Annotated in this window: 48 protein-coding genes and 2 tRNA genes; 21 read left to right on the forward strand and 29 right to left on the reverse strand. The window is 60.1% G+C overall.

What is annotated here, in order from left to right; all coding sequences use genetic code 11:
• Positions 1–470: 470 nt before the first annotated feature.
• The 3 genes from GPK89_RS09510 to GPK89_RS09520 all read left to right on the forward strand — a co-directional run bounded on the left by GPK89_RS09510 (position 471) and on the right by GPK89_RS09520 (position 4,051).
• Positions 471–1,250 (forward strand): type III pantothenate kinase, encoded by a 780-nt coding sequence (locus GPK89_RS09510; RefSeq protein WP_215692619.1) that lies wholly within the window; start codon positions 471–473, stop codon positions 1,248–1,250.
• A 188-nt stretch (positions 1,251–1,438) separates the two neighbouring features.
• Positions 1,439–3,325: an LTA synthase family protein gene (locus tag GPK89_RS09515; RefSeq protein WP_215692620.1), complete on the forward strand. Its 1,887-nt coding sequence runs from the start codon at positions 1,439–1,441 to the stop codon at positions 3,323–3,325.
• Between the two features lie 15 nt (positions 3,326–3,340).
• Complete coding sequence (locus GPK89_RS09520; RefSeq protein ID WP_215692621.1) at positions 3,341–4,051, forward strand: prepilin-type N-terminal cleavage/methylation domain-containing protein; 711 nt, start codon at positions 3,341–3,343, stop codon at positions 4,049–4,051.
• Positions 4,052–4,201: 150 nt separating this feature from the next.
• Here the strand turns inward: GPK89_RS09520 and GPK89_RS09525 are convergent, their stop codons facing one another.
• The 3 genes from GPK89_RS09525 to GPK89_RS09535 all read right to left on the reverse strand — a co-directional run bounded on the left by GPK89_RS09525 (position 4,202) and on the right by GPK89_RS09535 (position 7,304).
• Complete coding sequence (locus tag GPK89_RS09525) at positions 4,202–4,951, reverse strand: nitroreductase family protein (protein WP_215692622.1); 750 nt, start codon at positions 4,949–4,951, stop codon at positions 4,202–4,204.
• Between the two features lie 171 nt (positions 4,952–5,122).
• Complete coding sequence (locus GPK89_RS09530; RefSeq protein WP_215692623.1) at positions 5,123–6,556, reverse strand: lipopolysaccharide biosynthesis protein; 1,434 nt, start codon at positions 6,554–6,556, stop codon at positions 5,123–5,125.
• A gap of 181 nt (positions 6,557–6,737) precedes the next feature.
• Positions 6,738–7,304 carry a M48 family metallopeptidase gene (locus GPK89_RS09535; RefSeq protein WP_215692624.1) on the reverse strand — a complete coding sequence of 189 codons (567 nt, stop codon included), beginning with the start codon at positions 7,302–7,304 and terminating at the stop codon, positions 6,738–6,740.
• 188 nt (positions 7,305–7,492) lie between these two features.
• Here GPK89_RS09535 and GPK89_RS09540 point away from each other — a divergent pair, with 188 nt between their 5' ends.
• Positions 7,493–8,824, forward strand: coding sequence for an Ig-like domain-containing protein (locus GPK89_RS09540; RefSeq protein WP_215692625.1), 1,332 nt, complete (start codon positions 7,493–7,495; stop codon positions 8,822–8,824).
• 319 nt (positions 8,825–9,143) lie between these two features.
• On the opposite strand, the gene GPK89_RS09545 is transcribed toward GPK89_RS09540, so the two are convergent.
• From GPK89_RS09545 to dnaA, 19 genes are all read right to left on the reverse strand, one after another.
• Positions 9,144–9,218 (reverse strand) — tRNA-Glu (locus GPK89_RS09545).
• Positions 9,219–9,309: 91 nt separating this feature from the next.
• Positions 9,310–9,386, reverse strand: a tRNA-Met gene (locus GPK89_RS09550).
• Between the two features lie 172 nt (positions 9,387–9,558).
• On the reverse strand, positions 9,559–10,866 hold the full coding sequence (serS, locus tag GPK89_RS09555) for a serine--tRNA ligase (RefSeq protein WP_215692626.1): 1,308 nt from the start codon (positions 10,864–10,866) through the stop codon (positions 9,559–9,561).
• Positions 10,867–11,192: 326 nt separating this feature from the next.
• Positions 11,193–12,071 (reverse strand): ParB/RepB/Spo0J family partition protein, encoded by an 879-nt coding sequence (locus GPK89_RS09560; RefSeq protein ID WP_215692627.1) that lies wholly within the window; start codon positions 12,069–12,071, stop codon positions 11,193–11,195.
• Between the two features lie 12 nt (positions 12,072–12,083).
• Positions 12,084–12,848: a ParA family protein gene (locus GPK89_RS09565; protein WP_215692629.1), complete on the reverse strand. Its 765-nt coding sequence runs from the start codon at positions 12,846–12,848 to the stop codon at positions 12,084–12,086.
• A gap of 290 nt (positions 12,849–13,138) precedes the next feature.
• The gene (locus tag GPK89_RS09570; RefSeq protein ID WP_252261615.1) at positions 13,139–14,005 is read right to left on the reverse strand and encodes a ParB/RepB/Spo0J family partition protein; all 867 of its coding nucleotides are present in this window, start codon (positions 14,003–14,005) and stop codon (positions 13,139–13,141) included.
• A 180-nt stretch (positions 14,006–14,185) separates the two neighbouring features.
• Positions 14,186–14,890: a 16S rRNA (guanine(527)-N(7))-methyltransferase RsmG gene (gene rsmG / locus GPK89_RS09575; protein WP_215692631.1), complete on the reverse strand. Its 705-nt coding sequence runs from the start codon at positions 14,888–14,890 to the stop codon at positions 14,186–14,188.
• A 116-nt stretch (positions 14,891–15,006) separates the two neighbouring features.
• Positions 15,007–16,887 carry a tRNA uridine-5-carboxymethylaminomethyl(34) synthesis enzyme MnmG gene (gene mnmG / locus GPK89_RS09580; protein ID WP_215692633.1) on the reverse strand — a complete coding sequence of 627 codons (1,881 nt, stop codon included), beginning with the start codon at positions 16,885–16,887 and terminating at the stop codon, positions 15,007–15,009.
• A 17-nt stretch (positions 16,888–16,904) separates the two neighbouring features.
• A complete protein-coding gene (locus GPK89_RS16260) occupies positions 16,905–17,072 on the reverse strand; it encodes a DUF559 domain-containing protein (RefSeq protein WP_252261616.1) in 168 nt (55 codons plus the stop codon).
• A complete protein-coding gene (locus tag GPK89_RS16265) occupies positions 17,050–17,205 on the reverse strand; it encodes a hypothetical protein (protein WP_252261617.1) in 156 nt (51 codons plus the stop codon). The genes GPK89_RS16260 and GPK89_RS16265 overlap by 23 nt, the downstream gene beginning before the upstream one ends.
• 326 nt (positions 17,206–17,531) lie before the next feature.
• Positions 17,532–18,923, reverse strand: a complete 1,392-nt coding sequence (gene mnmE / locus GPK89_RS09590; RefSeq protein ID WP_215692635.1) for a tRNA uridine-5-carboxymethylaminomethyl(34) synthesis GTPase MnmE — start codon at positions 18,921–18,923, stop codon at positions 17,532–17,534.
• A 112-nt stretch (positions 18,924–19,035) separates the two neighbouring features.
• Positions 19,036–21,615, reverse strand: a complete 2,580-nt coding sequence (gene gyrA / locus GPK89_RS09595; protein ID WP_215692637.1) for a DNA gyrase subunit A — start codon at positions 21,613–21,615, stop codon at positions 19,036–19,038.
• A 121-nt stretch (positions 21,616–21,736) separates the two neighbouring features.
• On the reverse strand, positions 21,737–22,198 hold the full coding sequence (locus GPK89_RS09600) for a transposase (protein WP_215692639.1): 462 nt from the start codon (positions 22,196–22,198) through the stop codon (positions 21,737–21,739).
• 83 nt (positions 22,199–22,281) lie between these two features.
• Complete coding sequence (gyrB, locus tag GPK89_RS09605) at positions 22,282–24,264, reverse strand: DNA topoisomerase (ATP-hydrolyzing) subunit B (protein WP_252261618.1); 1,983 nt, start codon at positions 24,262–24,264, stop codon at positions 22,282–22,284.
• Positions 24,265–24,418: 154 nt separating this feature from the next.
• The gene (gene remB, locus GPK89_RS09610) at positions 24,419–24,679 is read right to left on the reverse strand and encodes an extracellular matrix regulator RemB (RefSeq protein WP_215692641.1); all 261 of its coding nucleotides are present in this window, start codon (positions 24,677–24,679) and stop codon (positions 24,419–24,421) included.
• 96 nt (positions 24,680–24,775) lie between these two features.
• Positions 24,776–25,870: a DNA replication/repair protein RecF gene (gene recF, locus GPK89_RS09615; RefSeq protein ID WP_215692643.1), complete on the reverse strand. Its 1,095-nt coding sequence runs from the start codon at positions 25,868–25,870 to the stop codon at positions 24,776–24,778.
• Positions 25,870–26,085 (reverse strand): RNA-binding S4 domain-containing protein, encoded by a 216-nt coding sequence (locus tag GPK89_RS09620; protein WP_215692645.1) that lies wholly within the window; start codon positions 26,083–26,085, stop codon positions 25,870–25,872. Before GPK89_RS09620 ends, recF begins: the two co-directional genes overlap by 1 nt.
• Positions 26,086–26,087: 2 nt before the next feature.
• Entirely contained in the window at positions 26,088–27,197 is a 1,110-nt protein-coding gene (gene dnaN, locus GPK89_RS09625) for a DNA polymerase III subunit beta (protein WP_215692647.1), read from the reverse strand.
• A 498-nt stretch (positions 27,198–27,695) separates the two neighbouring features.
• Positions 27,696–29,018, reverse strand: a complete 1,323-nt coding sequence (gene dnaA / locus GPK89_RS09630) for a chromosomal replication initiator protein DnaA (RefSeq protein WP_215692649.1) — start codon at positions 29,016–29,018, stop codon at positions 27,696–27,698.
• Positions 29,019–29,437: 419 nt separating this feature from the next.
• Between dnaA and rpmH the strand changes: the two genes are divergently transcribed.
• From rpmH to jag, 5 genes are all read left to right on the forward strand, one after another.
• The gene (gene rpmH / locus GPK89_RS09635) at positions 29,438–29,572 is read left to right on the forward strand and encodes a 50S ribosomal protein L34 (protein ID WP_078785104.1); all 135 of its coding nucleotides are present in this window, start codon (positions 29,438–29,440) and stop codon (positions 29,570–29,572) included.
• Between the two features lie 290 nt (positions 29,573–29,862).
• Entirely contained in the window at positions 29,863–30,225 is a 363-nt protein-coding gene (gene rnpA, locus GPK89_RS09640; protein WP_215692651.1) for a ribonuclease P protein component, read from the forward strand.
• On the forward strand, positions 30,222–30,482 hold the full coding sequence (gene yidD / locus GPK89_RS09645) for a membrane protein insertion efficiency factor YidD (protein ID WP_215692653.1): 261 nt from the start codon (positions 30,222–30,224) through the stop codon (positions 30,480–30,482). Before rnpA ends, yidD begins: the two co-directional genes overlap by 4 nt.
• 233 nt (positions 30,483–30,715) lie before the next feature.
• Positions 30,716–31,738 (forward strand): YidC/Oxa1 family membrane protein insertase, encoded by a 1,023-nt coding sequence (locus GPK89_RS09650; RefSeq protein ID WP_215692656.1) that lies wholly within the window; start codon positions 30,716–30,718, stop codon positions 31,736–31,738.
• Positions 31,739–31,902: 164 nt separating this feature from the next.
• Entirely contained in the window at positions 31,903–33,054 is a 1,152-nt protein-coding gene (gene jag / locus GPK89_RS09655) for an RNA-binding cell elongation regulator Jag/EloR (protein WP_215692658.1), read from the forward strand.
• A 512-nt stretch (positions 33,055–33,566) separates the two neighbouring features.
• Here the strand turns inward: jag and GPK89_RS09660 are convergent.
• From GPK89_RS09660 to GPK89_RS09670, 3 genes are all read right to left on the reverse strand, one after another.
• Positions 33,567–34,967: an ABC transporter permease gene (locus tag GPK89_RS09660; protein WP_215692660.1), complete on the reverse strand. Its 1,401-nt coding sequence runs from the start codon at positions 34,965–34,967 to the stop codon at positions 33,567–33,569.
• A complete protein-coding gene (locus tag GPK89_RS09665) occupies positions 34,954–36,408 on the reverse strand; it encodes a hypothetical protein (protein WP_215692662.1) in 1,455 nt (484 codons plus the stop codon). The genes GPK89_RS09660 and GPK89_RS09665 overlap by 14 nt, the downstream gene beginning before the upstream one ends.
• A gap of 165 nt (positions 36,409–36,573) precedes the next feature.
• Positions 36,574–37,359: an ABC transporter ATP-binding protein gene (locus GPK89_RS09670; RefSeq protein WP_346344851.1), complete on the reverse strand. Its 786-nt coding sequence runs from the start codon at positions 37,357–37,359 to the stop codon at positions 36,574–36,576.
• A gap of 208 nt (positions 37,360–37,567) precedes the next feature.
• Between GPK89_RS09670 and tsaA the strand changes: the two genes are divergently transcribed.
• Positions 37,568–38,245: a tRNA (N6-threonylcarbamoyladenosine(37)-N6)-methyltransferase TrmO gene (gene tsaA / locus GPK89_RS09675; RefSeq protein WP_215692666.1), complete on the forward strand. Its 678-nt coding sequence runs from the start codon at positions 37,568–37,570 to the stop codon at positions 38,243–38,245.
• 299 nt (positions 38,246–38,544) lie between these two features.
• Positions 38,545–42,084 (forward strand): pyruvate:ferredoxin (flavodoxin) oxidoreductase, encoded by a 3,540-nt coding sequence (nifJ, locus tag GPK89_RS09680; protein ID WP_215692667.1) that lies wholly within the window; start codon positions 38,545–38,547, stop codon positions 42,082–42,084.
• Between the two features lie 238 nt (positions 42,085–42,322).
• On the opposite strand, the gene GPK89_RS09685 is transcribed toward nifJ, so the two are convergent.
• Both GPK89_RS09685 and GPK89_RS09690 read right to left on the reverse strand, forming a co-directional pair.
• Positions 42,323–42,970 carry a hypothetical protein gene (locus tag GPK89_RS09685; RefSeq protein WP_215692669.1) on the reverse strand — a complete coding sequence of 216 codons (648 nt, stop codon included), beginning with the start codon at positions 42,968–42,970 and terminating at the stop codon, positions 42,323–42,325.
• 254 nt (positions 42,971–43,224) lie between these two features.
• Positions 43,225–43,983, reverse strand: a complete 759-nt coding sequence (locus tag GPK89_RS09690; RefSeq protein WP_215692671.1) for a hypothetical protein — start codon at positions 43,981–43,983, stop codon at positions 43,225–43,227.
• A gap of 290 nt (positions 43,984–44,273) precedes the next feature.
• Here GPK89_RS09690 and GPK89_RS09695 point away from each other — a divergent pair, with 290 nt between their 5' ends.
• The 5 genes from GPK89_RS09695 to GPK89_RS09715 all read left to right on the forward strand — a co-directional run bounded on the left by GPK89_RS09695 (position 44,274) and on the right by GPK89_RS09715 (position 48,827).
• The gene (locus tag GPK89_RS09695; protein WP_215692673.1) at positions 44,274–45,089 is read left to right on the forward strand and encodes a DUF624 domain-containing protein; all 816 of its coding nucleotides are present in this window, start codon (positions 44,274–44,276) and stop codon (positions 45,087–45,089) included.
• A 12-nt stretch (positions 45,090–45,101) separates the two neighbouring features.
• Positions 45,102–46,415, forward strand: coding sequence for a hypothetical protein (locus tag GPK89_RS09700; RefSeq protein ID WP_215692675.1), 1,314 nt, complete (start codon positions 45,102–45,104; stop codon positions 46,413–46,415).
• 10 nt (positions 46,416–46,425) lie between these two features.
• Positions 46,426–46,971, forward strand: a complete 546-nt coding sequence (gene yfcE / locus GPK89_RS09705; protein ID WP_215692677.1) for a phosphodiesterase — start codon at positions 46,426–46,428, stop codon at positions 46,969–46,971.
• A gap of 129 nt (positions 46,972–47,100) precedes the next feature.
• Positions 47,101–47,934: an MYG1 family protein gene (locus GPK89_RS09710; protein ID WP_215692679.1), complete on the forward strand. Its 834-nt coding sequence runs from the start codon at positions 47,101–47,103 to the stop codon at positions 47,932–47,934.
• Entirely contained in the window at positions 47,931–48,827 is an 897-nt protein-coding gene (locus GPK89_RS09715) for a GNAT family N-acetyltransferase (protein WP_215692681.1), read from the forward strand. The genes GPK89_RS09710 and GPK89_RS09715 overlap by 4 nt, the downstream gene beginning before the upstream one ends.
• A gap of 62 nt (positions 48,828–48,889) precedes the next feature.
• On the opposite strand, the gene trxA is transcribed toward GPK89_RS09715, so the two are convergent.
• Both trxA and GPK89_RS09725 read right to left on the reverse strand, forming a co-directional pair.
• The gene (gene trxA / locus GPK89_RS09720; RefSeq protein ID WP_215692683.1) at positions 48,890–49,210 is read right to left on the reverse strand and encodes a thioredoxin; all 321 of its coding nucleotides are present in this window, start codon (positions 49,208–49,210) and stop codon (positions 48,890–48,892) included.
• A 54-nt stretch (positions 49,211–49,264) separates the two neighbouring features.
• Positions 49,265–51,523 (reverse strand): glycoside hydrolase family 3 C-terminal domain-containing protein, encoded by a 2,259-nt coding sequence (locus tag GPK89_RS09725; protein WP_215692685.1) that lies wholly within the window; start codon positions 51,521–51,523, stop codon positions 49,265–49,267.
• A 150-nt stretch (positions 51,524–51,673) separates the two neighbouring features.
• On the opposite strand from GPK89_RS09725, the gene GPK89_RS09730 reads away from it, so the two are divergent.
• From GPK89_RS09730 to GPK89_RS09750, 5 genes are all read left to right on the forward strand, one after another.
• Positions 51,674–52,336, forward strand: coding sequence for a response regulator transcription factor (locus GPK89_RS09730; protein ID WP_215692687.1), 663 nt, complete (start codon positions 51,674–51,676; stop codon positions 52,334–52,336).
• A 203-nt stretch (positions 52,337–52,539) separates the two neighbouring features.
• Positions 52,540–53,898, forward strand: coding sequence for a sensor histidine kinase (locus GPK89_RS09735; RefSeq protein WP_215692689.1), 1,359 nt, complete (start codon positions 52,540–52,542; stop codon positions 53,896–53,898).
• Entirely contained in the window at positions 53,895–54,752 is an 858-nt protein-coding gene (locus GPK89_RS09740; protein WP_215692691.1) for a hypothetical protein, read from the forward strand. The genes GPK89_RS09735 and GPK89_RS09740 overlap by 4 nt, the downstream gene beginning before the upstream one ends.
• A 19-nt stretch (positions 54,753–54,771) precedes the next feature.
• Complete coding sequence (locus GPK89_RS09745; RefSeq protein WP_215692693.1) at positions 54,772–56,178, forward strand: hypothetical protein; 1,407 nt, start codon at positions 54,772–54,774, stop codon at positions 56,176–56,178.
• Between the two features lie 146 nt (positions 56,179–56,324).
• Positions 56,325–57,629 carry a hypothetical protein gene (locus GPK89_RS09750; protein ID WP_215692695.1) on the forward strand — a complete coding sequence of 435 codons (1,305 nt, stop codon included), beginning with the start codon at positions 56,325–56,327 and terminating at the stop codon, positions 57,627–57,629.
• Positions 57,630–57,671: the final 42 nt, after the last annotated feature.

Raw genomic sequence — 57,671 nt, forward strand, 5'->3', positions numbered from 1 at the left:
GGCTGTTATGAAGCGCTTTTCGCGGCGTGTCCGCCGCGAAACAGCTTGATTATTATAGCAAGGAGTATGACTCTTGTCAAGGGCTGTTTTTGATTTTTTCGACAAATTTTGAGAGTGATTTTTGGGCAAGGTGTATATTGGGGTGGTGGGTGGTGATAGGTACAAGGGGTTGCGATGGGAAGGTGGGGCGGGCGGCATGTATGCCGCCCCTACATGGGCGACCTGGCGGGAGTAAGGGGCAATAAAGGCAATGTGCGGCGGAGGGGCAAGTCCCCTCCCTACAATATGGAAGATTAAATTGCAGTAACGGCAAGGCGGATGGCCGGGCACGCCCGGCCCCTACCGAGTGGTAAATGGATACGTTTACGCTATATGTTTCAACATTGTTCGGCTGACGTTGTGGAAAAGTCTTGCAATTTGTACCTTATTATAATAGTATAAAGACAATATGTTTGAAATGAGGTTTTCCCATGATCCTGGCATTGAATATTGGCAACTCCAACATTACGTTCGGCGGGTATACGCCGGACGGCAAGCTGGTGTTTTCGTCGCGGCTGTTTGCGGACACCGCACTGAGCAGCGATGAGCTGTTATATAAAATCGTAAATATGCTGGCCCTGTATGGGGCGGAGCCGCAGCAGATCACAGCGGTCATCTTTTCCAGCGTGGTGCCGGCGCTGACGCCGCGCCTGCGCGAGGCCCTGCGCAAGATGTGCGAGTGCCAGATCATGGAGGTCGGCCCCGGGCTGAAAAGCGGGGTGCGTATCCGCATGGATAACCCGGCCCAGCTGGGCGGCGAGCTGCTGTGCGCCATCGTGGGTGCGCTGCAGCACTGCACGCCACCTTGTGTGGTGGTGAACTTTGACACCGCCACCACGCTGCTGGCCGTGGATACCACCGGTGCGCTGGTGGGCGGCGCGATTTTGCCCGGGCCGCAGTGCTCGCTGGGGGCGCTGATCCGCAACACGGCGCAGCTGCCCCAGGTGGAGCTGGAGGCCCGCCCCCGCAAGCTGCTGGGAACCAACACGGCGGACTGCCTGCACAGCGGCATCGTGTACGGCACGGCGGCCATGCTGGACGGCATGGTGGCGCAGATACGCGGTATGCTGGGGGCAAGCGAGGCCCCGGTCGTGGCGACAGGCACGCTGCCGGACAGTGTGCGTGCGGCCTGCACGACCGAAATACACTACCGTGAGACGCTGATTCTGGAAGGTTTGTATGTGATTTGGAAGAAGAATGCGCGGAAGTGAGTTATAAGGCTAAGGCTGGCGGAGCAGAGCCCCGCCCCTACGGTTCGCTAAAAGGGTAAGCTGCAATAATGATAAGGCTGAGGGCCGGGCATACCCGGCCCCTACTTTATTTTTATAAATGGGTATGTTATAATGCACTATGTATATTTCTGTACAAATTCATAGAGAAAGGGCATTTATCATCACCCATGCAACATTTTAAACAAATCAACTGGAAGAAATTTCTCTTACAGGGGGTACTCCCCTGCCTGCTGGCTGTGGCGGTCGGGTTTATCTCCCGCTATCAGCTGGAATTATCCGACGGCGTCACGCCCAGCTTTCTGCAATTGCAGTGGCCGCTCTACGCGCCGCTGAACGCCCTGACGGCCTTCTGCCTGACGCTGATCCTGTTTGCCGTGCTGGGCAAGTGGAGCCGCGCCACCGGCATTTCCGGCGCAGTGTTCACCGTTATCGCGCTCATCAACTACTATACCCGCGACCTGCACGGTTCAGCGCTGATGCCCCAGGACATCTTAAACCTGGGCACCGCCGCTGAGGTCATGGGCAGCTACACGCTGAAAATCACGAAAGACGTTGTGACCATCGCCCTGCTCTACCTGCCGATTCTGGCAATCGCCTTTGTGCAGGCACAGCTGGTCAAGGGCGCCCCCAAGCACGCCAGCTGGAAGATGCGCGGCGTGCGCATGGCGGGCAGTGCGCTGGGCGTGTTCCTCGTCATGTTCTTCGGCTACTTCGGGCCTGTGACCATCAAGCCCAAGACCACCTACGGCTGGGCGTGGCAGAACACCTACTACACCTACGGCTACCTGGCCGGAACCATCGAGGCCACGAGCCTGATGTCCGACCCCATCATCGAACCAGAAAACTACACTGACACTGCCGTGCAGACCGCCGCACAGAAAGCCGGTGACTACGTGGCCCCCGCCAGCCCCGAGAGCGCCGAGGACTACCCCGACGTCGTGCTGATCCTTTCCGAGAGCTTCTACGACTTTGACCTTGTGACCGACCTGCAGGTCGACACCGACATTATGCCGGTCACGAAAAACCTGCCCAACTCGGTCTACGGCCACACGATCAGCCCCCACGTGGGCGGCGGCACCAACTCGACCGAGTATGAGATGCTGACCTCCAACTCGCTGATCCTGATGCCCAGCATCACGCCGTTCAACTGGCTGAACCTGTACAACGCCAACAGCGTTGTCAGCTACCTGAAGGGCCTGGGCTACTCCACGATGGCCGCCCACCCCTACACCAACTCCAACTACCGCCGCGACTCTGCCTGGCTGGCCATGGGCTTTGACGAGACGCACTTCCAGGACGACTTCACGAGCCAGGAATACTATGGCAGCCGCCCCTACCAGACGGACTCCGCCACCTACCGGGATTGGGAGAAGATGTACGAGGCCATGCCCGAGGACAAGCCCCGGTTCAGCTTCTTAGTCTCCATCCAGAGCCACGGCGACTACGATATGAACGATGCTTCGCTGGATATTGTCCACGCGGGCACCGACTACGGCGAGTACGACGAGCTGATGAACGAGTACCTGAGCTGCATCAAGATGACCGACGCCGCCGTGCAGGAGCTGTGCGACTATTTCACCGAGCAGTACGAAAAGACCGGCCGCAAGGTCATTGTAGCCATGGCCGGCGACCACGCGCCCAGCTTTGTCAAGCATGTGGCTGACGCGAGCTTTGCCGCCACCGACAACGATTTGCAGATTTTGGAGCGCAGCACACCGTTCTTCATCTGGGCGAACTACCCGCTGGAGCACACGGCCGCCGCCACCAGCACCACCGACCCGCTGAACCGCATGGACATGGTGATGCTGACCCCCACCCTGTTGCAGCAGGCCGGGCTGCCGCTGAGCGATTATTATAAGTATCTGCTGGAAATGAAGCACAACACGCCGGTCGTGACCGCCGCCAACGACTACATGAAGGTGGACGGCACCACAGCCGAGTACGGCACAGACCCCGCGCTGGACGAGTGGGCCAAGGGCTACCTGGCGCTGGAATACAACAACATTGGTGTGCACGCCAAGCGTGACCAGAGCATTTTTACCCCCGCAGAATAACTGGGAGGAATCCGTATGACAGGTCTTAGACGAACCCTGCGCGACCGCGGCGGCTTTACGCTGGTGGAGCTGGTGGTGGTGCTGGTGATTTTGGGCATAGCGGCGAGCTTTGCCGTGCCCGCGCTGACCGGGTACATTGACACCAGCAAGGAGAAAAAGGCCGTCAGTGAGGCGCAGGCGTGCGTGATGGCGGCGACCCGGTTGGGTGCGGCCCAGTATGCCAAGGTGCAGCAGCACAATGTAAATGTACCGCTCAACAGCGGCGCAGGCGCGGCAAAGGATGACAGCCTGGACAACTGGGCACCTGTGGACGGGCAATCGGCACCCGAAATCACCGGCGGTGACGTGGCCCTGACCGAAGGCAGCGGCCAATATTTGCTGCACGTAACGGACGCACCGGCAGGCAGCTTTCCCGGGGATGTTTCGGCCTTTACAACGGCGGCCGAGGTGGACGGCAGCGTCAAAACGCTGACCTTCAACAGCAACGGCCAGCTGCTCTACCTGGTCTACACCAGCACCGACGGCATCCAGGTCGTCTACACGAACAGCGGCAGCAAGGCCAGTGTGAAGAACGATGATGATTTTGTAGCCGTTCCGACACCGAAAGCGACGGATGCCCTCACAGGCCAGTCAGACGAAGAAAAATCTTATACAGGAACCGACAAAGAAAATAAAGTCCACAAAAATTGGTACCAGGTCGGCAAAAACAAGTACACCATAGAATAACTCTGTTTAATGCCACAACGCCCCTTGCATGGCTGTCATGCAAGGGGTGTTGTTTATTTTTCTTGTTTTCCAGGGTACGTTCAGCCTGCGGCAAACGCGCCCCTCATCCGGCCCTTTGGGCCACCTTCCCCCCTAAAAGGGGAAGGCTTTCTACTCAAACTCTTTCCAGTAGATCTCTGCGCTTCTGGTCATCTCCTGGGAAAAGTCGCTGGCGTATTTGCGGTTGCAAAAGGCGGTGACGGCTTTATCAAAGTCGTAGTCGGGCTGGCCGTTGGCGGCGGCGCGGGCGGTGAAGTCGGCGCGCAGCTCGTCGGGGGTGCGGTCGCGGTAGGTGTTCTCGCAGACGACGGCGGCCTCGGCAAAGCGGGCGGGCTTGGGACGGCGCTGCTGCTGTTCGGTCGGGCGGCCAAACACCAGCATACAGGCGGGCACCACAAAATCCGGCAGGTGCAGTGCGTCCCGCATGGCCTCGACGTTCTCGATGACGTCGCCAATGTAGCAGCTGCCGATGCCCATAGATTCCGCGGCGACGACGGCGTTCTGCGCGGCGATGCAGGTGTCGGCCATAGCCAGCATCAAATCGCCCGCGCCGGGCTTGCGCACGTCCTCGATGCCTGCCGCATGGTAGGCGTTCAGCCAGCGGCGGCAGTCGGCCAGGAACACCAGTACCAGCGGCGCTTTGGCGATGAACGGCTGGTGGTCGCACAGGTCCGCCAGCGTGGCTTTCAGCGCCGGGTCGGTGATATCCAGAATCGTGTACAGCTGCTGATTGCCCGCCGTGGGTGCCTGGAACGCTGCGTGTAAAATGGCCCCGCGCTCGTCGGCGGTGATGGGGTCGCCGGTGAACACCCGGACGCTTTTGCGGGCGGTGAGGGCGGAGAGGATAGCGTTGTTTTCCATAATAAGCTCCTTTAAGCCTTCCCCCCGGGGGGGAAGGTGGCGCCGCAGCGCCGGATGAGGGGCAGCCTTCCGGCGGCAACCCATAAGCGGATCAGTACCGCAAGCTTGCCCCTCATCCGTCTGTGGTCGGGGCCACAGACACCTTCCCCCGAGGGGGAAGGCAAATTAAAATCAATTTTTCCGTTTCTTCAAAAACTTCCCGATCAGCGTATCCAGCATGCTCAGCACCTCGCGGATGTTCATGACGCAGACCACCGCGGTGATGCCTACCACCGGCAGGGCCCAGCGCTCCAGGTTCATCATGCACCAGATCTCGCCCAGCACCAGCGCCAGGTTCAGCACCAGCCACGCGGGGTGGAAGTCTATTTCCAGCAGCCCGCGTGTGGAGTAGGCGCGCAGCAGGAACACCAGCATCAGGCTCAGGAAGCTGGCCAGGGTGACGCCCCACGGCCCCCAATGTAGAATGAACAGGTAGTTCAGAATCAGGTTCAGCACCGCGCCCGCCAGCATCGTGAACAGCGACCCGGTCGACCGCTTATACACGACGTAGATGCTGTTCAAAAACTGGTTCAGGCAGGTCAGCATCGAGCAGAGCGTCAGGAACGGCACGAACGTCCAGGCGTCGAAATATTCGGCCTTGAACACCCTCATGAGCACCTGGCACAGCATGATGATACCCGCCACGCAGCAGAACAAAACGCTGGCATACACGCGGAAAATTTTGGAGAAAAACGCCTCGCGGTCGGTCTCCTCGGTCACGGCGGAGAGCTGCCATGCCTCGTAGAAGATGCTGCCCAGGATCGTGATGATCTGCGGCAGGAAGTACCCCGCCGACAGCAGGCCGACCCAGTGGTTGCCACTGCGGCCGCCATAGTTCTCGCACATGCCCTGCACAAAGAACATATCGCTGGCGTTGATGATCCAAAAGCTGATGGACGCCGGGATCATCGGCAGGCAGTAGCGCAGCATATCCTTCCACAGCGCCGTGTTGAACGCTTTGGGTTTGAAGTACCGCCAGCACCCACCCGCGATGAACACAAACACCATGGATGTCAAATCAGCCAGCGCGTTTGCCAGCAAAAAGCCGGTCGCACCCATTTTAAACACGCTGAGGAACAAGAGATAATACAGCAGCAGGCTCAGCGTCGTCAGCACGCCGTCTATCGCCACCAGCCGGTTCAGCATCCGCGCGCGGATGAACTGGGTACACAGCGTGCGCAGGCAGCTTGCCAGCACGCAAAGGTACAAAAAGCCCAGATATTCCGCCGCATTGGGTATCAGCCGCACCAGCGGCATGGCCAGCAGCAGCACCACAAAGCCCAGGCTGATCGTAGCCGCACCGTTGACGAACACGCTGGATTTGTCGGTTTCCTTATCCAGGCCAAACCTGATGACCGCGTAGGCCACGCCCAGGCTGACCACCGGGATGAGCAGGTTGGTGGCCTGCTGCAAAAGGCTCGACACGCCCATGACGTCCGGCGAGTCCAGCGCGTAGCTCAAGTAAGGCCGGATGAAGAAGCTGAGCAGCTTGGAGCTGAAGTTGGAGATGGCAAACAACAGCGTATTGCTGACAAGCGTCGTGTATTTTTTCTGTGGAGATGGCAAGGTGTGTACCTCCCTTTTGGGTAGATTCTTTGGCTTCCCCTTGGGGGGAAGCTGCCGCCCGCAGGCGGCTGATGAGGGGCAGGTCTGCCGCTGTTGCCCCTTTCCCGGGCGGCATCCATAAACACGCCCCTCATCCGGCCTTACGGCCACCTTCCCCCCAGGGGGAAGGCTTTTACGGCCGTCACCGCATTTTCAACAACTTTTCCCTCTGTTTATAATCCGGCATGACCCTTGCTACGGCCGCCCAAAACGCCGGGCTGTGGTCCGGGTGGGCAAAATGGCAAAATTCATGTACGACCACATATTCCTGCGCCGCCAGCGGCATCACACAGAGCCGCCGCGCAAAGGCCAGCGTGCCGGTGCGCAGGCTGCACGACCCCCAGCGGGTGGTCATGTCCCGCACGGCGATTTTTGGCATATGCCCGCCCGGGCAGCTGGCCGCAAACTGCGGATAGTATACCCGGCAAAGCGCCTGCATATGGGCCAGTGCGTCTGCCTTTGCGGGCAGCTCGGGGCGCTCGGCCTCCTCGCGCTCGCGCCGGACGGCGGCCCGGGCCTGTGCGCTGCGCACCCAATCGGCCCGTGCGGCCACAAAGGCATCCACATAGCTTACCGGCACCCGCACCGCCGCACTGGCCGCCACGGAACCATCGGCCCGCACGCGCAGGTTGATATTGCGCACCCGCCGCCGCGTCAGTGTGTAGGCAATGCCCCCCGCCGTGCGTTGCTGCACCTTTTGTGCCGCCAAACTGCCGCCCCCTTTTTTATAAAGAATATATGCAATATTGTACACGCATTTGTGCCAAAGTGCAAGCAAAAAGGCGGACACGCCGCCCGCCTGAAATTTTTTCGCATTTGTCTTAACTTTTCGCCGCCGTGCCCCTATATAGAGAGTGAACCTACTGATAAGCTGCAAACAGAAAGGACGTATTTGCTATGAAATCTACTCATCAGACGTTACTTGCACTCTCCGTTTCCTGCGTGCTGGCGGCCAGTCTGGCAGGCTGCGGCGTCCAGATCACCGGCGTAGCGCTGGACCTGCCGGACAGCCTGGAAAAAGGCGCGGTCATCACCGCCGAACCCGAATACATTTTTGACGGTGCAACGCCCGAGAGCGCCGCCCTTGCCAAAAAGCTGGACGCACTGGGCATAGGCTATGTGTCCAGCGATCCCACCGTCGTAATGGTAGACGACTTCGGCAACCTTGCCGCGCTCAAGGCGGGCACGGCCGAGGTAGCGCTGTCCAGCCAGGACGGCACCCTCACTGCCAGCAAGACGATTGAGGTCGTTGTCACGCCGACGGACATTACCACCACGGACACGCTGACCCTGACCACTGGTGAAGCCGCCGCGCTGGAAACCGCCGTGGCCCCGGAGGACGCGACCCATGTTGCCATTACTTACACTTCTTCCGACGATGCCATTGCCACGGTCAGCGACGCGGGCGAGGTCACAGCCGTGGCGGCTGGCGAAGCGGATATCACCGCCGCTGTGGACGGCACGGAGCTTGCGGCTGTCTGCCAGGTCACGGTTCTGCCTGCGATTGAAAGCGTCGAATTGAGCGACACCGCGCTGACCCTGCAGCCCGAGGAAACGGCACAGCTTACCTATACTGTTGCTCCCGAAGAAGCCCTTGCCGACAATGTTACTTATACCAGCAGTGACGAAACCGTTGCCACGGTGGACGCGGAGGGCAATGTCACCGCTATTGCTGACGGTACGGCCACTATTACAGTTGATGTAAACGGTGTGACGGCTGAATGTGAAGTCACGGTCGCCACCAAGGCCGCCAGCACAGTGGGCAACAGCAATAGCGGTTCTTCTACCGCTTCCGGCGGTCAGGCACAAAATTCTAGTGCCGCGGCTTCTTCCAGTTTTGAATATGGCGCAATTCCGTTTAGTAATGCGAACGATGGAACGTGGTGGTACATCGACCAAGCCGATTCCCCCTATTGGGCTGTACTCAACAATATCAATGCCATGCGCGCGGCTGGTGGTCTTTCTGCTTTGTCCGCCAGTAGCAGTCTTGACAGCATTGCTTATAGTAGATGTGACTACCAGTTAAAAAATAATACGTTGTCCCACGATGGAGCGCAGACCCCCGAAATTCTCGCTCAAAGTCAAAAGAGTGCATCCGAAGTTTGTAGCGGTTGGCAAAACAGCCCCAGCCATTACGCCGTTATTATGAACCCCAATTTTACGCAAATTGGTATTTGCTGTTATTTTGAGATTGGCGGTAAAACTATTTGGTGCTGCACGTTTGGGTAAGAGGAATATCCTGATTTTAAATCTAGTATAACTATACCACAAGTAATTTCAAAAATTCACTATATAGCATCATATTTTTAGCAGAGCAAAAATAAAAAGCACCAAAATCTAACAAAACGCTAAATTCTGGTGCTTTTTGGTGACCCATACGTCCATCTCCCCCGCCCTAAAAACAGTCCGCAGGACTGTTTTTGCCCTGCGGGACGCGGACGCAGGGCCCGGGCTTTTCGATTCCCGTATGGGTCACCATTTACGCCCGACACCTGTTGAAAAGTAAATATAAAGAAAAAAGCACTACCTCAAATGAAGTAGTGCTTTTTGGTGACCCGTACGGGAATCGAACCCATGTTACAGCCGTGAAAGGGCCGTGTCTTAACCGCTTGACCAACGGGCCATATAATACAAGATTTCGCTAAAACAGCAAGCAACTTATCGGCTACTATTGCAACCGACCCCCAAGTATTTTAGCGAAACCTTGTATCATGTGGTAGCGGTAACTGGATTTGAACCGGTGACACTTCGGGTATGAACCGAATGCTCTAGCCAACTGAGCTATACCGCCACATTTGTGAGCTGCGCTCTCGAGAACGCTATATTATTATAGCCGACAGTGCCCCCTATGTCAAGTAGTTTTCCCCGAAAAAATTCAAAAAATACAAAAAAAATCCCGCATTGCGGGTGCAATGCGGGAAAAACTCTAAAAGCTTCCCCAAAAGGGGAAGGCTCTTTCAAAATTACTTCTTGTTGGGCACCAACACGGCCTTGCCGCCCATGTAGGGGCGCAGGACCTCGGGGATGGTGACGGTGCCGTCGGCCTGCAGGTGGTTTTCCAGGAAGGCGATCAGCATACGCGGCGGGGCCACGCAGGTGTTGTTCAGCGTGTGGGCCAGCTGGGTCTTGCCATTCTCATCCTTAAAGCGGATGCGCAGGCGGCGGGCCTGGGCATCGCCCAGGTTGGAGCAGGAGCAGACCTCAAAGTACTTCTGCTGGCGCGGGCTCCAAGCCTCGATATCGCAGCTCTTGACCTTCAGATCGGCCAGATCGCCGGAGCAGCACTCCAGCTGGCGGACAGGGATCTCCATGGAGCGGAACAGCTCGACGGAGTTCTTCCACAGCTTATCGTACCAATCCATGCTGTCCTCGGGCTTGCAGACGACGATCATCTCCTGCTTCTCGAACTGGTGGATGCGGTAGATGCCGCGCTCCTCGATGCCGTGGGCGCCCTTCTCCTTGCGGAAGCAGGGGCTGTAGCTGGTCAGGGTCAGGGGCAGCTTGGCGCCGTCCAGCGTCTGGTCGATGAAGCGGCCAATCATGGTGTGCTCGGACGTGCCGATCAGGTACAGATCCTCGCCCTCGATTTTGTACATCATAGCGTCCATTTCAGGGAAGGACATAACACCCTTGACCACATCGCCGTGCATCATGAACGGCGGGATGACATAGGTAAAGCCCTTGTCGATCATGAAATCGCGGGCGTAGGCCAGCACAGCCTCATGCAGGCGGGCAATGTCGCCCAGCAGGTAATAGAAGCCGTTGCCGGAGACGCGGCCGGCGGCGTCGAGGTCGATGCCGTCGAAGCTCTCCATAATGTCAACATGGTACGGAATGGGGTAGTCAGGCACGACCGGCTCGCCGAAGCGCTGGACCTCGACGTTATGGCTGTCGTCGGGGCCGATGGGCACGCTGGGGTCGATCATCTGGGGGATCGTGTACATGATCTCCTGAATCTTGGCCTGCAGCTCAGTCTCCTTGGCTTCCAGCTCCTTCAGGCGGTCAGCCTGGGCGGTGACCTGCTTCTTGATTTCCTCGGCCTCGGCGGCCTTGCTGGGGTCCTTCTTGGCCTGGCCCATCAGTGCGCCGATCTGCTTGGACAGCTTGTTGCGGTTTGCGCGCAGGTCGCTGGCCTCGCCGATGGCGGCGCGGTACTCGGCGTCGAGCTTGATGACCTCATCGACGAGGGGCAGCTTGGCGTCCTGGAACTTTTTCTTGATGTTTTCCTTGACAGCGTCCGGGTTTTCACGGACAAAACGAATGTCTAACATAGTGGTACTCCTCTATTCAATATTTGCTTTTGTAGGGGCCGGACATATCCGGCCCTCGGCTTTACAAATAAATAGCATTTTATGGGTAGGCTGCGGGCGGGGCATACCCCGCCCCTACAAGGCTTTCCCCTCGGGGCTGCGCCCGCAGGCGGCTGATGAGGGAAAAGTTCATCTTCATTGCGCGTCAGCGGGTCATTGCCGGAAACTTGCCCCTCATCCGGCCTGCGGCCACCTTCAGTCTACGCGCTAAGAGCCGCCTACGGCGGTTGCGCTCCGACACGCGCCTGCGGGCGCAGCCCCAAGGGGGAAGGCTTTATAACGGCTGCTCACCCTTCCGGGTCATACATTCCCAGCAGGCTCACGAACTTTTGCAGCATATCGTCGCTGTAAAAGTCGATTTTCAGCGAGCCTTTTCCGTCCTTGTATTCCACGTGGACCTCGCTGCCGGTCACCTCTTTCAGGGCGGCTTCGACCTCGACGGCACGCTTCGGGCGGGTGAAGTTATCCTTTTCCTTCGGCGGCTTGGCGGGCTTGGCCAGCTTTTTGCACAGGGCCTCGGTCTGGCGCACATTCAAATTCTGTGCGACGACCTCGGCGGCGGCCTGCTGCATCAGCTCGGCGCTGGGCAGGCCCAGCAGCACCTTTGCGTGGCCGAAGCTCAGCTTGCCCGCGCTGACCATGCGGCGCACATCCTCGGGAAGGGCCAGCAGGCGCAGGCTGTTGGTGACGGCGCTGCGGCTTTTGCCCAGCTTTTTGGCGGCGCTCTCCTGGGTCAGGCCGTACTTGTCGATGAGCTGTCGGCAGCCCTCGGCCACCTCGATGGGGTCCAGGTCCTCGCGCTGCAGGTTTTCGATCAGTGCCAACGCGGCGGCCTGCTCGTCGGTCACATCCTTGATGATGACCGGGACCTCGTCCAGGCCCGCCAGCCGGGCGGCACGCCAGCGGCGCTCGCCCGCAATGATGATGTACCCGGTGCCCACCTTTTTAGGCCGCACCGCGATGGGCTGCAGCAGGCCGTTTTCGGTGATGCTGTCGGCCAGCTGATTCAGCGCATCCTCGTCAAAGCGTTTGCGGGGCTGTTCGGGGTCCGGCTCGATTTCCCGCAGCGGCAGGGTCGAGCTGGACGGCTCATCGCTGATATCGGGCAGTTCGGCAAACAGGCTGTCCAGTCCTTTGCCAAGCCCGCCCAGCTTTTTTTTTGCCATGGGCGTCCCTCCTTACCGTTCGTTGTTGGCTAAAAATTCCCGCGCCAGTTCCATGTAGGCGTCGCAGCCCTTGCCGTTCGGCTCATAGAAATTGATGGGCATACCAAAGCTGGGTGCCTCGCTCAGGCGCACGGTGCGAGGGATGACGGCGCGGTAGACCTTGTCGCCAAAGTACTTTTTGACCTGCGCGACGACCTGCATCGTCAGGTTCAGCCGCCCGGAATACATCGTGAAGAGCACGCCCTCGATGTCCAGGTAGCGGTTGTACTTTTTGCGCACGGTCTTTAGGGTCGTCATCAGTTCGCTCAATCCTTCCAGCGCGAAGAATTCGCACTGCATCGGGATGATGACCGTGTCCGCCGCGCAGAGGGCATTGACGGTCAGCAGGTCGAGCGACGGTGCGCAGTCGATGAAGATGTAGTCGTAGAGCGGCACGACCGGTGCTAAGACGGTGCGCAGACGCATCTCACGCCGGGGCACCGAGACAAGCTCGATGGGAGCACCCGCCAGCTGGGTGTTGGAGGGTAAAAGATCCGCGTTGTACTCGGTTTTCACGATGGCCCCGCGGACGTCCTCGTCGTCGATCAGGCAGGTGTAGGTGTCGGCCTCGACCTTGTTTTTGGATATTCCGTACCCGGAGGTGGTGTTGCCCTGGGGGTCCAGATCCACGATCAGGACCTTCTTACCCAGCGCCGCCACACAGGCACTCAGGTTGACGGCGGTGGTGGTTTTGCCAACGCCGCCCTTCTGGTTTGCTATTGCGATGACTTTTGCCACGCCGTACCTCCCCTATTTTTGCGTTTTTTGGGCGGCACAGGGCCGCTTGGTATTATTATAGCACAAAAATTGGGGATAAAAAAGGGGTTAAACAGAAAAAAGCCCCGGTAAATGTTCCACGTGGAACATTTACCGGGGCAAAGGCTTCTCCCTTGGGAGAAGCTGTCTGCGAAGCAGACTGATGAGGGGCGGCCTTGGCTCTACGGCCCTCTTTACCGAGCGGCACCCTTACGCCGCCCCTCATCCGGCTTTTGGCCACCTTTCCTCTAAGGGGGGAAAGCTTTTCTTCCTCACACCTTCACCGCAAACTCGCTGTCCTCCTTCTTGGGGGCGTCCTCCTGCTTGCCTACGGTCCCGTCACTGCTGACCGGTATCCTCACTATGTACTCCAAACATCCGTCATGCTTATCGCAGTGCGTCGTGGCGGCTATCCCCTTCTGGGTCATCAAATCCACCGCGTGCTGCAGCGTGTTTACAAAGAACCGCACATCCCGCACCATGGGGATCGTGCGGCGGCAGGGGCTGGGGGCGTTTGGCGCGGTCAACATCTGATCCACGAGCTTGTCCGCCTGGCGCACACTCATTTTGTCCCGCGCCATCTTTTCCAGCGCGGCTGTGCGGCGGCCCTCGGGCAGGCGCAGGGCGGCGCGGGCGTGGCGCTCACTCAAATGGTTAGCCGTGCAAAGCTGCTGCTGTTCCGGCGTCAGGGTCAGCAGCCGCAGTTTGTTGGCAAGGGCGGGCTGGCTCAAGCCCAGCCGCCGCGCGGCCTCGGCCTGGGTGCAGCCCCACAGGCGGATGACCTCCTTGATGCCCCGCGCCGTGTCAAACGGATCCAGCTGGCTGCGCTGCAGATTTTCGAGAAGTCCCAGCGCGGCGGACTCGCTGTCGTCGTAGTCGGCCAGAATCGCAGGGACCTTGTCCAGCTTGGCCAGGCGGCAGGCACGCAGCCGGCGTTTCCCCGCCACAAGCTGGTATTTGCGGATACCGACCCGCCGCACGCTGATGGGCTGCAGCAGACCGTTTTGCAAAATGCTGACCGCCAGCGCAGCGATTTCCGGCTCATCAAAGGCGGTGCGGGCCTGGTAGGGCGACGGCTCGATGCAATCCACCGGCAGCATTAAAATACGGCCCTGCTTTTGGATATCATTCTTTGGCAATTTCGGTTCCTCCCCCTGGGTTTACTGTATGCCTGCCGCAAAGCTGAGGGCCGGGTATGCCCGGCCCCTACAAAAGCGGCCCATAAAAATATGCTATGCTTTTTTCTACAAAAAGCATAGCATATTTTATACGCCCGGGAAAGAAAAATCGTTCGCCCGGATATCCGGTTTTTCGCGGTGTTACAACGGTTTCTTTGCGATTTTTCCGCCGTTTCGGGGGTAAACCGTCGGAGTTTGCGATATTTTTTTGCAGAAAACCAGTCCCCGCGCACTGCCGTCCGGCAGGGTGAACTGCCGGGTTTCCTCATATCGGCCGCCCAGCTTTTTCAGGGCGTTGGCCGCAGCCTTAGCCTCGGCATCGGCTTCGGGGCCCTTCATGGCGATGAACCGCCCGCCCACCTTGACCAGCGGCAGGCAGTATTCGCTCAGCACCGGCAGGGCCGCCACGGCACGGGCACTGGCAATGTCGAACTGCTCACGCCAGACCTTGCGGGCGGCTTCCTCGGCGCGCTCCTTGGCAAACTCGACCCCGGTCAGGCCCAGTTCGGCACAGGCGTATTTCAAAAAGTCCACCCGCTTGCCGGTGGGTTCCATCAGGGTCAGCGCCAAATCGGGCTTGTAGATTTTCGCCACGATGCCCGGGAACCCTGCCCCGGTGCCGACGTCCACCATCTTGCCCTGCACCTCGGGCTGGGCCGCAAACAGCAGGCTGTCCGCAAAGTGGCGGTCCTCGATGCCCTCGGGGCTGGTGATGGCGGTCAGATTGACCTTCTCGTTATAGCTGACCAGCAGCTCGGCGTACTTGTCCAGCGAGTCCAGCTGGGTGGGGGTCAGGGTGATGTTCCATGTGGAACATTTGGTGGCTAATCTTGCTTTATCTATCATCTGCTTTTTTCCTTATCACTGCTTTGTAGGGGCCGGGCATGCCCGGCCCTCAACCTTTCCGTTTCTACCCTTTCGGGGCAATACATTTTACGCTGCGGGCCGGGCATGCCCGGCCCCTACAGGGTGGTTCCCTTATTTTGCTTCAACAGCACAATACTCAGCTGCGCCAGATCACTGGGTGATACCCCGGGTATCCGCCCGGCCTGGGCCAAGGTACGGGGGCGGATTTTTGCCAGCTTCTCGCGGGATTCCAACGTCATCGTCTCGATGGGCGCATAGTCGAAATCCTCGGGGATCTTCACGTTTTCATGCCGCTGGATGTCCCGGATAATGCGTTCCTCGCGGGCAATGTACCCGGCGTAGCGTATTTCCGTCTCGATGCGCTGGGCCATGGCGGTGGTCACACCCTCGCCGCGGCCGATGACCTTGGCGACCAACTCATAGTTGATGTAGGGGCGGCGCATTAGCTCGATGGCCGTGCCGCCGATTTCTCCCAGCTCGGCACCTTCGGGGGCAGCCGCGCGCAGGTCGGCCAATTTGATGCTTGTCGTCTCCAGCCGGTGCAGTTCGGTCTGCTTGACCTCGCGGTCATGGCAGAACATGGCCCACCGCTCATCGTCCACCAGACCGTATTCCCTGCCAATGGGTGTCAGGCGCTCGTCGGCGTTGTCCTGGCGCAGGCTCAGGCGGTACTCGCTGCGGCTCGTCATCATGCGGTAGGGGTCCATCACGCCCTTGGTGACCAGGTCGTCCACCAGCGTGCCCAGGTAGCTCGTGTGCCGCGCCAGCACAAGTTCTTCTTTGCCCAGCGCATGGCGGGCGGCGTTTAAGCCGGCCAGCAGGCCCTGGGCGGCGGCTTCCTCGTAACCGGAGGTGCCGTTGAACTGCCCCGCGCCGTAGATGCCGCTGACGACCTTGCTTTCCAGCGTAGGCTTCAGGGTGGTGGGGTCTACGCAGTCATACTCGATGGCGTAGGCCGGACGCATGATCTCGAGATTTTCAAACCCGGCGATCGTGCGGTACATCTCGTTCTGCACGGCCTCGGGCAGGCTGGACGAAAGGCCCTGCAGGTACATTTCCTCGGTGTCCTCGCCGCAGGGCTCCACAAAGACCGGGTGGCGCTCCTTCTCTTTGAAACGGACGACCTTATCCTCAATCGAAGGGCAGTAGCGCGGGCCGACGCCCTGAATGTCGCCGCCGTAGAGCGGCGAGCGGTGCAGGTTGTCGAGAATGACCTTGTGGGTCGCGGGGTTTGTGTAGGCGATGTAGCAGTTGACCTTGTTGTGCATCGGCACACGGGTCATAAAGCTGAAGGGCTGTAATTCATCGTCTGGGTCGCCGGGCTGGCATTCGAGCTTCGAGAAGTCGATGCTGCGGCGGTGGACGCGGGCGGGCGTGCCGGTCTTGAAGCGGCGCAGCGTGAAGCCGTGCGCCACCAGACATTTTGTCAGCTCGGTGGCGGCATGGGTGCCGTCGGGACCGCTGTCATAGTGGGCATCGCCGACGAAAATGCGGCCGCCCAGGTTGGTGCCGGTGGCCACGACGACGGCCTTGCAGCCGTAGTAGCCGTGCAGATTGGTGTACACACCGCAGACCTTGCCGTCCTGTACATCCACGCCGACGATCTCACCCTGGTGGATATCGAGGTTGGCGGTCTTTTCCAGCGCGTGTTTCATCCAGATATGGTAGCGCTTGCGGTCGGTCTGCACGCGCAGGCTGTGTACGGCGGGGCCTTTGCCGCGGTTCAGCATCCGACTTTGCAGGTAGGTGGCGTCCGCGGCAATGCCCATCAGCCCGCCCAGGGCATCGACCTCGCGGACGAGATGGCCCTTGGCCGTGCCGCCGATGGACGGATTGCAGGGCATATTGCCGATAAAATCCAGTGACAGCGTAAACACCGCAGTCCTTGCCCCCAGTTTCGCTGCCGCGTGCGCCGCTTCAATACCGGCGTGCCCCGCGCCGATGACGATGACGTCGTAGGTTCCTAGTTTGTCCATATACTTTCCTTCTTACCCTATCTTTTGCAGAATATCCTCGCAGACTCCTGCGAAATTTGTATCCAGTTCATTGTTGCCATAGCGCAGCACGCGGCAGCCTGCGGTTCGGTATGCTGTGCGCCATCCAGCTCTATTACCAGTTTACACGATGGAATATAAAAATCAACTATAAAATTGCCAATCATTTTTTTGACGGTGGACCGTTTGCGGGAGATTTTTCAGAAAGTCATACCAAAGATGCCGTTCCTGCCGGGTCATTTCTTTGCGGAGGGTTCGGGCATTTTTGCGTAACGGATTTATGGTTTTGATGCCTTTCATAGTTTGCCTCCACTTTCTAAAGGCTTCCCCCCTCGGGGGAAGCTGCCGCCCGCAGGCGGCTGATGAGGGGCAACTTTAACTCTATTGTCCCTTTACCGAGTTACCGTCGGAAACTTGCCCCTCATCCGGCCTGCGGCCACCTTCCCCCGCAGAGGGAAGGCTCTCCCCAAAAGGCTTTCCACCTCGGGGGAAGTTGCCGCCCGCAGGCGGCTGATGAGGGGCAACTTTAACTCTATTGTCCCTTTACCGAGTTGCCGCCGGAAACTCGCCCCTCATCCGGCCTGCGGCCACCTTCCCCCAGAGGGGGAAGGCTCCTTATTATTTACTTACTTGCCCACGCAGAATGTTTCAAACACTTCATCAATCGTTGCCTCTGCCGCGTCTTCACCGGTCAAATCGCACAACGCCTGCAGGGCGTCCGTCAGGCAGACGGCGGCGGCGTCCAGCCCAAAGCCGTCCTGCCTTGCGCGGATGGCTTCCTCCAGTGCGTCCCTTGCCCGGGTCGCCGCGGCAAGCTGCCGCGCGCTGCACAGCTGGGCGGCACCCGGGTCCAGCTGGGCCGTGCCTAACAGATCTGCCACGGCGTCCGTCAAAGCCTGCAAGCCCACGGCGTTCTTCGCGCACATCGGCACGATTTTCTTAAAATATGGCTCCAATGTTCCACGTGGAACATCCTGCTCCCCCGCCAGGTCCTGCTTATTCAGCACGGCAATAGCCGGGCGGCCCTGGCATTTGCGGGCCAGCTCCAAATCATCTTCGGAGAGCGGCTGCGCGGCATCGAACACCGCCAGCACCAGCCCAGCTTCGTCCAGCTTTTTCCAGCTGCGGCGGATGCCTTCGGCCTCTATCGCGTCACCATCAACACCAACCTCCCGCACACCGGCGGTGTCAAACAGGTTCAGCCGCACGCTGCCCAGCTGGACAGCCTGCTCGACAATATCCCGGGTCGTGCCTGCCACCGGCGTGACGATGGCCCGGTCGAACCCGGCAAGCAGGTTCAGCAGCGTGCTTTTGCCGACATTGGGGCGGCCCAGCAGCACGCAGTCCACGCCGTGGCGCAGCACTGCGCCCGCACTGTACCCATTGATCAGCGCATCCAACTCGGCCTTCTGTTCTGTCAAGGTTTGCACAAACGCCTCGTCGGACAGTTCGGGGACGTCCTCCTCGGGGTAATCGACCCAGGCGGTCAGGTGGGCGTTCAGCGTTTGCAGTGCAGTCTGGATGCAGCCAATGCGTTTTGCCAGCCGCCCATCCAGTGCCGATTTTGCCAGCGCCGCCCCCTGCCGGCCGTTCGCCGCGATAACTTCCATCACGGCCTCAGCCTGGGTCAGCGACATACGCCCATTTTCCAGTGCGCGGCGGGTGAACTCACCGGGGCCTGCAGGCGCACACCCCGCTGTGATCAGCGCTTCCAGCAGGCCGTCCGCCATAGCCGTGCCGCCGTGGACCGACAACTCTATCACATCCTCGCCGGTGTAGGAGTGCGGTGCGCGGAAAAATAGTGCCACGCACTCGTCCATCTCCGCGCCGTGCAGCAGGTAATGGCCCAGCATGGCGGTGTAGCCCTTGGCGTCGGCAACGCTCTTGCCCTGCCGCACCGGCGCAAAAATCTTGCCGACGATGCCGTAGGCGTCCGGCCCGGAGACGCGGATGGTGGCAATGCCGCCCTCCCCTGGCGGCGTCGCCAGGGCACAGATGGTCGTATGCAGATGTTCCATGTGGTACTCCTTTATTTTTCTTTTACCAAAAAGGAGAGGCCAACCCGGCCTCCCCTTCACGGTTTGCTATTTTGGAGTTTCTTTGCTTACTTTCTTTGCAAAGAAAGTAGGGTTATTCTTCGTCGTTGGTATCGGCTGCGTTATCCTCTGCGGCCTCCTGGGCAAGCTCCTCCGCCTCAATGGCTGCCAGTTCCTCAGGGGTCGGGTCAGTCTCGCCGGTATCCTCGATTTTCGCGGTCTCGGCTTCGTTGTCGCGGTCGACACGGGCGACCACGGCCACCTTGTCATCCTCGACCAGGCGCATGACGCGGACACCGCTGCCGTAGCGGCTCTGGATGTTGATGTCCGACGCATGGATGCGGATCAGGATGCCGTTCTGGCTGATCAAAATCAGATCATCGGTGTCGTCCACGATCTTGATGCCCGCCACATTGCCGTTGGAGTAGTTGCGGATGCCCAAGCCGCCGCGCTTCGTAATGCGGTAATCGTCGATGCGGCTGCGGCGGCCCTTGCCCTCTTCGCTGATGGTCAGCACAGTGGCACCCGGGCGGCAGACGCCGGCGCCGACGACATAGTCGCCCTCGCGCAGTTTGATAACGCGGACACCGTGGCCGGTACGGCCCATGGCGCGGGCACCATCCTCGGTAAAGTGGATGGCCGCGCCGTCGTGTGTGGCGACAATAATTTCATCGTCGCCCTTCGTCAGGTGGCTCCAAACCAAGCTGTCGCCCTCATTCAGGGCAATGGCAATCAGGCCCGCCTTGCGGATGTTGCGGAAGTGGGACAGCGGCGTGCGCTTGATAAGACCCTGCTTCGTGATCATCGTCGCGTAGGTGTTATCCTCGTCCACGTCGGCCTTCTGCTGCAGCATCAGTGTGACCTTCTCGCCCTCCTGCAGCTGCAGCAGGTTCACGATATGGCTGCCCTTGGCGGTGCGGCTGCCCTCGGGTACCTGGTAGCCCTTCAGGCGGTAGACACGGCCCTGATTCGTCAGGAACAGCATATAGTCATGCGTTGAGCCGACATACATTTCCTCGGTGAAGTCCTCGTCCTTCTGGGTCATGCCCTGCACACCGCGGCCGCCGCGGTTCTGTGCCTGGTAGGTATCCAGCGTGGTGCGCTTGATATACCCCTCGTGGGTCAGCGTAAAGACGCAGGTTTCCTCGGGGATCAGATCCTCGATGTCGACCTCGCCGGACACAGCCTCGATGGAAGTGCGGCGTTCGTCGCCGTACTTGTCGGCCAGCGTGGTCAGGTCGGTCTTAACGATGCGCTTGACGTGCTCGTCATTGGCGAGGATATCCTCATAATCGGCGATGGCCTCGCGCAGCTCGCCCAACTCCTGCTCGATTTTCAGGATTTCCAGACCGGCCAAGCGGCCCAACTGCAGCTTGACGATTGCGTCCGCCTGCGGCTCGTCGAAGCCGAAATTGTCCATGACGGCCTGGCGTGCCTCGGCAAAGCCGCCCTTGCAGGCGCGGATGGTCGCGATAATTTCATCGACGATGTCGACGGCCTTGTGCAGGCCTTCAAGGATGTGCTCACGCTCCTTCGCCTTGCGCAAATCAAAGGCGGTTCTGCGGCGGATGACCTGCATCTGGAACTCGATGTAGCGCTCCATCATGGTCTTAAGGCTCATGATTTTGGGCACACCGTCGTCCAGCGCCAGCATAATGACACCCACGGTGTCCTGCAGCTGGGTGTAGCGGTAGAGCTGGTTCAGCACGACCTGGGGGTTCGCGTCCTTCTTGATTTCAATGACGATCTTCATGCCGGTGCGGCTGGAGGATTCGTCGTTCAGGTCGCTGATGCCCTCAATGCGCTTATCCTTCACAAGGTCCGCAATGGACTCGATGAGGCGGGTCTTGTTGACCATGTAGGGAATTTCGCTGATTAGGATTTCATAGCGGCCGTTCTTCTTCTCGACGATTTCGGCGCGGCCGCGCAGGGTGATTTTGCCGCGGCCCGTGGCGTAGGCTGCGCGGATGCCGCTGCGGCCCATGATGATGCCGCCGGTCGGGAAGTCGGGGCCTTTGACGTATTCCATCAGCCCGGCCAGGTCGATTTCGGGGTCGTCCATCAGGGCGACCATGCCGTTGACGATCTCGCGCAGGTTGTGGGGCGGGATGTTCGTAGCCATACCGACCGCAATGCCCTGACTGCCGTTGACCAGCAGGTTCGGGAAGCGGCTGGGCAGGACGTGGGGTTCCTTCTTGGTTTCATCAAAGTTGGGATCCCAGTCGATGGTCTCCTTCTCGATATCCGTCAGCATCTCGCAGGCCATCTTGGACATACGGGCCTCGGTGTAACGGTAAGCAGCCGGGGGATCGCCGTCAACGGAACCGAAGTTGCCCTGGCCATCAACCAGCGGGTAGCGCAGGCTGAAATCCTGTGCCAGACGGACCATGGCATCATAGACCGACGCATCGCCGTGGGGGTGGTACGAGCCAAGCACCGCACCGACGGTATCGGCGGATTTGCGGTAGGGGTGCTGCGGGTCGTTGCCGCGCTCGTGCATCGTGTACAGGATGCGGCGGTGGACGGGTTTCAGGCCGTCGCGCACATCGGGCAAAGCACGCGCCACGATAACGGACATCGAGTAGTCCAGGAACGCCGTCTCGATCTCCTGTTTCACATCGCGCACAATGACCTTAGTACCGGACCCCGGCACCATGATGATGTTTTCTTCCATTGTATCACCTTAACTCAATCTTACTTGAACTTACTAATTTTACTGCACCGTAGGGGCCGGGCATGCCCGGCCCTCAACTTTGCGTTATTGCCCACAAACGGATCGTTGCTTGTACGCTGCGCTATGCGTGTGGGTTATATTCATCCAAATCCCATTTCAACGGATTTTCCTGAATATATCTTTTAATTTCACAATACGCGTTTTCATCACGAATAATATGATCATAAAATGAACGCTGCCACAATGTCACACCCGGATGTTCCACATGGAACATTTTGGACACATACGACTTGTAGCTTCCCACTACGGCGGACAAATTACATTGTTCCTGCGGAAAAACCAATATCATATGAACATGATTTGGCATTACCACATATTCATCCACACCCACACCGGGAAAATGTCTGGAAATATCCTTTATTCCTTGTGCGGCCATTTGTCCGACGACATTTGGTTTTCCTGCCGCGCCAAACACACATTGTTTATGATGCGCACATACGGTCACAAAATAATAATTTTCTCTTCTATAATCATAATTTTGCAAACGGGGATTTTTGCGCGGGCATAAAATCGTATAATCCATGATTCATACACCATAAACGGGGCGGTGGTTTTTATGCGGCGGGCCGGGCATGCCCGGCCCCTACACGGGCGGCGTATGATGTATCACACATCCAAATTCGCATACTTGGCGTTCTTTTCAATGAACTGGCGGCGGGGTTCGACCTGCTCACCCATCAGGATGCTGAATGCTTCGTCGGCGCGCTCGGCGTCCTCAATTTTAATTTGGACAATGACGCGGTTGTCTGGGTTCATGGTGGTCTCCCACAGCTGGTCGGGGTTCATCTCGCCCAAGCCTTTGTAGCGGTTGACCTTCGCGCCGGGCATTTCGGCGCTCAACACCTTCATTTCTTCGTCGTTGTAGGCGTACTTGACGGTCTGCCCTTTCTGCAGCTTGAACAGCGGCGGCTGGGCGACATAGACATAGCCGTTGTCGATCAGCGGGCGCATATAGCGGAAGAAGAAGGTCAGCATCAGCGTGCAGATATGCGAGCCATCGACATCCGCATCGGCCATGATGAAGATCTTGTGGTAGCGCACTTTGCTGATATCAAACTCGTCGCCAATGCCGGTGCCCAGCGCGGTGACAACAGGCATCAGCTTATCGTTGCCGTAGATGCGGTCGGCGCGGGCCTTTTCGACGTTCAGCATCTTGCCCCACAAAGGCAGGATGGCCTGAATGTTGGAGTCTCGGCCCATCTTGGCCGAGCCGCCTGCAGAATCGCCCTCCACGATGAAGAGTTCTGTCTTGGCGGGGTCTTTTTCGTGGCAGTCAGCCAGCTTGCCGGGCATACGGTTGGATTCCAGCGCGCTCTTGCGGCGGACCAGCTCGCGGGCCTTTTTGGCGGCGGCGCGGGCGCGGGCAGCCTGGGTGGCCTTCTCCAAAATTGCCTTGGCAACGGCGGGGTTTTCCTCAAAGAACTCTGTCAGCGCCTTGTAGACGACGTTGTTGACCAGGCCCTTGATGAAGGTGTTGCCCAGCTTTGCCTTGGTCTGGCCCTCGAACTGGGCCTCCTGCAGCTTGACGCTGACGACGGCGATGATGCCCTCGCGGGCGTCGGGGCCGGACAGGTTCTCGTCCTTGTCCTTCAAAATCCCCTTGGCGCGGCCGTACTCGTTCAGCACGCGGGTCAGGGCCAGCTTGAAGCCTTCCTCGTGGGTGCCGCCCTCGGGGGTATGGACGTTGTTGGCAAAGCTCAACAGCAGCTCGTTATAGCTGTTGTCGTAGTATTGCAGGGCGACCTCGGCCACAGCGCCCTGGCCCTCGCCCTTCATATACATGACCTGGGGGTGCAGCGGCGTTAAGTCGCGGCGCTCGCACAGGTAGCTGACAAAGGAACGGATACCGCCCTCGTAGCACATTGTCTCGGCGCGCATTTCGCCGTTCTGCTCATCCTGCGGGCGGTCGGCATCGGGGCGCTCATCGGTCAGGGTGATCTTGACACCGGCGTTCAGGAACGCTTCCTCCCGCAGGCGCTTCAGCAGCGTTTCATAGCGGTAGAGCGTCGTTTCCTGGAACATCTCCGGGTCGGGCTTGAAAGTGACTGTCGTTCCGGTAGAAGCCGCCGCGCCGATTTTTTTCAGGTCGCCGTCGGGCTTGCCGCGCTTGAAGCTCTGCTCATACTCTACCCCATCGCGGCGCACACGGACGGTCAGCCACTCAGACAAAGCGTTGACGACCGACGCGCCGACGCCGTGCAGACCGCCGGCGACCTTGTAGCCGGAGTCCTCGCCGCCGAACTTGCCGCCGGCGTGCAGCACAGTGTAAACGACGGTGACAGCCGGGATGCCCAGCTTGGGCTGGATATCGACCGGGATGCCGCGGCCATTGTCCGATACTTCGATGATGTTGCCGGGCTTGATGGCGACTTCGATGTGGGTGCAGTAGCCCGCCAGCGCCTCGTCGATGGCATTATCGACGATCTCATAGACGAGGTGGTGCAGACCGGAAGGCCCGGTGGAGCCGATATACATACCGGGGCGCTTGCGCACAGCCTCCAGGCCTTCCAGGACCTGGATCTGCGCACCGCCGTAGGCATGGTCGGTAGCCGTCTCGCGGTTGGTTTCGGTGATGATTTCTTCTGCCATGAAATGATAGCCTCCTGTTGTGGGTGGGTATCTCTTATTTTGCAATGTAGGGGCCGGGCATGCCCGGCCCTCCGCCTTGCGTTATTGCCCTTTTATCGGGCGGTACTTTTTATGTTGCGGGCCGGGCATGCCCGGCCCCTACGGTCGTGGTTCTTTAAAATTCTAATTTTTCCGCCCGCTTTTTCAATGCGGCGGGCGATAATTGGCTGATATACACGGTCTCATCGGGAAAATCCGTGACCATAAAACTTTTGGGCAGGGTGCCGGGGGCGCAAAGGTCCACGACCGCACCCTCGTTCTCGGCGTGGCGGAAATATTCTTCCGTCCGCCGCGACGCCCCGGCTGTGTCCAGATCAAACACCCCGATCACATCGCGGGTGTTCAGTACAAAATCCTGCCCGGCGTGAAAGTACATTTCCTGCACCTCTCTGTAGGGGCCGGGTATGCCCGGCCCTCCACTCTGCGTCATTGCCCGTCAGCGGGCAGCCGCCCTACTGCTGCGGTCCGGCCCCTACGGTTCTGCTACGGTTCCGCCCTTGACCATCACAATTTTCCCGTTGGTGCGTGCAAACGCGGCGGTGTCGCAGGTCGTCACGATGGTCTGGTGCTCACCCATGCGGGTCAGCAGGTAGGTCTGGCGCTCGTCGTCCAGCTCACTCAAAACGTCATCCAGCAATAGTACCGGATGCTCGCCGAACAAGTCCCCCACTACCGTGGCCTCGGCCAGCTTCATAGCCAGTACGCAGCTGCGCTGCTGGCCCTGGCTGCCGTAGACCCGGGCGGGCTGACCGTCCAGCAGTATCTCCAAGTCCTCCCGGTGCGGGCCTGCCAGACAGAACCCTGCCCGCAGCTCCGCAGGGCGCATGGCGTGCAGCTTTTCCAGCAGCGCGTCAGCGGTGGGGGCCGGTGTACACATCTGGTAATGCAGTTCCAGCGTCTCGGCTCCGTGGGAGATATCCTTATAATTCTGCGCAGCAATGGGCGCGGCCGCCGCCAGGAATTTGCAGCGGTGATCCATGATAAGCGCGCCGTACTCGGCCAGTTGCTCATCGTAGGTATCCAGCAGCACACCGCCGTTTGGCGTGATATCGTAGCTTTTCAGCAGTGCATTTTTCTGGGCCGTCAGCCGCATATACCGCCGCAGCGCTACCAGGTACGGCCTGTACACCTGGCACAGCGCCGAGTCCAGGAACCGCCGCCGCCCATCCGGCCCGCCTTTGACCAGGCTCAACAGGTCCGGCTCAAACACGACGGCTTGAAAATTCCCGGCCAGTGCCGCCGCGCGGCCAATGTCCGCGCCGTTCAATTTGCCGGTGCGGCCGGGCCGCTGGCTGCCCTTGCTGCCCACGGTCAGGCGGATGGATTTTTCCACGTCCTGTGTCTCAAACGTACCCTCTATGACCGAGAAGTCACAGCCGCGCTGGATGAGTTCGGCATCCTTCGACCCGCGGAAGCTCTTGCCGCCGGTCAGCAGCCATACGGCCTCCAGCAGGTTCGTCTTGCCTTGGCCGTTGGGGCCGCACAGCACGGTCAAATGCGGGTCCGGGTTTAGTTCTGCATGGGCAATATTGCGATGGTTCGTTAATTCCAGGTGCGTTAAGCGCATTACGCGCCCTCCGCGACCTGCACGGTCTGGCCGTCCAGCTCGACGGTATCGCCTGCGCGGCACTTTTTGCCGCGCATCGTGCAGACCTCGCCGTTGACCTTGACGGCCCCGCCCTGGATCAGCTCCTTTGCCTCGCCGCCTGTCTCGCACAGGCCCGCAAATTTGAGCAGGGCGTCCAGTTTGATAAATTCAGTGTTGATACGAATTTTTTCCATAATCAGCCCTCGTTCTTAAAGCGCACCGGCAAAACCAGATAGATAAAATCCTTGCCGTCCTCGGGCAGGAGCTTGACCGGGCTCAGGGGGCCGTTGATCTCCAGCACCATCTTCTCGCATTTGGAGTAGCGCAGCGCGTCCAGCAGGTAGCGGTTATTGAAGCCGATTTCCACCGCGTCGCCCTCCATCTGCACCGGGGCAAACTCGTCCACGACCTTGCCCAGCGGCGTCTGGCAGCGCACGGTCACGCGGTCCTCGCCAAAGCTGATGCGCAGCGGGTTCTTCAGGCGCTCGGTGATAATCAGCGACGCGCGCTCGATCGTATCGATAAAAGTCTTGCAATCCACGGTGATACGCGTTTTCTTATCCTTCGGGATAACGCTCTCATAGTTGAGGAAGTCGCCCTCGATCAGGCGGCTCATGATGGTATAGCCGTTGGAGGTGAAAACGACATAGCGGCGGTTGGCGTCGATCTTCACATCATCGTCCGCGCCGCCCATGATCTTCAGCAGTTCCTGCAGCGTCTTGGCGGGGATGATGATGCGGATATCGCGGGTACACTCAACATCGCGCTGGATGATGGCCAAACGGTAGCCGTCCAGGGCAACGATGGTCAAGCTGCCTGGCTCAATGACGAACAGCTCGCCGGTGTGGGCGGGTTTCTTGTCGTCCTGGCTGACGGCGTAGATGGTTTTCTCGATCATCTCGCGCAGCATACCGCACTTGACGGTCATGGTGTTGTCGGCGCCGGTCACAGGCAGGCTGGGGTAGTCGCTGGCATTCAGGGCAGGGATTTCAAATTCTGCCACACCACCGCTGATTTTAGCCTGGCCTTCGTCGTTCAGCTCAATGCAGACATCGCCTGCGGGCATACGGTTGATCATGGCGCTGAGCAATTTTGCGTCCAGTACGGTTTCACCGGGTACAAGTACGTTGCATTCAATGGTAGTCGTGATGCCCATTTCCATATCGTAGCCGGTCAAGGTCAGGTTAAAGCCCTCGGCTTTCATGTAGATGCCTTCCAGCACAGGGATGGCCGCGCGGTTGGTGATTGCGCGGGAAACGCCGTCAATGGCACTGGCAAGCAGGGTCTTTTCGCATTCAAATTTCATGGTTTCTTCTCTTTCCGGCTTTTTTGGAAAAAAGCCTCGGCAAAAAACGTAAAATTTACTCTACAATTTGTATAGTTTTTGTTTTCCACAAAATGGCTGCCGTTTGGCCCGGTTGTAGAGCAGTTGTAGCAGGTCCCTATCAGCAGAAACTATTAACTTTGGTAGTAGCAGTAGTAGGGGCTGTTAGTTTGGTGGAAAACTCCGCGGACTGTGATACCTGCGGCAAAAACCGGCCGTGAATTGTTTTGAACAGTCTGTGGACATCCTTGTGGAAAACTCAAAACCCGCGCTTTTTCAACACGCGGCGTGGAGAACTGTCTGTTAAAAACTAAAAACTCTGTGGAAAAAGTTACTTTCTTTGCAAAGAAAGTAACCAAAGAAACTACAAACATTCAACCCGTAAAGTTATCGCCGATAAAACGTTTAATTTTTATTCGCTACTCACTTTACTGGAACAAATATTGAAAGTTCTTTGGTTCCTTTCTTTCAAGAAAGGAATTAGGTGCGGACATTTTTCATGATGTCGCTGCACATCTCTTTCAGGTGCTGGTCGCGGTTGATGTTTTCCTCCATCGTTTTGATGGAATACACCACCGTGGAATGATCGCGCTGGAACTCCTGGCCGATGGCCTCCATGCTCATGCCGGTCACTTCCCGGATAATGTACATCGTCATCTGCCGCGCCGCGCTCACATTCGCATTGCGCTTCTTGCCCCGGATATCCGCCGGCATCACATTGTAGGTGCGGGCAACCTCGTTGAGGATCTTTTCAATCGTCACCGGGATCGGCTGACTGTCGTTCAGCGTGTCCTTGATGGCCGTCGTCGTCACACCGATGCAGGGCTCAATGCCCTCCAGCATATAGTAGGCGTTCAGTTTCTTGACCGCGCCCTCCAGCTGGCGGATGTTCTGCTTCAGGTGATTGGCAATGTACTCGGCCACATCGTTGGGCAGGTCAAGATTGAGCAGCTCGGCTTTGCGCTTGACGATGGCGACACGGGTCTCAAAATCCGGCGGCTGAATGTCGGCAGTCAGGCCCCACTCAAACCGGGTGCGCAGACGCTCCTCCAGCGATTTGATCTCCTTCGCCGGGCGGTCCGACGCGATGACGATTTGCCGGCCATCGTTGTGCAGCGTGTTGAAGGTGTGGAAAAACTCCTCCTGCGTGCTCTCCTTGCCGGCCAGGAACTGGATGTCGTCGATGAGCAGCACATCCGCTTTGCGGTATTTCTGACGGAACTGCTCCATCGTCGCCGTCTTGATGGCGGAAATCGTCTCGTTGGTGAACATTTCACAATCCACGTAAACGATGTTGAAATCCGGGTGATTTTTCTTGATCTCAAACTGGATGGCGTTCAAAAGATGGGTCTTGCCCAGGCCTGACGGCCCATAGATGAACAGCGGGTTGTACGCGCCGGAAGGGTTCGCCGCCACGGCCTGCGCGGCCGCAAACGCAAACTGGTTCGACGGTCCCTTGATGAAATTCTCAAAGGTGAAATCATACCGGCCGCTGGGCAGCGATTTCTCGTCCCGCTGGTCCGCACTGCCATCGGCCTTCTCGCCGTCCTCCGGCGGGGCCGCCACATAGAGAATTTCCACATCAAAGCCGAGAATGGCCTTGAACGCTTCTTTCAGCAGCGCTGTGTAGCGATCAGATACGATCTTCATCACAAATTCACTGCGCAGTTCCAGCGTGATGGTGTTGGAATTTTCAAAGCTCACGGCCTTGATATCCTTGATGTAAAATGCGTAGGTAGCGTCCGAGGTCTTTTCCTTGCAGTAGACCTTGACCGCTTCCAATACCTCATTGATGGAATCCATGAATGTCGATACTCCCCACTTCCTGTTTATGATGGAACGCCCTGTGCGGAAAACAGGGCGCAAAAATACTGAATACAGTATACCACAAAATCCGGTTTTAAACAACAGCTATATATAATAAAGTAGAAACTTTTTTGTAAGGCGGAATTGTTGAAAATTTTAAGCACGGCGGACGGTAAAATTTTTTGCTGGAAAGTTTTCCACAAGAACTGCGTTTTTCAACAGTAAATAGTACAAAATGTAGTGGATAACTCTTTGTAGCAGCAATTCTTTGACGCGGGAGCGAAAAATTCTGCCCAAAACCTCTTGACAAATGGGTGGTTTATCGCGTATAATCTAACTCTGCAAGGCTGCCCCAGTGTATGGGCGAAGCCCTGAGCAAACAGCCCATACCGGGATTTCAACAGGAGGAATGAAAAATGAAGCGTACTTTCCAGCCCAAGAAGCGTCAGCGCAGCCGCGTCCACGGTTTCCTGAACCGCATGGCTACCAAGAATGGCCGCAAGGTCATTGCCCGCCGCCGTGCGAAGGGCCGTAAGAGCCTGACTGTCTGATTCTATCAGAGATGAAATGAACAAAAGGGTTGCTGATTGTAAAATCAGCAACCCTTTTTTCAAATAATGGCTTTACAGAAAACGCGATTCATTATAATATAGAAGAATAGGAAAAAATAAAATGCCTTCCCCCTTGGGGGAAGGTGTCCGCGGCCCCGACCGCGGACGGATGAGGGAAAAGTACCCCGCAGCTGTTCGGTACAGGGCCGGCAGGGGCAGGCACGCCCCTCATCAGCCGCCTGCGGGCGGCAGCTTCCCCCCTGAGGGGGAGGCCTTTAGGAAGGAGACCTATGCGTTACCGCACCTTAAATAAAAATTGGCAGTTCAACCGGGTGTATGGCCGGGGCAAAAGCTATGTGCATCCGCACTGCGTTTTGTACGTGGCTAAAAACCGGGTGGGCTATACCCGCATCGGGCTGACCGCAACCAAAAAGGTCGGCCATGCCGTGCAGCGCAACCGCGCCCGCCGCGTTATGCGCGCTGCCCTGGCAGAACACTTGTCGCAAAATATCGGCGGATATGATATAATACTCGTAGCCCGCGGCCAGACCCCGCGCTTAAAAAGCACCCAGCTGAGCAAAACGCTGGGCAAGCTCTTCACCAAGGCGGGTCTGCCCGATAAGGCTGCCCCCGCCGTGCCGGCTGCCGAATGATCACACGCTTTCTCATCAAACTTTTGCGCGGCTACAAGCGGCATATCAGCCCACACCTCGGGCATCACTGCCGCTTTGTGCCCACCTGCAGCGAGTACGCCATGCAGGCGCTGGCCACCCACGGCCTGGTCAAAGGTCTGCTTTTGACCACCTGGCGGCTTTTGCGCTGCCAGCCGTTTGCGAAATTCGGCTATGACCCGGTACCCCCGAAGGGGAGGTGGGTCAGCCCGGAACGCAGGCTGACGCGCAGCCGCTGAAAGGCTTCTCCTTTGGGGGAGAAGCTGTCCGCAAAGCGGACTGATGAGGGGAAAACTTTCCATTGCCGCCCCGCAAAGGGGTGGCTGGGCAAGCCCGCCCCTCATCCGGCCTTCGGCCACCTTCTCCCAAGGGAGAAGGCTTCTCAACATTGCTTCTCATGTCTTTGCACTGCGCAGCAGAGACCTACATAAAAATAATGGTCCCGGGCGCAGACGGGGCAGAAGGAAAGGCTATGAACTTTATGTACTTCCTGGCCATATTGATTGGCCCGCTGGTGAAGATCCTGTACAGCTTCATCGGCAACTACGCGGTAACGATGGTCGTTGCCACCCTACTCCTCAAACTGCTGCTCTTCCCCCTGAGCATCCATCAGCAGAAATCCTCGGCAAAAATGGCTGTTTTTCAGCCGTTGATGAATGAGATCCAGCAGAAGTACAAAAATGACCCCCAGAAACAGCAGGAGGAGCTGATGAAGCTCCAGCAGGAGCACGGCTTTAACCCCATGGGCGGCTGTCTGCCCATGCTGCTGACGATGCTGGTGCTGTTCGGCTTCCTGGGCGTTGTGTACTACCCCGTACACTACATCTTCGGTGTCGATAACACCGCCGTCAAGGCTGCGTGCGAGGCCATCGGCCTGGCAACCACCAATGCGTCCACGATGCAGACCGCGCTGATCCAGGCCATCCACAACGGCGCTGTGATCGACCCGTCCATCATCCCCGCCAACATCGTGGCAGAGATCCAGAACTTCAACACCAGCTTCTTCGGCATGGATATGTGTGATGTCCCCGGCTTCCGCCTGGTGCCCATCGCCATCTTCCCCGCTATCGCAGCGGTCACGATGTTCATCAGCTACTTCGTCACCCAGAAGCTCTCCGGCATGGATGCCCAGATGCAGGGCAGCATGAAGGTCATGATGCTGGTCATGAACCTGATGTTCGTCACCTTCTGCTTTAACGCCCCCGTCGGCTTCTCGCTGTACTACGGCGTGTCCAACCTGCTGCAGATCGGCCAGTCCTATATCACCTACAAGATTTACAGCCCCGAGAAGTTCAAGGCCCAGTATGAGGCCGAGCTGGCCGCCAAGCGTGCCGAGCGTAAGAAGAAGCGCACCGTCACGGTCGAACAGAACGGCAAGCAGGTCGAGAAGGAAGTTACCCTGGGTGAGGCCAACAAGCTGCGCCTGGAACGTGCCCGCCAGCTGGAAGCCGAGCTCTACAAAGACGAGCGCACCACCCCGCTGAATAAAGACTAAGAAAAGACGCCGCGCAATCGTAGGGCGAGCATTGCTCGCCCGCGCCGTTGGCGGCTGTGAGGGAGTGTATCCCCTGCCGCCGTAGGGGCGCATTCTATATGCGCCCGCCCCGCTCCCCTTTGTGATGAACATAACGATAAGAAATAAGAAGGAGGTTCCCTTTTATGCGCAGTATGGAAATGAGCGCCAAGACCGTTGAAGCCGCCGTGCAGGCCGCCTGCGAAGCCCTGGGCGTTGACCGTGACGATATCAATGTCAGCTATGAAGTGCTGGAATTTCCCACCCGCAAGCTGTTCAAAACCATCCCTGCCAAGGTTCTGGTAAAGGTCGAGGAACCCGAGGCCGCCCCGGCCCCGGCTGCTGAGGAAAAGCCTGCCGAAGTTTCCACCAAGTCGGCAGAATTTGTTGAAATCTCCGACGAGACCGCCCCCGAAATCGAGAAAGCAGTCGTTGAGGATATGGTCGAGGCCGCCGAGCTGGCCCCGGTTGCCGAGGACGACGTTGAGATCCCTCTCGATATCGCCGCTGCCCCGCGCCTGCAGGCTGCGGTTGACTACCTGACTCCCATCTTCAACCTGATGGGTGTGGAAAACTTCAGCTTCACCGCCGTCAAGAAGGGCGCTGCCACCATCCTGAAAGTCTCCGGCGAGCACATGGGCGCACTCATCGGCCGCCGCGGTGAGACGATGGAGAGCCTATCCTACCTCGCCAGCCTCGTTGTGAACCGCATGGAAGGCCCCTATGTCAAGCTGGGCCTGGATGTCGGCGGCTACCGCAACAAGCGCGAGGACGACCTCTCTGCCCTTGCCAAGCGCATTGCAGACCGTGTCATCCGCACCGGCTGCTACTACGAGATGGAGCCGATGAACCCCTACGAGCGCCACATCATCCACACCGCCATCGCCGATATCGAGGGCGTGCGCAGCGAGAGCAAGGGCGAAGGCCCGGCCCGCCATGTGGTGCTTTACTCCACCGACCCCAACGCCAGCAACCTGCCCGATCGCGATAACGCCCGCAACCAGCGCGGCGGCCGCCGTGACGGCGGTCGTGGCCCCCGCCATGATGGAAACCGCGGTTACCGCGGCAACGGCCCCAGAGGCCCCCGCAGCGGCCGTGACGGCCGTGATGGCGGGCGCGGCGGCTACCGCGGCAATCGAGGCGACCGTGGCCCGCGCTACGGCGGCCCGCGTTCCAGCGTGCCCGCCCGCGACTTTGCCGACCGCCCGCGTGACCCGGATGCCAAGCCGATGGCCCCCAAAACCACCGAGCGCATCCACGACGGTGACGATTTCGCGTTTGGTAAGATCGAGTTTTAAACGAAATTGTTGAAAAAGCAGCCTGACTGTAAAGCCGGGCTGCTTTTTTTGGTGGGTGGCAAGGCGGAGGGGCTTTGCCCGCGCCTGATTGTGGACAACTTCCCTACTTTCCACACCGTTTTCCACAACCGTGTTGAAAACTCTTATTTTTCCACCACCCACAACCGGGTATACATTAGGGTCAAAATCCCCAATTATTAACAATATATAGACATGCCCGGTCGCTTATCCCCTATTGGTATGATTTTTCCACCGCAAATTGGGTTTTCCACATGGTTTTTGCACTTTCATCGTGGAAAACTCGGGAAAACTGTTGAAAATTATAAAACAACGATGTATCGCATAGAACGTGGTCAAAACTCGGTGGAAAACCCATATGCACCCTACTTTTCCTGTGGAAAATGTTGAAAACTTCTTTTAGTTGTGGGAACCTGCGGTGGAAAAGTCCAATTTGTTGTTAAAAACCCGTTGTATACAAAAATCCCGCACAGAAACTGTGCGGGATGCTTTTTTTATTCGTGGCGTATCGCTTCCAGGGCGCTGATCTTGACCGCCTTATTTGCGGGCAGGATGCCGGCCACCAGGCCCACCAGCGTGGCGAAAACCAGCGCTGCCAGCATCAGCCAGGGCGGGATAATGGAAATCGTTCCACCGCCGCCGCCCATGTAGTAGCCGCCGCCCATCAGGCCGGACAGGTCCAGCCCCTGCCCCAGCGTGGACAGGTTGTTCAAAACAAAGCTGGCGATCAGACTGATGCCCACCCCGATCAGGCCGCCGATGAAGCCGATGGTTGAGCTTTCCAACAAGAACATCGTGCGGATGTTGCCCAGCTCGCAGCCCAGAACCTTCATGACGCCGATCTCACGAGTGCGCTCGTAAATCGCCATCGTCATGGTGTTGATGATGTTGATAGCCGCCACCAGCAGCGAGACCGCCGCAATGCCGCCGAAAATCATCTGGCTGTTCATGACCTGCTTCTGCATTTCCTCGCGCTGCTGATTCATCGAATAGGTGTTCGTGAACCCCAAGTCATGGATGGCTGTTTCAACGTCGGTGACATTGCTCAAATCATCGACCTTGACATAGACCTGGTCGTAGCTCTTGCTCTCTTCCTTGGTCTTGGTCATGTCATTGTAGATCTTTTGCAGCATCTTCATGTCCTGGATGCGCAGCACGATACCGCTCTGGGTCCAGTAGCCCTTGGCACCGTCCGGCTCCAGAACGCCCACGATCTCCAATTCCCAGCTGCGGCTCTTTTCGGTGGAGCCTTCGCCGGTCTTGATGGTCAGGGTCATCTTGTCCTTGTCGATGTCCACAAAGGGCGGCAGCTCTTTACCGTTGGCGTCGGTCTGGCCCTCGTAACGGTAGCGCTTGGGGCTGTTGTAGCTCTTGCGGGAATCCTGAAAGTTGTACCCGGTGGAACTGCCCACCAGCACCTGCAGCTTGGTGGCCTTCTCGCTGGCGGGGGTGTTGGTCGGCCAGCTGCCGTTTTGCAGGGCAAAGCCCATCGGCTCCAAGGCCGTGGGGTCAATGCCGATCAGATTGTAAATATCGGACGTGTAGCGGCCATTGCGCCCGGCTGTAATTTCACCTTCCAGGTTGTAGGCCTGGGCGTAGGGCGTGGCCGCCGCCACATGGGGAATCTGCTTGATGTTGGCGATCGCGGCATCATCCAGATACAGAGGTTTGCCGTCGCTGCCCATCATCGTGCCATAGCCGTAGATCTGCACCTGGGTCAGGTCGCCCCAGCTTTGCAGCATTTCCTCGTTGGTTTTGGTCTGGGCGATGCCCAGCGAGATCATCAGCACGACCATACAGGTGCCGATGACGACGCCCACCAACGTCAGGGCAGTGCGGCCCTTGCGGCGCAGCAGGTTCCGCGCCGACAGGCTGATCTCATCAGATATCTTCATCGCTGTCCTCTGCTTCCAGTGCGGCCAGCGCCTTGGCCTTCTTGCGCTTGCGGACCACAACCACGATAATCACCACAACGACTACCGCACCGCATACGCCGATGAGCACCCACGCCCACACTGGCATGCCGGTCTGCTCGGGCTGCACATCGTCCATCGAGGGGTCATAGAAGTCGTCCATGTTCATCTCCTCGGCGCTGACGGAAAAGTCCTTGGAGACGGTCTGCGGGTTGCCGGAGGCATCCTCATAGTTCAGCGTGATAACGCCGGACACGGTACCCGCGGCGTCGGGGGCGATGTCAAAATCCACGCTGCCCTCGGTGCCGGCGTTCAGGTTGCCGAGGTACTGGTAGCTGCCCGCGCCCAGATTGGTGCCGGTCAGGCGGGCCTCCAGGTTGGAGACAGGGTTTTTGCCCTTGTTGACGTAAGAAAGGGTGACGCTGCCGGTGTCGCCGACATAGATCGTGTCGCTGGACAGCTCCAGCTGGCCGACCTCAAAGCGGTTGGGCTGGCTGATAGGCACGGAGATGGTCGTTGTGCCGGTCACGGCCTTGCCGGTGATAACGCCGGTGCCGCTCATGTTGACGGTAATGTCGGCCACCGTGCCGGTAAAGCCCGCCGACGGCATGACCTGGAAGGTGATATCCCGCATCTGCTTGGGGGAGATATCGCCCACATACAGGGACAGACTGCCGCTGCTCAGCGAGATATTCTCGGGCAGGGTCAGCGAGACGATAACGTCGCTCAGATCCTCGCTGCCGTCGGTGGCGTAGATGCCCAGGGACAGCGGGAACTCGGTGCCCGCCGTGACCTGGTCGCCATAGCTGGATGTGCGCACCAGCAAATTGGGCGAGGTGGTCTGGTCCTTGTCCACGCACTGGCCCAGCGTCACGCTGAACTGCTGCAGCGGCTTCGAGGTATCGAGATAGGAAAGGTTGATGGGCAGGGTATTTCCGCCGCCGTTGTAGATGACGTCGCGGAACAAAATGACGTAGCTGTAATAATGATACTGCGCGTTCGCGGTGATTTCCTCGGGGCTGGCCGAGCCGTTGCGGACATTTTGCAGGCGGGTGGCGTTGGGGTCGTCGTTGTTGTCAAACAGCTGGCCAATCTCGCCGATGCCGGTGTAGGTGAACACCGCCGAGTTGATGCGGGTGGAGATTTCCTCCGGCTTGACGCAGTAGCGGGCCGAAGCGTGGTCCACGACCTTTAACACGATGTTGATGCGGTCGCCGACCTCAATGGTCGAAATTTCATTGCCTGCCGTATCGGTGACGGTGTAGGCGGAGACATAGACACCGTCCGAGTTGGTCGCATCGATGGTTGCCGTCGGCGTGGGGGTGGGGTCAGGTGTAGCGTTCGTTGTATCGTCTGCCAGCACCGGCGCGCACAAAGCCGCCGCCAGCACAAAAGCGGTAAGCAGGGAGAATAGGCGTTTCATGTAAGTTTGAACCTCCGTTTTTTCTTAGGCTTCCCCCTTGGGGGAAGCTGCCGCCCGCAGGCGGCTGATGAGGGGCGGCCTTGCGGTCATTGCCCCCTTTTGGGTCGGCTGTGGGGCACGCGCCCCTCATCCGCCCTTCGGGCACCTTCCCCCCAGGGGGAAGGCTTATTTTTGTTCCTTCGCCGCTTCTCCCCCAATATCCAGATCCCCATTCAGATCGGCGAAAAGCGCGTCGCGGTTTTTCTTCTTTGTTTCCTCGTCCTGCACGACATTGGAACAGATCTTGCCGTCCAAAATCGTCACAATGCGGTCGGCACATTCGGCCAGTTCCGGCTCATGCGTGACCATAACAAACGTTACATGGCTGGTTTTGGACATTTCCAGCATCCGGTACAACACCTGCTTGCTCGTGCGGGAATCCAGGTTGCCGGTGGGTTCGTCGGCAAAAATGACCTTGGGGCTGCTGACGAACGCGCGGGCAATGCCGACACGCTGCTGCTGGCCGCCGCTCATTTCAGTGGGCAGATGGTTGGCGCGGCCCAAAAGCCCCATGGCTTTCAGCTCCTTGCGGGCCTTGGTCAGGCGGGTCTTTTTGTCCACGCCCTTGAACATCAGCGGCAGGGCCACATTCTCCGCCGCCGTCATCGTGGGCAGCAGGTTGTAGCTCTGGAAGATGAACCCCAAATGCTGCTGGCGGAACGCGGCCAGCTCGTTCTCGGTCATTTTGCTGATCTCGTGTTTGCCTATGTAGACCTTGCCGGATGTAGGCTTTTCCAGCCCGGCCAGCTGGTTCAGCAGCGTGGATTTGCCGCTGCCGGATTGGCCGACGATACAGCAGAACTCGCCTTTTTCTATTGATAAGTCGACGTTATTCAGCGCTACAACGCGCTCTTTGCCGACGGCATAGACCTTGCGCAGTTTCTCTGTATGGATGATAGGTGCCAAGCGCACACCTCCTTATAGCAGTATACAACAGATTGTACCATATTTCGACGAAAAGTGGAAGATGGGGAGTTGTAAAAAGTTTGCGAAGCATATGTAGGGGCCGGGCATATCCGGCCGCCGCAATGCCCCGCGGCGGCCAGAGGACTGGCCGCCCTACTTCCCTTTTTTCTCTCTTTCCTATATAATAGACGGTAACAAGGGGGCAAATGTTACTATGGACTACACAATTCATCCCATCGCAACCATCCACACGGATTTTGCCGATAAATTCGGCATACCGCGGCAGAGCGGACTGGTGCCGGAACTGACGGCCCGCATCGTGTTCGAGCCGGAATACCGCGACCCCAACGCCCTTGTGGGCATCGAGGGCTACGACCGGCTTTGGCTCATCTGGCAGTTTTCCACCGTGGCGGCCGAGTACGCTGCGGGCAAAAGCTGGCGGCCCACCGTGCGCCCGCCGCGCCTGGGCGGCAACGAGCGGCGGGGTGTGTTCGCCACACGCAGCCCCTACCGCCCCAACGCCCTGGGCCTGTCCTGCGTTGAGCTGGCGGGTGTCGAGAACGGCGAGCTGATCGTGCGCGGCGCGGACCTTTTGGACGGCACGCCGATTTTCGACATCAAACCCTACCTGCCCTACGTGGACGCCCACCCCGACGCCCGCGGCGGCTTTACCGACACGACGAAAGAGTATGCCCTGCAAGTGGAATGCCCCGATACCCTTTTGTGCAAAGTGCCGGAGGAAAAGCGCACCGCCCTGCTGGGCGTGCTGAAGAACGACCCCCGCCCCGCCTACCAACACGACCCGGAGCGGGTGTACGCGCTGGATTTTGGGGGCAATAACGTAAAATTCACCGTGGCGGGGGATGTGCTGACCGTGACGGAAATTTCCTGAAAAATTCCGCAATATGGAACGATATCCCATAAATCGTACTGCAAAACACCCTAAAATCCGCCTGGTTCGTCACTATGGTCAAAATGCACACAACGACTCTAAAAATCTGTGCAACTTTCTGAACAAAACCCCTTTACGAAAAAGGGGGTTTTTGGTACAATAAAGCTATGCAAAAGCGTTTATCTGGAACTATGCCCGGAGCAACATTGGGGCACGTGCCAGGCAGCGCTGGATTTGTGCGGCCCTGACAACCGCACAGCTCTATAATGCAAAACTCTAATAAAAACGGAGGAAAGAAAATGCCCAGAGCTAAACAGTCTATGGACGGCAATACCGCCGCGGCGCACGTAGCTTATGCGTTCACCGATGTGGCTGCCATCTACCCCATCACCCCCTCCAGCCCCATGGCCGACACCGTTGACCAGTGGAGTGCTGCAGGCCTGAAGAACATCTTTGGCAACCAGGTCAAGGTCGTCGAGATGGAGTCCGAGGCCGGCGCCGCAGGCGCTGTCCACGGTTCTCTCGGTACCGGTGCTATCACCACCACCTTTACCGCTTCCCAGGGTCTTTTGCTGATGATCCCCAACATGTACAAGATCGCCGCTGAGCAGCTGCCCTGCGTCTTCGACGTTTCTGCCCGTACCGTTGCTACCCAGTCCCTGAACATCTTCGGTGACCACAGCGACGTTATGGCTGTTCGTCAGACCGGCTTTGCCATGCTGGCCGAGAGCAACCCCCAGGAGGTCATGGACCTGTCCCCTGTTGCTCACCTGTCCGCTATCGAGGGTCACGTTCCCTTCGTGAACTTCTTCGATGGTTTCCGTACCTCTCACGAGATCCAGAAGATCGAGAAGTGGGACTACGAGGACCTGAAGGAAATGTGCAACATGGAGGCTGTCGAGGCGTTCCGTGCCAAGGCCCTGAACCCCGAGCACCCCAAGATGCGCGGCTCTCACGAGAACGGCGACGTCTTCTTCCAGCATCGTGAGGCCTGCAACCCCGCTTACGAGGCTCTGCCTGCCGTTGTTGAGAAGTACATGGCCAAGATCAACGAGAAGCTGGGCACCAACTACGACCTGTTCAACTACTACGGCGCCGAGGACGCTGACCGCGTCATCATCGCTATGGGCTCCATCTGCGACGTTGCAGAGGAAGTTGTTGACTACCTGACCGCCAAGGGCGAGAAGGTCGGCCTGGTCCTGGTCCGCCTGTATCGTCCCTGGGTCTCTTCCGCTCTGCTGAAGGTCCTGCCCAAGACCGTCAAGAAGATCGCCGTTCTGGACCGCACCAAGGAGCCCGGCTCCCTGGGCGAGCCCCTGTACCTGGATGTCGCCACCACCCTGCGTGAGGCCGGCATGAACGACGTCGTCCTGACCGGCGGCCGCTACGGCCTGGGTTCCAAGGACACCCCGCCGTCCAGCGTCTTTGCTATCTACACCGAGCTGGAGAAGGATGCCCCGAAGCCCCGCTTCACCATCGGCATCACCGACGACGTGACCAACCTCAGCCTGCCTGAGGTCAAGCCCGCTCCCATCACCTCCGCCCCCGGCACCAAGGAGTGCAAGTTCTGGGGCCTGGGCGGTGACGGTACCGTCGGCGCCAACAAGAACTCCACCAAGATCATCGGCGACCATACTGACAAGTACATTCAGGCTTACTTCCAGTATGACTCCAAGAAGACCGGCGGTGTCACCATCAGCCACCTGCGTTTCGGCGACAAGCCCATCCGCAGCCCCTACTACATCAACCAGGCTGACTTCGTTGCCTGCCACAACCCCGCTTACATCCACATGGGCATGAAGATGGTCCAGGACGTCAAGCCGGGCGGTGTCTTCATGATCAACTGCCAGTGGACCGATGCCGAGCTGGATGAGCACCTGAACGCTGCCGACAAGAAGTACATTGCCGACAACAACATTCAGCTGTACACCATCAACGCTATCGATAAGGCTATCGAGATCGGCATGGGCAAGCGCACCAACACCATCCTGCAGTCCGCCTTCTTCAAGCTGGCCGACGTCATGCCCATCGACGATGCTGTCGAGTACATGAAGGCCGCCGCCAAGAAGAGCTACGGCAAGAAGGGCGACGCTGTTGTCCAGATGAACTGGAAGGCTATCGACGCCGGCCTGGACGCTGTCCATAAGGTCGAGGTCCCCGCTTCCTGGTCCAACCCCGCTGCTGACCCGGCTCCGAAGGCCCTGAAGGGACCCGAGGCTCTGGTCAAGCAGATCCGTGACGTTATGGAGCCCATCGCTCGTATGGACGGCGACAGCCTGCCTGTTTCCGCCTTCGAGGGCAACGTCAACGGCGAGTGGGAGCAGGGTGCTTCCGCTTACGAGAAGCGCGGCACCGCTGTCATGGTTCCCGAGTGGAACGCTGAGAAGTGCATCCAGTGCAACCAGTGTGCCTTCGTCTGCTCTCATGCCACCATCCGTCCGTTCTGCCTGACCGCTGATGAGGCCGCCGCTGCTCCCGAGAGCACCAAGCTGGCCGACACCAAGCCCAAGGCAAGCGCGTACAAGTTCACCATGGCTGTGTCTCCTCTGGACTGCATGGGCTGCGGCGAGTGCGTCACCGTCTGCCCGACTGCTGCTATCGAAATGAAGCCGCAGGAGAGCCAGGCCGACCAGCAGGCTGCTTTCGACTACTGCGTCGAGAACATCCGCAAGAAGGACAACATCCCCGGCGTTGTTTCCGAGGTCTCTGTCAAGGGTTCTCAGTTCAACCAGCCGCTGCTTGAGTTCTCCGGCTCCTGCGCAGGCTGCGCCGAGACTTCTTACGCCCGCCTGATCACTCAGCTGTTCGGCGAGAAGATGTTCATCTCCAACGCTACCGGCTGCTCCTCCATTTGGGGCGGTACCGCTTCTATCAGCCCGTACACCACCAACAAGGCTTCCGGCCACGGTCCCGCTTGGATCAACTCCCTGTTCGAGGACAACGCCGAGCACGGCCTGGGCATGCAGATCGGTTACGAGACTGTCCGTGAGAACCTGATCACCAAGGTCGAGGCTCTGAAGGGCAAGTCCGCTGACCTGGATGCTGCCATCGAGAAGTTCCTGGAGACCAAGAACAACACCAAGGCCAACGACGCTCCCGCCAAGGCTCTGGTCGCTGCTCTCGAGGCCGACGGCAGTGCCGAGGCTGCTGAGATCCTGAAGGATAAGCAGTACCTGGCCAAGAAGAGCTTCTGGATCTTCGGCGGCGACGGCTGGGCATACGATATCGGTTACGGCGGTCTGGATCACGTCCTGGCTTCCGGCCACGATGTCAACGTCATGGTCTTCGACACCGAGATGTACTCCAACACCGGCGGACAGGCTTCCAAGGCCTCCAACATCGGTGAGGTCTGCCAGTTCGCTGCTGCCGGTAAGGAGATCAGCAAGAAGTCTCTGGCTGAGATCTGCATGACCTACGGCTATATCTATGTTGCCCAGATCGCTCTGGGTGCCAACATGGCCCAGGCTGTCAAGGTCATCGCCGAGGCTGAGGCTTATCCCGGCCCCTCCCTCATCATCGGCTACGCTCCCTGCGAGCTGCACGGTGTCAAGGGCGGCATGACCAACTGCCAGAACGAGATGAAGAAGGCTGTTGCTGCCGGTTACTGGAACCTGTTCAGCTTCAACCCCGCTGCCAAGGCAGAGGGCAAGAACCCCTTCACCCTGACCTCCAAGGCTGGCGATATGTCCAAGTATCAGGACTTCCTGGCCAACGAGACTCGTTACAGCCGTCTGGCTCGCGCCTTCCCGGATCGCGCCAAGGCTCTGTTCGAGAAGAACCAGGCTGCCGCCGATGCCCGTTACGAGCATCTGACCAAGCTGGTCGACCTGTACAAGTAATTTGTAAGGTAGCATAAAAATTGCGCCCCACGCTGCAAAGCGTGGGGCGCTTTTTTGTTGGGCGGGGATGTAGGGGCCGGGCATGCCCGGCCCGCAGCTTTTTCATCGCATCCCTTTTATAATTTGCATTGTAGAGAGGGGTCTTGACCCCTCCGCGGCAGGCAGAGGACTGCCCGCCCTACAAGGTGAAGGTCCGTAGGGCGGCCAGCCCTCTGGCCGCCGCCCCCACAATATTGCATCACACCGGCCTCAGCACCAGCTCCAATCCGCCTTTCCCCCAGCCGAAATCGGCGGCCGCATACCCGCGCTCCAACACGCGGGGCAGCGCCGGGTCGGCCAAATGGCAGCGGCGCAGCGGGTCACGCCATTGGGCTAACCCCCGCGCTGAAAAAATCAACATCTGGTCGGCCCCGGCCATCGGGCGCATCCCGCGCAGGGTCAGTCCAGTGGAGAGATACTGCGCACACAGGTCATCACACGCCTCCGGGTGTTCCAAGTCCAGCGGCAGCACGGCCCAGACGTGGTAGCTGGCATAGCGCTCGGTGGCCCAGCGCAGCGCCAACCGCAGAAAATGCCGCAGCTGCGTGTAATCGCTGCGCAGCACCGGAGGCGTCAGCACCGCGCCCTGGCCGTCGGCCCCATAACCGGCGGCCCGCAGGCTGGTGGGAAGCGGGTCGTCCGCATAGAGTGGCAGCAGCGCGGCGGCGGCCTGCAATTCCCCCTGCCCGGCGTAATCCCCCACGATCTGACCTTCCTCCAGCGCCGGATGCAGGCTGGGCAGCAGCGGCAGCCCGGTATCCCCGGTCAGCTCCCGCAGAGCCCCGGCGTGGCTGGCGGTCAGTACGCGGGCGTCAAAAGTGTTGGTACGTTCCAAAGTTTGCAGCATAAGTAAAATTCCCTCCGTAAAAAGTCATTACAGACCTTATTGTAAGGTACGGCGGGCATAAAAAATGTCGCATCCCGGGGTGGGATGCGGCATTTTTTAGCGATGCTGAGCTTTGCGCTTTTCGTTGATCAAATCCTCAAAACTGCGCTGCTTTGTAAAAAAACGCTTGTACGGGTTTTCCGGCAGCGCCGGGGTGCTGGGCTTGGGCTGCACCTTTTTCCGCAGATGCCCCTTCAGGGGCGGCAGCGCCCGGCTCATTCGGCGGCGGTGGAAGCAGCCCCTGCGGTCAGGGTGTCCCACAGCTCGGCGCAGCCCTCGTAAGTGGCTGCCTGCTTTTCATCCCAGACGCCGCGCCGCCCCACATACAGGGTAGCCAACACGCTCTGGTTCGTGCCGGTGGCGTCGTCCACCAGGGTGTAGCCGTCGTAGTCGCCCAGCTCCAGCCCGGCCAGCACCGGACAGTCGGTCCAGCGGTAGACCATCTCGGTCCAATCGGGGTTGGCAGTGTCGGGGTCATCGGGCACGGTGCCGTCCAGGTATTGCAGCGCACCGGTGCTGCTCTCAAAGGCGGCGGGATCCTCCAGCAGGAAGATATAGGTCTTGCCGCCGCTGGAAAGCTCGGCGCTCAGCCGGGTGACACCGGCCATCTGGTTGTAGGCGTCGGTGTTCACATTGTCGGCGTCAAAATCCACGTTGTAGGTGTCCACCTGCACCACGACCTTGCCGTCGCCGTTGGTATCCTCGCAGAAGGGCGTCAGCGCGTCCTGCAAAGCCGTCACGGTGTCGGCGGGCAGGTCATGGGTGCCCACATAAGCAATCTGCACGTCGGGCCGGGTCTGAAAGACGGTATCCTTGATGATCCAGATGCCAAAGAACGCGCAGAGCACCACGATCACCACGATGCCCCAGTGGTAGTGCCACCAGTTGGCGGCCTTTTCGGTTTTGGTGTACTCGCGCGGGGGTTCCGGCGTCTGGTTGTAAGTTTCGGTGCTGTCTTTCGTGACCCAAGCCATAGTGTGGATACACTCCCTTTATAATATCTTTCCTATTATACCACAAATCGACCGGGAAAATTGTAAACTTATTTTGACCACGCCTTGCAAGAGGAGTAAAAACAGGGTATGATAAACTTATAAATGTATAGAGGAAAAGCCTCCCTTGTCAAAGGGAGGTGGACGCCGAAGGCGGCCGGAGGGATTCCGTGACGGTTGCCTTTATGCCCGCAGGAATCCCCCAGTCCGCTTACGCGGATAGCCCCCTTTGACAAGGGGGCCTTTACGCTACGAAAAAAGGGAGAACCACCATGTCCAACCAACCTGAAACCAACGAAATGCCGGCCACCGGCTATACACCTGCGCCGCGCAAGGTCGGACTGCCGCGCTTTTTTGAACTGCTCGGCCGCGACCTGTGGGCGTTCTACCGCGCCAGCTTTCTGTGCCTGCTGGGCTTTCTGCCCGGTACGGCGCTGGCGGTTTTCGGCCAGATGGGCGGCTCAGCGCTGCTGACCGTGCTGGGCGGCCTGCTGGGCGGCCTGATCGGCGGGCCGTTCTTGTCCGGTATGATCGATACCACGCTGCGCGCCTTGCGCGACGAGCCGGGCTACTGGTGGCACACCTACAAGCGCGCCTGGAAACAAAACTGGAAGCAGAGTCTGCTGCCCGGTGCGCTGCTGGGCCTGTTTGTCGGCAGTTGGAGCTGGATGCTCCGCGCCCAGGCCGCGGCGGGCAACACCAGCACGATGATGTGGGTCGCCTCGCTGGCGGGCATCTTTGTCTGCACAGGCTTTTTCAGCTGGCTGCTGGCCCAGGTGCCGCTGGTAGATCTGCCGCTGCCCCAGCTAGCCAAAAATGCCGGGCTGATGTTCTTCGGCTTCTTTCCCCGCACGCTGGCGGCAGCGCTGCTGCTGGCCGTCTACTGGGGGCTGACGCTGCTCTACCTGCCGTTTACTATCATCACATTGCTGGCCTTCGGCTTCTGGCTGCCGGTGGTCATTGCGCTGATGATCCTGTACCCTGGCCTCGACAAGGTATTCAAGCTGGAAGAGACCCTCAGCGCCCGCCGCGACGCCGAAATCGAGGAGCGCATCGCCGAGAGCCAGCCGACGTTCCACAACAAATAAGGGGGCCGGGCTATGGAGAGAAACACCGTTCTGCTGCGCGAGACCGAGGCGTTCATGCGCGGCGAACTGGACAACGTGACCGTCTCACAGAACAGTATCGTACTGGATCTGGTGCAGGGCAGCTATGTTCCCTTCGGCTGCTACACCAGTGCGCCGATTTCGATGCCGGTGTTCGATGCGCTGCGGGTCAGCTGGAACGCGGCCTCGCCCAGGGGCACGGCTGTGGAGGCCCAGGCCCGCGTACTGGTGGACGGCAACTGGACGCCCTGGGTGGGCTTTGGCAAATGGAGCCCCTACCTGCACCGCGAAAGCCCGGCCTATCAGGAGCGCGGGCCGGTGCAGCGCTGGCCCGCCCACCTGCAGCTGGACAGCAAGTATGCCACCCAGGCCCAGCTGCGCATCTACCTGTATTCCAAGGATGAAAAGGCCACCCCCGCTGTCACGCTGCTGGGGGTCAGCACCCATGTGGTGGATGTCATCCCCGCCCGGGGCCGCCCGGTCAACGCCCGGCTGCACCTGATGCCCTATGCTGCCGCCCGCCGCACTCCCGCGCTGCGGCCTTGGATGGATCTGGCAAACTGCCTTGCCAGCCTGACGAACCGCTGGGGCGCCGACCTGCTGCCCGAGGAATTTGCCCAGGTGCTGCGGGACTGGCGCGCCCCCGACGACTGCGACCCCCGCAACCTGGGCTTTGCCGCTGCGGCTGCCGCCCAGTGGGGCTTCCCCGCCTGGGTGGCCTACGGCGATCTTGCCCTGCTGCGTGCCGAGGCCCGGGCCGGGTGCGGCGCGGTGGTGGGGCTGCAATCCTCGCCGGAACAGATCGCCGCCGGTGCACCGGAGCGCCGCTTTGCCGCCGTGCGCGGCTTTGCGTCCATCGACGGCAGCCCGAAAGTGCTGCTCTGCGACCCCTGGGCCAGCGGGAACGATTTTGACTGCGAGACCGATATGCCGCTGGATGATTTCATGGTCGCGTGGGACAACCTGGCCCTGCTGATGCGCCAGCGCAAAAACAATACCTCACCGCTGGGCCGCACCCGGTGCAGCGTCTGGCTGCGCCCGGTGGGTACCGATGCGCCCGGCGTCTACCATATGTACATCAACGGCGAGGAGCACCTGCTGGCCGATGATTTTTGCGCCAGGGGCGGCGTGTTGGCATACAGCCTGCCCGACGCCCAGCCCCATGCTACCACCGCCCACCGGCAGTTCACCTATGTGGAGCCGGCCCAGGGCGGCATCCTGCTGGAACGCGGTGACACCCCACGCAAGTACACGGTCTACGCCATCGACTCCGCCGGCGGTATGCTTGTTGGCGACGTGACGGTGTAAGGAGGACGCTATGAAACTGTTGATCGCATCGGATATCCACGGCGCGGCGGGCTATTGCCGCCAGCTGTTGGACGCTTGGGACCGCGAGGGGGCCGACCGCCTGCTGCTGTTGGGCGATGTGCTCTACCACGGCCCGCGCAACGACCTGCCGCCCGACTATGCCCCGAAAGAGGTCATTGCCCTGCTGAACGCGCGGAAAGACAAAATTTTCTGTGTGCGCGGCAACTGCGACACCGAAGTGGATCAGATGGTGCTGGAATTTCCGATCCTGGCCGATTACGCGGTGTTCACGGCGGGCCAGCGGCTGGTTTACGCCACCCACGGCCACGTGTACAACACCGCGCACCTGCCGCCGCTGCAAGCGGGGGATATCCTGCTGCACGGTCATACCCACGTGCCCGCATGGCAGGCGTTCGGCAATGATAACTATTACCTCAACCCCGGCTCCACCTCCATCCCCAAGGAGAACAGCGCCCACGGGTATATGACGCTGAAAGACGGCGTGTTTACGTGGAAAACGCTGGACGGGGAGATGTATCACGAAGTAAAAGTGTGACCGCAGGGGCCGGGTAAGCCCGGCCCCTGCAAAGAACAAGGCGTAGGGAGCGGCGTCCTCGACGCCCCGCAGAGGGGCCCCCCCTGCGACCCCACCGCACATCCATTTATAGATAGAGGAGTACCACCCATGAAAATCCCTGCCAAAGGTTTTACGCATGGCGGAAAATTCCATGCGGACGATGTTTTTTCCACCGCGTTGCTGCAAATTCTCCGCCCGGATATTCAGGTCACCCGCGGCTTTGTCGTGCCCGATGACTTCGACGGCATCGTCTACGACGTCGGCGGCGGTATGTTCGACCACCACTCCGAACCGCGGGAGTGCCGTCCCAACGGCGTGCCCTACGCGGCCTTCGGCCTGCTGTGGCGGGTGGTGGGCGCCCAGCTCGTGGGCGAGCACCAGGCCCGCCTGCTGGACGAAAACTTCATCCAGCCGCTTGACTTAAACGATAACACCGGCGAGCAAAACTCCCTGGCTGACGCGATCGGCAGCTTCAACCCGCTGTGGGACTCGAAGGACGACCCCGACGAGTGCTTCTGGCGCGCTGTGCCGGTGGCAAAGCAGATCCTCGAAAATGAGATCGCCGCCGCCAACGCCGTGAACCGCGCCGACGATACCGTCCGCAGAGCCTACGCCAATATGCGCGACGGCATCGTCGTACTGCCTGCCTATATGCCGTGGAAAAACGGTCTGTACAAGACCGATGCAATTTTTGTCGTCTACCCCAGCCAGCGCGGCGGGTACAGCGCCCAGTGCGTCAACGACCACCGCACCAAGCGCAGCAAGCAGCCGTTCCCGGTGGCCTGGGCCGGTAAGCCGGAGGAACAGCTGCGCCAGATCAGCGGCCTGGGCCTGAGGTTCTGCCACCCCAGCCGTTTCCTGATTACCGCCGACGACAAGGCAACGGCCATTGAGGCCTGCCGCCGCACACTGCGGGCCGCCGGAAAGAAGGTAAGCGAATGAGCGCAGAGGGATCCGAAATCTACGGACCGGCCCCCAGCACCGCCGCCGACCGCGAACCGACCCCGGCACCCGCCTGGGTCTACCTGCTGCGCTGCCCGGACGGCAGCCTGTACGGCGGCTGGACCAATGATTTGGCTCACCGCCTGAAAGCCCACCGCAGCGGCAAGGGCGGGGCCAAGTACACCAAAAGCCATGGCCGCGACGCCGTGCGCCTGGCCTACGCCGAAAAATGCGCCGACAAAAGTGCGGCCCTGAAGCGTGAAGCAGCGCTGAAAAAACTGCCGAAGGCCGAGAAAGAGGCCCTGGCCGAAAAGTGGGCCGCCGACAACAAAATTACCCTGCGCATGGCGACGCCCGACGATGCCGCCGCCGTCTGCGCACTGTACAACTGGTACGTGCGCCACGGCGTGCAGACCTTCCAGTACACGCCCTCCACGGTGGAGGAATACCGCGAAAACATTGCGCACACGCTGCAAAACGCGCCGTTTCTCCTGGCCGAAAGCGCCGATGGCCGGCTGCAGGGCTTCGCCTGCGCACACCTCTGGCACGAGCGCGAGGCCTACGCCTGGGACGTTGAGACGACGGCCTACTGTGCGCCGGACTGCATCGGCCAGGGCGTGGGCGGGCGGCTCTACCGCGCGTTGATCACCCTGCTGAAAAAGCAGGGGTATTATAACGCCTTTGCGCTCGTAACCGGCAGCAACCGCCAGAGCAACAACTTCCACAAGGCGCTGGGCTTCACCAAAATGGGTATCGAAAAGCGCACCGGGTACAAGTTCGGCCAATGGCTGGATTTGGATTATTGGGTGCTGCCGTTACAGGACGGTGAGGGCGAACCCCAGCCGGTGAGAAAGCAGCTGACCGCAGAAGAAATTGCGGAAGCTTTAAAATAAGATGAAACAAACCGCACCTGCCCTTTTTGACGAAGGCAGGTGCGGCTCTTTTTATACAGGTGTCAAATCGCTCCGTTTTCCCGCAGCCAGGCTTCCAGCTCGGCAGCGGGGCGGTAGCCGACGGAACGGCTGACCTCCCGGCCGTCCTTAAACAGCAGCAGCGCAGGGATGGCGTCGATCTTGCGGGCCATGGCCAGCTTCAGGTTCTCGTCGGTGTTCAGCTTGCCGAATTTCACGGTGGGGTGCGCGGCGGCTACTTCCTCCAGCACAGGGCCCATCATCTTGCAGGGGCCGCACCACTCGGCCCAGAAATCCACCACGACCGGCATGGCGCTCTGCAAAACTTCGGTGTCAAAATTCTGTTCGGTGAGTTTGATAGACATAGATATACCCTTTCTTTTTATGGGGCGGGCCGTCGTGGACGCCGCCCCCCGCAATTATTGTACGGCTTCTTTTAATTTTGCAAGCATGGCATTCAGCCGTTCCTCGGCCTGCGGCCCGCCGAAATTGATCATGTTCCGCAGGGTCAGGCTGTCAAACATCTGGGCCATCGCCTCGGGCGGCATCAGGCCGTCGCCGCCGCCGTTGGCCATGGCCTGGACCTGGGCGTCCAGCATCCCGCGCACGATGGGCGCGGTGCGCGGGTCCGCCAGCAGAATGCCCAGCGGCGTCGTCTCATCCACTGTCAGTGGCAGCAGCTTCGCCCCCGCATAATGCAGCGGCAGCGTGGATCGGATATCCCGGCTGGAATGTCCGATGCGCACCTCATACCGCCCGGGCGCGGCGTACCAATCGTGAATTTCTGCGCTGTATCGGCTTAGATCCCGTGGTGTCAGGGTAAACGTCACAACGCGTTCTTCCCCGGGCTGCAAGTCCACCTTCGCAAACCCGCGCAGGGCCTGGGGCACGCGGCCGCCCGGCACCGGCGTGCCGGTGGCGTCGGCCACATACAACTGCACGACCTCCGCGCCCGACATTGCGCCGCTGTTTTTCACGGTCACGCGCACGGTCACTTCGCCGTCGGCGGCCATCGTGTCACAGCTCAGCTCTGCATTCCGGTAGACGTACCCGGTGTAGCTCAGCCCATGGCCGAAGGGCCAGCGCACCGGCATTTTGCGGGCGTCGTACCAGCGGTAGCCTACATAGACGCCCTCGCGGTAGTCGGCGGTCACGCCGTCGCCGGGATAGTCCAGGTAGCAGGGCGTGTCCTCCAGCCGCATGGGCCAGGTCTCCGGCAGGCGGCCGCAGGGGTTGGCGTCGCCCCACAGCAGGGCATCGGCGGCCTCGCCCACGCCTTCGCCCGCCAGGTACATACACAAAACAGACGATACATCGTCCGCCCAGGGGCATTCCACCGGGGAGCCTGTGTGCAGCACGACCACGGTGTTTTTCTGCACGGCGGCCACGCGGGCAATCAGGTTGTTCTGGCAGTCGGGCAGGCGCATATGGCGGCGGTCCGCGCCCTCGCTCTCAAAGCTGTCGGGCAGGCCCGCAAAAATCACGGCCACATCGGCGGCTTCGGCGGCGGTCACGGCCCGCAAAAACTCAGCCTCGTCCCGTTGGTCGCGGTCTGCGGGGAAGCCCTCGATATAGCTGACGCTGCGGTCGTTCATGATGGCGGCGTCCATCGCGCTGATGGCCGTCGTGTTCACATGGCTGGATCCGCCGCCCTGATAGCGCGGATGGTCGGCAAACGCACCGATGTAGGCCACCTTCTGCCCCTTGTGCAGCGGCAACGCACCCAGGTTGCGCAGCAGCACGGCGCTCTGCTTCGCCAGCTCCACGGCCAGCTTGTGGTCCGCCGCGTGGTCAAACACGGCGGGCAGCTTTGCCAGATCAGCCGCGCGCAGCACAATGTTCAAAATGCGGGCCACGGCTTTGTCTAAAACGCCGATATCCAGCGTGCCGTTCTGCACAGCCTCGATGATTTTGCGGTCGTACACGCCGCCGGACCCGGGCATTTCCAGCTCCAATCCGGCTGCCACGCCCTTGACGCGGTCGTTCACCGCGCCCCAGTCGGACATGACAAAGCCGTCAAAGCCCCAATCGTCCCGCAGAATATCGGTCAGCAGCGGCTTGTTCTCGCTGGCGTAGTCGCCGTTGACGCGGTTGTAGCTGCACATCACGGTCCAGGGCCGGGCCTTTTTTACCGCCGTCTCAAAAGCGGGCAGGTAGATTTCGTGCAGCGTGCGCTCGTCCACACGGCTGTCGGCGGACAGGCGGCGCGTCTCCTGGCTGTTGGCGGCAAAATGCTTGATGGAGGTGCCGACCCCCTCGCTCTGCACGCCCTGGATGAATCCGGCTGCAAGCTCGCCCGCCAGGTAGGGATCCTCGGAGTAATACTCAAAATTGCGGCCGCAGAGAGGGCTGCGCTTGATGTTCACCGCAGGCCCCAGCAGAACCTGCACGCCGCTGGCCCGGGCCTCCCGCCCGAGGGCTGCGCCCATGCGCCGGGTCAGTGCCGGGTCGAAGGATGCTGCCGCCGCGCACCCTGCGGGGAAGCACACGGCCTCGATGGCATCGTTGGGGTCGGTGCTGCCTTCTTTTTGGGTGCGCAGGCCGTGGGGGCCATCGCTGACCTTGATAGCCGGGATGCCCAGCCGCTCCACTGCCTTGGTGTGCCAGAAATCCGCGCCGGAGCACAGCCCGGCCTTTTCTTCCAGCGTCAGGGCGCTGACAAGCTCTTCGACGTTCATGGTGGTTCTCCTTTTATAGTATAGGTGGTTTCCCACATTATAACACGCCGAATGTGCAAAAATAAATAAAAAAGTGTAAAATTATAGTGCCCGTGTCACAAGTAGGAAACAACTGGGGTTTATAATGCACCCAAACGAGGGAGATTTGCCATGAATAACATACTGATTGCCGAGGATGAGCACCTGATCGCGCGGCTCATCGAGATGACACTGACCCGCGCCGGGTACACCTGCACCGTGGCCGAGGATGGCCGCACGGCGGCGGATCTGATCGAGAAAAACAACTTCGATATGGCGCTGCTGGATATCATGCTGCCGGGGCTGGACGGTTACGCCCTGCTGGAAAGCCTGCGGCCCCAGGGCGTGCCGGTCATCTTCATCACGGCGAAAAGCGCGGTGAAGGACCGGGTACTGGGCCTGCGGCTGGGCGCGGATGATTATATCACCAAGCCCTTCGCGGCGGAAGAACTCGTCGCCCGGATGGAATCGGTGCTGCGCCGCACCGGCCGCGGCGGGCGGGAGCTGCGGGCCTATGATGTCGTGCTGGATACGGTGGACCGGGTGGCCAGGCAGAACGGCGAGCCGCTGGACCTGCGGCGGCGGGAGTTTGACCTGCTGGAACTGCTGATGCGCAACCGGGGCGCGGCGCTCTATCGTGATGTGATTTTTGAGCGCGTCTGGGGCGAGCTGCCCGACACCGAGAGCCTGCGCACCGTAGACACCCACATCGCCCGCCTGCGCAAAAAGCTCGGCTGGACAGATAAACAGATTGAGACGGTGTTCAAGATCGGCTACCGACTGCGGAAGGAGTGACAAAGGCCCCTCTTGTCAAAGCGGACTGGGGGATTTCTGTGGCCATGCGGAAGAGTGCGCGTACCCGTGAAGCTGCAAGAATCCCTCCGACCTCGCTAATGCTCGGCCACCGCTCCCCTTCTGGCGTTTTGCGCCACCTCCCCCGACCCGGGGGAGTCTGTCTTTGACAAGGGAGGCTTTTACGACCACAAAAGGAGTACCCTATGCGCTACTACCAAAAACTTGTCTCGCTGCTGGTCCTCGTCCTCGCGGCGTCCTTCGGCGTCGGCGGGTGCGTGCTGCTGTACAGCGATTTTGCCGTGCAGCGCGGCCGCATGGCCACCGCCAACGCAGCGGCCCACGCCCAGACCTGTACCTTGCTGCAAACGGAGATCCTCGACTTGCAGCGCCGCGGCACCACCATGGATGACGCTGCCCTGACCGCCCGCGTCGAGGCCCGGGACACCCCCGCCGCCCTCTGGCGCGGGGATACCCTCATCTGTGCCACTCTGCCGGGGCTGGAAAACTTTTCCCTGGAAAACGCCGCCACCGTCACGGTCCGCACCGAGGAAAGTGTCTATGCCGTCTACGCCAGCGATTTGCAAGGCGGGCTGCGGCTGGTCACGGCCTACGACCTGACCGGTCTGTACCGCGACCGCGATGCCGCCTTAACGCGCTTTTTGCTGCTGGAAGCCGCCGTGCTGGCCGCAGCCGCCGCCGTCACCGCCCTGCTGGCCGCCCGCCTGACCCGCCCGCTGGCCGTGCTGACTGATGCCGGGCAGCAGATCGCCGCCGGGGACTACGCCCGCCGCACCGCCCTGCATACCGGCGACGAGATCGAGACATTGAGCGCGAGCTTTGACAAGATGGCCGACGCCGTGCAGGAGAAAATTGCCGACCTGGAAGCCGACGTGCAGAAGCGGGAGGACTTTGTCGGGGCGTTTACCCACGAGCTGAAAACCCCGATGACCAGCATCATCGGCTACGCGGATATCCTTGCCGCGATGCAGACCGACCCCGATGAACAGCGCGAAGCCGCGGCGGCTATCGCCCACGAGGGGCGGCGGCTTGAATCCCTGAGCCATAAGCTGCTGGCGCTGCTGGGCCTGGCCGAATGCCCGCTGACCCCCGCCGCCGTGCCGCTGGCCGCCCTGTGGCCGCGGCTGCACGCCGCCTGCCCGGGCGTAAACCTGCGCACCCCAGCCGCGCCCGCGCCCACCGTGCAGGGCGACGCGGATCTGCTGTTGGATCTGCTGTGCAACCTGGTCCAGAACGCCGCCAAAGCCAGCAAACCCGGTGCGCCGGTGGTCGTGCTCTGCACAGCCGACGCCGACACCGCTACCCTGACCGTGGCCGACCGGGGCTGCGGCATCCCGCCGGACCAGCTGGCCCGCGTGACCGAGCCGTTTTACATGGTGGATAAATCCCGCGCCCGCCGCCAGGGCGGCAGCGGCCTGGGGCTGGCGCTCTGCCAGCGCATTGCCATCGCCCACGACGGCACGCTGAAAATCGAGAGTGAACCGGGCAAGGGCACGCGGGTCAGCGTGACCCTGCCCCTGTGGAAAAAGGAGGCAGACGCATGAGCCTGTGGAGATACCCGCGCACCGCCGCCGCGCTGTGCATAGCCGCCGTGCTGGCCTGCGCCGCCGCGCCCGCCGCATTTTTGGCCGCCAGTGACGCCGCCTACTTTGGCCGCGTGGAGACGGTAGCCGACCCTTACCGGGCCCCCACCCCCACGGCGGATGACTATTACATCCTGCGCCAGCTGGCCGCCCGCGGGCAGGACACCACCGCCCGCCAGACCACCCCGCAGCAGGAACAGGATGCCGCCCCGCAGACGCCGAAGGTGTACATCGGCGCATCAGCCAGCATCGAGTCCATGACCTGGGCGGACACTGCCGCCACCACCGCCGCCGAGAACGCACTTTGGCAGCTGGCGGAAAGCAGCGCAGTGCCCCGGTTCTGGGTGGAACAGACCGTGGGCGACACCGTCGATTACGGCAGCTACACCGATGCCAACGGCCAATATTACAACCTGAACAGCGCCTACTGCACCACCGACAGCCTGGGTTTTGTGACGGTGCGCAAATTTGCCCGGGAAAACGATACGCTGTTCACCCGGTACAGCATCACGATGGATGGCCGCACCGGCATGATCGTCGAGGTGTGGTTCTCTCTGCCCGCCGCCGATGCCGCCGAAACACCTCTGCCCGGCGCGGATGCCCTGCGCAGCTTTGCGGCCCAGGCCGGGCTGGAAAGCCTGGGCGACTGGGCCGCCCCCGAAAGCAGCCCCTACGACTGCGCCCTGTACAGCGCTAACGGCGGTGCACTCATCACGGCCTCCACCCACCCCTACACCTACACCGGCTATACCGCCGCCGATGGGGCGGAGCGCTGGTATTACAGTTTGGCCTTGCAGATTGCACCGCAGACGTAGATTAAAAAAGGAGGCCCACATGAAAAACTGCATCTCCATCATCCTGACCGCCGCAATGACCCTGACCCTCACGGCCTGCACCGCTGCCCCCGACCCGGCACCCCTCGCCACCCCCACGCCGGAGCCGACGGCAGCGCCCGCAGCCCCCACGCCCGCCCCCGCTGCTGCCGATTTTTACACCCTGAAAAGCTACGACGGCTCCTTTGATGACGGCACCGCCTACTACGAGTTCGAGCAGCGGCTCGGCTACGCGCTGCTGCTCAAGACCGACTATGCCGCGGCGGTTCAGTCCGTCTGCTGCGCCGTCCCCGGCTGCGGCCACGATACCGACGCCTGCCCGGCTTATTTCCCGGGACGGCCCGGCCGTTATAGGGTGGTCGCGGCGGGGGACACCGTGTATGTCTGGCACATCTCATTTTTCTATGACGACCAGAGCTGGGACGACTACTGGGCGGAAAAACTGGCAAGCGGCGTCAGGGATAGGGAACCCTTTGATACTATGACCGATGCGGAATTTGAAGCCGAGTACCGCGGCATCTGGACCGAGCAGAGCACGCCGCCCTGCCTTTACGCTGTTGACCCCGCCGCAGGCAAGACCCGCACCGACCTGCCGCTGACCTACCGTGACTACACGGTGGATGTCTGCGATGGCAGCACGCTCTACGGTGAGCGGGTGACAATACCGTACAGAACGCAGGTGTCTCCCGGAAGAATCGGGCCAACGCCCGCCTGCCGCATCGACCTTGCCACCGGGCAGGCGGAGACCTTTGTGCTGGAGCCCACCGAGCATTACCTTGCGGGCTTTGACGGCGCACTGCTGACCTGCCGCTATGTGACCGATGCGCCGCTGCCCACCGATGCGGAGCAGTATGCCGCCGCCATCCAGAGCGCTACAGTGGAGATCGACCGCCTTGACCCCCGCACGGGCGCGCGCACCGGCCTGACCGAGCGCCCCTACAGCAATGCCGACTATGAGAATAACGGCTGCTTTATTGGTGTGTACAACGGCAAGGCCTACTTTGAGGAGCGCGAGATCATACCGGGAAGCGGCTTCCGCCGCACGGTCCTGACGGCAGTGGACGCCGAGGGCCGCGCCGAAACCGTCTGGGACCCGTGGCCGCAGGCGGAATGGGTGCTGGGCGATGACGGCGGCCGTTATATCTGGCTGTACAGAGATAATTACAATACAAGCTACGCCGCCCGCGCCCTGCTGGATACTGAGACAGGGCAGATCACGCCGGTGACGCAGGCGCTGCAGACCGGCAGCGGTGCCGTCAGCCTGCGCGGCAAAGCGCACGATGGCCGCTGGCTGGTCGTCATCGGCGCAGACAGCGCCGGCAGGACCACGGCCTACGGCCTGATCGCCGCCGATCAGTTCGCCGCCGGCAGCACGGACTGGCAGCCGGTGGCAATGTGGCAGGGGTAACGTCGCAAAGCTCCTCCGGCGTCGCTCCGCTCGCCACCTCCCCTGTGAGGGGAGGCTCCCCTTCCAGGGGAACTGGCCGAGTTTACGAGGCCTGAGGGGCTTTGCAGCCTTGCCATCACAGCTCACATCAAAAAAAGGAGGTTCCCATGAAAAAACTCATCCCCCTCATCCTCACCGCCGCCCTCACCCTTGCCGCCTGTGCATCTGCCCCGGATGAAACTCCGCTGACTACCCCAACTCCTGCCCCGGAAGCGCCTGAACCCACCTCCACCCCAGCCCCCGCGACCACCGACTTCTACCCACTGGAAAGCTACACTACGGCTTTCAACACCGGCGATGCTTACTACGAGCTTGTCCAATATCCCGGTCATGCCCTGCTGCTGAAAACCGACTACGCCACCGCCGCCCAAACCGTCTGCTGCACCATGCCAAACTGCGCCCACGACAGTGAAGCCTGCCCGGCCTATTTCCCGGGGCGGGCGCGGCGGTACACAGTTTTTACGGCAGGAGATACCCTCTATGTCTACCACACACTGTTCTACCGCAATACCCAAACTTGGGAGAAATACTTTGACGAGTACGGCAAGCCCCAGTTAGAACACCCGGACCAGAGCTTCGAGGGCTTGACCGCCGATGAGATCACGGCGGATTTTTACGGCCGCTGGACCGAGCAGACCACCCCGCCCTGCCTGTACACCGTCCACCCGGGCGGCGGCAAGGTGCGCACCGACCTGCCCGAGGAAGTGCGCGACTACGTGATGGCCTACTGCGACGGCGCGGCGGTGTACGGCGCAGCGTGGAACGATGAAAACGGCACCACCGCCACCGGCTGCCGCATCAGCCTTGCCGACGGTGCGGTACAAACCTTCCCGCTGCTGACGCAGGAGCAGTTTTTGGATGTCTGTGGTGACGCGCTGGTGACGTCGCACATCGTTACAGATGCGCCCCTGCCCACTGACCGGGAGCAGTACCAGGCTGCCATCCAGAGTGCCGAGACGGAGTATGACCTCTATGACCCGAACGACGGTACCCGCACCCGGCTGGCTGCCTACCCTTACGACACGTCGGCTTTGCTGGGCGTGTACGGCGGCAAGGCGTATTTTGAAAAGCGTCAGCCGATACCCTACGCCGCGTATGAGCCTGTGGCCGTGGAGACACTGGACATAGCGACCGGCACGACCGAGACAATATGGACGCCCGAACAGGGGGCACAGGAGCTGCCGCTGGGCGATGCCGAAGGCCACAGCCTGCGAATGAGCGAGAGCAACGTGATTGTCGGCCAGCGCACCAGCCTGCCCGTTGGTTTCCGCGCTGCCGCCGCCGATGGCCGCTGGCTGGTAACGACCGGCAAGGATGAGACGACCAACCGTGAGAACTACGCCCTGGTGGAGCCGGAGCAGTTTATGGCCGGGAGCGCCGAGCAGGAAACCGTGACAATGTGGCAGAGGTAACGTCGCAAAGCCCCTCCGGCGTCGCTCCGCTCGCCACCTCCC

The organism is Gemmiger formicilis (genome assembly GCF_018784445.1).
Lineage (GTDB): Bacteria > Bacillota > Clostridia > Oscillospirales > Ruminococcaceae > Gemmiger.

Bases quoted from the DNA above. Each gene is read 5' to 3' on its own strand.
- GPK89_RS09510 (WP_215692619.1), top strand. From the start codon at position 471: ATGATCCTGGCATTGAATATTGGCAACTCCAACATTACGTTCGGCGGG.
- GPK89_RS09515 (WP_215692620.1), top strand. From the start codon at position 1,439: ATGCAACATTTTAAACAAATCAACTGGAAGAAATTTCTCTTACAGGGG.
- GPK89_RS09520 (WP_215692621.1), top strand. From the start codon at position 3,341: ATGACAGGTCTTAGACGAACCCTGCGCGACCGCGGCGGCTTTACGCTG.
- GPK89_RS09525 (WP_215692622.1), bottom strand. From the start codon at position 4,951: ATGGAAAACAACGCTATCCTCTCCGCCCTCACCGCCCGCAAAAGCGTC.
- GPK89_RS09540 (WP_215692625.1), top strand. From the start codon at position 7,493: ATGAAATCTACTCATCAGACGTTACTTGCACTCTCCGTTTCCTGCGTG.
- serS (WP_215692626.1), bottom strand. From the start codon at position 10,866: ATGTTAGACATTCGTTTTGTCCGTGAAAACCCGGACGCTGTCAAGGAA.
- GPK89_RS09560 (WP_215692627.1), bottom strand. From the start codon at position 12,071: ATGGCAAAAAAAAAGCTGGGCGGGCTTGGCAAAGGACTGGACAGCCTG.
- rsmG (WP_215692631.1), bottom strand. From the start codon at position 14,890: ATGATAGATAAAGCAAGATTAGCCACCAAATGTTCCACATGGAACATC.
- mnmG (WP_215692633.1), bottom strand. From the start codon at position 16,887: ATGGACAAACTAGGAACCTACGACGTCATCGTCATCGGCGCGGGGCAC.
- GPK89_RS16260 (WP_252261616.1), bottom strand. From the start codon at position 17,072: ATGATTGGCAATTTTATAGTTGATTTTTATATTCCATCGTGTAAACTG.
- GPK89_RS16265 (WP_252261617.1), bottom strand. From the start codon at position 17,205: ATGAAAGGCATCAAAACCATAAATCCGTTACGCAAAAATGCCCGAACC.
- mnmE (WP_215692635.1), bottom strand. From the start codon at position 18,923: ATGGAACATCTGCATACGACCATCTGTGCCCTGGCGACGCCGCCAGGG.
- gyrA (WP_215692637.1), bottom strand. From the start codon at position 21,615: ATGGAAGAAAACATCATCATGGTGCCGGGGTCCGGTACTAAGGTCATT.
- GPK89_RS09600 (WP_215692639.1), bottom strand. From the start codon at position 22,198: ATGGATTATACGATTTTATGCCCGCGCAAAAATCCCCGTTTGCAAAAT.
- gyrB (WP_252261618.1), bottom strand. From the start codon at position 24,264: ATGGCAGAAGAAATCATCACCGAAACCAACCGCGAGACGGCTACCGAC.
- remB (WP_215692641.1), bottom strand. From the start codon at position 24,679: ATGTACTTTCACGCCGGGCAGGATTTTGTACTGAACACCCGCGATGTG.
- recF (WP_215692643.1), bottom strand. From the start codon at position 25,870: ATGCGCTTAACGCACCTGGAATTAACGAACCATCGCAATATTGCCCAT.
- GPK89_RS09620 (WP_215692645.1), bottom strand. From the start codon at position 26,085: ATGGAAAAAATTCGTATCAACACTGAATTTATCAAACTGGACGCCCTG.
- dnaN (WP_215692647.1), bottom strand. From the start codon at position 27,197: ATGAAATTTGAATGCGAAAAGACCCTGCTTGCCAGTGCCATTGACGGC.
- dnaA (WP_215692649.1), bottom strand. From the start codon at position 29,018: ATGGATTCCATCAATGAGGTATTGGAAGCGGTCAAGGTCTACTGCAAG.
- rpmH (WP_078785104.1), top strand. From the start codon at position 29,438: ATGAAGCGTACTTTCCAGCCCAAGAAGCGTCAGCGCAGCCGCGTCCAC.
- rnpA (WP_215692651.1), top strand. From the start codon at position 29,863: ATGCGTTACCGCACCTTAAATAAAAATTGGCAGTTCAACCGGGTGTAT.
- yidD (WP_215692653.1), top strand. From the start codon at position 30,222: ATGATCACACGCTTTCTCATCAAACTTTTGCGCGGCTACAAGCGGCAT.
- GPK89_RS09650 (WP_215692656.1), top strand. From the start codon at position 30,716: ATGAACTTTATGTACTTCCTGGCCATATTGATTGGCCCGCTGGTGAAG.
- jag (WP_215692658.1), top strand. From the start codon at position 31,903: ATGCGCAGTATGGAAATGAGCGCCAAGACCGTTGAAGCCGCCGTGCAG.
- GPK89_RS09660 (WP_215692660.1), bottom strand. From the start codon at position 34,967: ATGAAGATATCTGATGAGATCAGCCTGTCGGCGCGGAACCTGCTGCGC.
- GPK89_RS09665 (WP_215692662.1), bottom strand. From the start codon at position 36,408: ATGAAACGCCTATTCTCCCTGCTTACCGCTTTTGTGCTGGCGGCGGCT.
- tsaA (WP_215692666.1), top strand. From the start codon at position 37,568: ATGGACTACACAATTCATCCCATCGCAACCATCCACACGGATTTTGCC.
- nifJ (WP_215692667.1), top strand. From the start codon at position 38,545: ATGCCCAGAGCTAAACAGTCTATGGACGGCAATACCGCCGCGGCGCAC.
- GPK89_RS09685 (WP_215692669.1), bottom strand. From the start codon at position 42,970: ATGCTGCAAACTTTGGAACGTACCAACACTTTTGACGCCCGCGTACTG.
- GPK89_RS09690 (WP_215692671.1), bottom strand. From the start codon at position 43,983: ATGGCTTGGGTCACGAAAGACAGCACCGAAACTTACAACCAGACGCCG.
- GPK89_RS09695 (WP_215692673.1), top strand. From the start codon at position 44,274: ATGTCCAACCAACCTGAAACCAACGAAATGCCGGCCACCGGCTATACA.
- GPK89_RS09700 (WP_215692675.1), top strand. From the start codon at position 45,102: ATGGAGAGAAACACCGTTCTGCTGCGCGAGACCGAGGCGTTCATGCGC.
- yfcE (WP_215692677.1), top strand. From the start codon at position 46,426: ATGAAACTGTTGATCGCATCGGATATCCACGGCGCGGCGGGCTATTGC.
- GPK89_RS09710 (WP_215692679.1), top strand. From the start codon at position 47,101: ATGAAAATCCCTGCCAAAGGTTTTACGCATGGCGGAAAATTCCATGCG.
- GPK89_RS09715 (WP_215692681.1), top strand. From the start codon at position 47,931: ATGAGCGCAGAGGGATCCGAAATCTACGGACCGGCCCCCAGCACCGCC.
- trxA (WP_215692683.1), bottom strand. From the start codon at position 49,210: ATGTCTATCAAACTCACCGAACAGAATTTTGACACCGAAGTTTTGCAG.
- GPK89_RS09725 (WP_215692685.1), bottom strand. From the start codon at position 51,523: ATGAACGTCGAAGAGCTTGTCAGCGCCCTGACGCTGGAAGAAAAGGCC.
- GPK89_RS09730 (WP_215692687.1), top strand. From the start codon at position 51,674: ATGAATAACATACTGATTGCCGAGGATGAGCACCTGATCGCGCGGCTC.
- GPK89_RS09735 (WP_215692689.1), top strand. From the start codon at position 52,540: ATGCGCTACTACCAAAAACTTGTCTCGCTGCTGGTCCTCGTCCTCGCG.
- GPK89_RS09740 (WP_215692691.1), top strand. From the start codon at position 53,895: ATGAGCCTGTGGAGATACCCGCGCACCGCCGCCGCGCTGTGCATAGCC.
- GPK89_RS09745 (WP_215692693.1), top strand. From the start codon at position 54,772: ATGAAAAACTGCATCTCCATCATCCTGACCGCCGCAATGACCCTGACC.
- GPK89_RS09750 (WP_215692695.1), top strand. From the start codon at position 56,325: ATGAAAAAACTCATCCCCCTCATCCTCACCGCCGCCCTCACCCTTGCC.